This is a genomic window from Subsaxibacter sp. CAU 1640, from assembly GCF_023156585.1.
In the GTDB taxonomy this organism is placed as follows: domain Bacteria; phylum Bacteroidota; class Bacteroidia; order Flavobacteriales; family Flavobacteriaceae; genus JBPOFM01.
On the sequence record NZ_JALNMI010000004.1, the window covers coordinates 158,407 to 216,077 of the forward strand.

The 57,671-nt window shown below is 36.1% G+C and carries 52 protein-coding genes and 1 pseudogene (1 of these 53 running past the window's edge); 32 read left to right on the forward strand and 21 right to left on the reverse strand.

Annotation, left to right across the window (positions count from 1 at the left end; genetic code table 11):
• A pseudogene (locus M0G43_RS10615) lies at positions 1 to 1,501 on the reverse strand (hypothetical protein); the annotation flags it as partial.
• Positions 1,502 to 2,091: 590 nt separating this feature from the next.
• Between M0G43_RS10615 and M0G43_RS10620 the strand changes: the two are divergent.
• The 12 genes from M0G43_RS10620 (at position 2,092) to M0G43_RS10675 (ending at position 16,950) form a co-directional block, all read left to right on the forward strand.
• Positions 2,092 to 3,084: a glycosyltransferase family 2 protein gene (locus M0G43_RS10620; protein ID WP_248026160.1), complete on the forward strand. Its 993-nt coding sequence runs from the start codon at positions 2,092 to 2,094 to the stop codon at positions 3,082 to 3,084.
• Positions 3,085 to 3,120: 36 nt separating this feature from the next.
• Positions 3,121 to 4,665, forward strand: a complete 1,545-nt coding sequence (locus tag M0G43_RS10625; RefSeq protein ID WP_248026162.1) for a lipopolysaccharide biosynthesis protein — start codon at positions 3,121 to 3,123, stop codon at positions 4,663 to 4,665.
• A gap of 20 nt (positions 4,666 to 4,685) precedes the next feature.
• Positions 4,686 to 5,819, forward strand: coding sequence for a glycosyltransferase family 4 protein (locus M0G43_RS10630; protein ID WP_248026170.1), 1,134 nt, complete (start codon positions 4,686 to 4,688; stop codon positions 5,817 to 5,819).
• A 17-nt stretch (positions 5,820 to 5,836) separates the two neighbouring features.
• Positions 5,837 to 6,961: an O-antigen ligase family protein gene (locus tag M0G43_RS10635; RefSeq protein WP_248026173.1), complete on the forward strand. Its 1,125-nt coding sequence runs from the start codon at positions 5,837 to 5,839 to the stop codon at positions 6,959 to 6,961.
• A gap of 47 nt (positions 6,962 to 7,008) precedes the next feature.
• Positions 7,009 to 8,856: an asparagine synthase (glutamine-hydrolyzing) gene (gene asnB / locus M0G43_RS10640; RefSeq protein ID WP_248026175.1), complete on the forward strand. Its 1,848-nt coding sequence runs from the start codon at positions 7,009 to 7,011 to the stop codon at positions 8,854 to 8,856.
• 4 nt (positions 8,857 to 8,860) lie between these two features.
• A complete protein-coding gene (locus tag M0G43_RS10645) occupies positions 8,861 to 9,955 on the forward strand; it encodes a glycosyltransferase (RefSeq protein WP_248026177.1) in 1,095 nt (364 codons plus the stop codon).
• The gene (locus tag M0G43_RS10650; protein ID WP_248026185.1) at positions 9,952 to 11,106 is read left to right on the forward strand and encodes a glycosyltransferase; all 1,155 of its coding nucleotides are present in this window, start codon (positions 9,952 to 9,954) and stop codon (positions 11,104 to 11,106) included. The genes M0G43_RS10645 and M0G43_RS10650 overlap by 4 nt, the downstream gene beginning before the upstream one ends.
• Positions 11,107 to 11,118: 12 nt before the next feature.
• Entirely contained in the window at positions 11,119 to 13,020 is a 1,902-nt protein-coding gene (gene asnB / locus M0G43_RS10655; protein WP_248026187.1) for an asparagine synthase (glutamine-hydrolyzing), read from the forward strand.
• A 181-nt stretch (positions 13,021 to 13,201) separates the two neighbouring features.
• Positions 13,202 to 14,101, forward strand: a complete 900-nt coding sequence (locus M0G43_RS10660) for a cupin-like domain-containing protein (protein WP_248026190.1) — start codon at positions 13,202 to 13,204, stop codon at positions 14,099 to 14,101.
• 59 nt (positions 14,102 to 14,160) lie between these two features.
• Positions 14,161 to 15,306 carry a glycosyltransferase family 4 protein gene (locus M0G43_RS10665; RefSeq protein WP_262917174.1) on the forward strand — a complete coding sequence of 382 codons (1,146 nt, stop codon included), beginning with the start codon at positions 14,161 to 14,163 and terminating at the stop codon, positions 15,304 to 15,306.
• Complete coding sequence (locus M0G43_RS10670) at positions 15,303 to 15,938, forward strand: sugar transferase (RefSeq protein WP_248026192.1); 636 nt, start codon at positions 15,303 to 15,305, stop codon at positions 15,936 to 15,938. The genes M0G43_RS10665 and M0G43_RS10670 overlap by 4 nt, the downstream gene beginning before the upstream one ends.
• Entirely contained in the window at positions 15,928 to 16,950 is a 1,023-nt protein-coding gene (locus tag M0G43_RS10675; RefSeq protein WP_248026195.1) for an ATP-grasp domain-containing protein, read from the forward strand. The genes M0G43_RS10670 and M0G43_RS10675 overlap by 11 nt, the downstream gene beginning before the upstream one ends.
• Here the strand turns inward: M0G43_RS10675 and M0G43_RS10680 are convergent.
• Complete coding sequence (locus M0G43_RS10680; RefSeq protein WP_248026197.1) at positions 16,947 to 18,182, reverse strand: GNAT family N-acetyltransferase; 1,236 nt, start codon at positions 18,180 to 18,182, stop codon at positions 16,947 to 16,949. The two genes, M0G43_RS10675 and M0G43_RS10680, sit on opposite strands and share 4 nt — an antisense overlap.
• 130 nt (positions 18,183 to 18,312) lie before the next feature.
• Here M0G43_RS10680 and M0G43_RS10685 point away from each other — a divergent pair, with 130 nt between their 5' ends.
• The 5 genes from M0G43_RS10685 (at position 18,313) to M0G43_RS10705 (ending at position 25,770) form a co-directional block, all read left to right on the forward strand.
• Entirely contained in the window at positions 18,313 to 19,317 is a 1,005-nt protein-coding gene (locus M0G43_RS10685) for a polysaccharide deacetylase family protein (protein ID WP_248026205.1), read from the forward strand.
• A 246-nt stretch (positions 19,318 to 19,563) separates the two neighbouring features.
• Positions 19,564 to 20,688 carry an aminotransferase class I/II-fold pyridoxal phosphate-dependent enzyme gene (locus tag M0G43_RS10690; protein ID WP_248026213.1) on the forward strand — a complete coding sequence of 375 codons (1,125 nt, stop codon included), beginning with the start codon at positions 19,564 to 19,566 and terminating at the stop codon, positions 20,686 to 20,688.
• A gap of 53 nt (positions 20,689 to 20,741) precedes the next feature.
• A complete protein-coding gene (locus tag M0G43_RS10695) occupies positions 20,742 to 22,577 on the forward strand; it encodes a nucleoside-diphosphate sugar epimerase/dehydratase (RefSeq protein ID WP_317231458.1) in 1,836 nt (611 codons plus the stop codon).
• A gap of 21 nt (positions 22,578 to 22,598) precedes the next feature.
• The gene (locus M0G43_RS10700; protein ID WP_248026218.1) at positions 22,599 to 23,393 is read left to right on the forward strand and encodes a polysaccharide biosynthesis/export family protein; all 795 of its coding nucleotides are present in this window, start codon (positions 22,599 to 22,601) and stop codon (positions 23,391 to 23,393) included.
• A gap of 25 nt (positions 23,394 to 23,418) precedes the next feature.
• Positions 23,419 to 25,770 carry a GumC family protein gene (locus M0G43_RS10705; RefSeq protein WP_248026231.1) on the forward strand — a complete coding sequence of 784 codons (2,352 nt, stop codon included), beginning with the start codon at positions 23,419 to 23,421 and terminating at the stop codon, positions 25,768 to 25,770.
• 5 nt (positions 25,771 to 25,775) lie between these two features.
• Here M0G43_RS10705 and M0G43_RS10710 read toward each other — a convergent pair whose 3' ends face one another.
• On the reverse strand, positions 25,776 to 26,948 hold the full coding sequence (locus M0G43_RS10710; protein ID WP_248026235.1) for a proline dehydrogenase family protein: 1,173 nt from the start codon (positions 26,946 to 26,948) through the stop codon (positions 25,776 to 25,778).
• 93 nt (positions 26,949 to 27,041) lie between these two features.
• Here M0G43_RS10710 and aroB point away from each other — a divergent pair, with 93 nt between their 5' ends.
• Positions 27,042 to 28,109 (forward strand): 3-dehydroquinate synthase, encoded by a 1,068-nt coding sequence (gene aroB, locus M0G43_RS10715; RefSeq protein WP_248026236.1) that lies wholly within the window; start codon positions 27,042 to 27,044, stop codon positions 28,107 to 28,109.
• A gap of 2 nt (positions 28,110 to 28,111) precedes the next feature.
• Here the strand turns inward: aroB and M0G43_RS10720 are convergent, their stop codons facing one another.
• From M0G43_RS10720 to M0G43_RS10730, 3 genes are all read right to left on the reverse strand, one after another.
• A complete protein-coding gene (locus M0G43_RS10720) occupies positions 28,112 to 28,627 on the reverse strand; it encodes a DinB family protein (RefSeq protein WP_248026238.1) in 516 nt (171 codons plus the stop codon).
• A 96-nt stretch (positions 28,628 to 28,723) separates the two neighbouring features.
• On the reverse strand, positions 28,724 to 29,203 hold the full coding sequence (locus M0G43_RS10725) for an Lrp/AsnC family transcriptional regulator (RefSeq protein ID WP_248026240.1): 480 nt from the start codon (positions 29,201 to 29,203) through the stop codon (positions 28,724 to 28,726).
• 73 nt (positions 29,204 to 29,276) lie between these two features.
• Entirely contained in the window at positions 29,277 to 30,422 is a 1,146-nt protein-coding gene (locus tag M0G43_RS10730; RefSeq protein WP_248026242.1) for a M14 family zinc carboxypeptidase, read from the reverse strand.
• Between the two features lie 292 nt (positions 30,423 to 30,714).
• Between M0G43_RS10730 and M0G43_RS10735 the strand changes: the two genes are divergently transcribed.
• Together M0G43_RS10735 and M0G43_RS10740 are read left to right on the forward strand one after the other, a co-directional pair.
• Positions 30,715 to 31,107, forward strand: coding sequence for a helix-turn-helix domain-containing protein (locus M0G43_RS10735; RefSeq protein ID WP_248026245.1), 393 nt, complete (start codon positions 30,715 to 30,717; stop codon positions 31,105 to 31,107).
• A 62-nt stretch (positions 31,108 to 31,169) separates the two neighbouring features.
• A complete protein-coding gene (locus M0G43_RS10740) occupies positions 31,170 to 31,556 on the forward strand; it encodes a hypothetical protein (RefSeq protein WP_248026249.1) in 387 nt (128 codons plus the stop codon).
• Between the two features lie 66 nt (positions 31,557 to 31,622).
• On the opposite strand, the gene M0G43_RS10745 is transcribed toward M0G43_RS10740, so the two are convergent.
• The 6 genes from M0G43_RS10745 to M0G43_RS10770 all read right to left on the reverse strand — a co-directional run bounded on the left by M0G43_RS10745 (position 31,623) and on the right by M0G43_RS10770 (position 38,677).
• Positions 31,623 to 34,322: a DNA gyrase/topoisomerase IV subunit A gene (locus M0G43_RS10745; RefSeq protein WP_248026261.1), complete on the reverse strand. Its 2,700-nt coding sequence runs from the start codon at positions 34,320 to 34,322 to the stop codon at positions 31,623 to 31,625.
• 5 nt (positions 34,323 to 34,327) lie between these two features.
• The gene (locus M0G43_RS10750; protein ID WP_248026269.1) at positions 34,328 to 34,807 is read right to left on the reverse strand and encodes a hypothetical protein; all 480 of its coding nucleotides are present in this window, start codon (positions 34,805 to 34,807) and stop codon (positions 34,328 to 34,330) included.
• Positions 34,797 to 36,662, reverse strand: a complete 1,866-nt coding sequence (locus tag M0G43_RS10755) for a DNA topoisomerase IV subunit B (RefSeq protein WP_248026272.1) — start codon at positions 36,660 to 36,662, stop codon at positions 34,797 to 34,799. Before M0G43_RS10755 ends, M0G43_RS10750 begins: the two co-directional genes overlap by 11 nt.
• Before the next feature lie 168 nt (positions 36,663 to 36,830).
• The gene (locus tag M0G43_RS10760) at positions 36,831 to 36,986 is read right to left on the reverse strand and encodes a hypothetical protein (protein ID WP_248026275.1); all 156 of its coding nucleotides are present in this window, start codon (positions 36,984 to 36,986) and stop codon (positions 36,831 to 36,833) included.
• Positions 36,987 to 37,712: 726 nt separating this feature from the next.
• Positions 37,713 to 38,192 carry a hypothetical protein gene (locus tag M0G43_RS10765; RefSeq protein WP_248026287.1) on the reverse strand — a complete coding sequence of 160 codons (480 nt, stop codon included), beginning with the start codon at positions 38,190 to 38,192 and terminating at the stop codon, positions 37,713 to 37,715.
• Entirely contained in the window at positions 38,189 to 38,677 is a 489-nt protein-coding gene (locus tag M0G43_RS10770; RefSeq protein ID WP_248026289.1) for a hypothetical protein, read from the reverse strand. Before M0G43_RS10770 ends, M0G43_RS10765 begins: the two co-directional genes overlap by 4 nt.
• A 304-nt stretch (positions 38,678 to 38,981) precedes the next feature.
• Here M0G43_RS10770 and M0G43_RS10775 point away from each other — a divergent pair, with 304 nt between their 5' ends.
• Positions 38,982 to 39,257, forward strand: a complete 276-nt coding sequence (locus M0G43_RS10775; RefSeq protein WP_248026294.1) for a hypothetical protein — start codon at positions 38,982 to 38,984, stop codon at positions 39,255 to 39,257.
• A 37-nt stretch (positions 39,258 to 39,294) separates the two neighbouring features.
• Here M0G43_RS10775 and M0G43_RS10780 read toward each other — a convergent pair whose 3' ends face one another.
• The 5 genes from M0G43_RS10780 to M0G43_RS10800 all read right to left on the reverse strand — a co-directional run bounded on the left by M0G43_RS10780 (position 39,295) and on the right by M0G43_RS10800 (position 43,662).
• Positions 39,295 to 40,452 (reverse strand): DUF4932 domain-containing protein, encoded by a 1,158-nt coding sequence (locus M0G43_RS10780; RefSeq protein ID WP_248026296.1) that lies wholly within the window; start codon positions 40,450 to 40,452, stop codon positions 39,295 to 39,297.
• Positions 40,453 to 40,512: 60 nt separating this feature from the next.
• Positions 40,513 to 41,619, reverse strand: a complete 1,107-nt coding sequence (locus tag M0G43_RS10785; RefSeq protein ID WP_248026299.1) for a Gfo/Idh/MocA family protein — start codon at positions 41,617 to 41,619, stop codon at positions 40,513 to 40,515.
• Between the two features lie 58 nt (positions 41,620 to 41,677).
• A complete protein-coding gene (locus tag M0G43_RS10790) occupies positions 41,678 to 42,250 on the reverse strand; it encodes a hypothetical protein (RefSeq protein WP_248026302.1) in 573 nt (190 codons plus the stop codon).
• A 106-nt stretch (positions 42,251 to 42,356) separates the two neighbouring features.
• Complete coding sequence (locus M0G43_RS10795) at positions 42,357 to 42,812, reverse strand: SRPBCC family protein (RefSeq protein ID WP_248026304.1); 456 nt, start codon at positions 42,810 to 42,812, stop codon at positions 42,357 to 42,359.
• 58 nt (positions 42,813 to 42,870) lie between these two features.
• Positions 42,871 to 43,662 (reverse strand): sterol desaturase family protein, encoded by a 792-nt coding sequence (locus M0G43_RS10800; protein ID WP_248026310.1) that lies wholly within the window; start codon positions 43,660 to 43,662, stop codon positions 42,871 to 42,873.
• A gap of 98 nt (positions 43,663 to 43,760) precedes the next feature.
• Here M0G43_RS10800 and M0G43_RS10805 point away from each other — a divergent pair, with 98 nt between their 5' ends.
• Positions 43,761 to 44,381: a TetR/AcrR family transcriptional regulator gene (locus M0G43_RS10805; RefSeq protein WP_248026312.1), complete on the forward strand. Its 621-nt coding sequence runs from the start codon at positions 43,761 to 43,763 to the stop codon at positions 44,379 to 44,381.
• Positions 44,382 to 44,397: 16 nt separating this feature from the next.
• Here M0G43_RS10805 and ychF read toward each other — a convergent pair whose 3' ends face one another.
• Together ychF and M0G43_RS10815 are read right to left on the reverse strand one after the other, a co-directional pair.
• Positions 44,398 to 45,492, reverse strand: a complete 1,095-nt coding sequence (gene ychF, locus M0G43_RS10810) for a redox-regulated ATPase YchF (protein ID WP_248026321.1) — start codon at positions 45,490 to 45,492, stop codon at positions 44,398 to 44,400.
• 167 nt (positions 45,493 to 45,659) lie between these two features.
• Positions 45,660 to 46,013: a 4Fe-4S dicluster domain-containing protein gene (locus tag M0G43_RS10815; protein ID WP_248026323.1), complete on the reverse strand. Its 354-nt coding sequence runs from the start codon at positions 46,011 to 46,013 to the stop codon at positions 45,660 to 45,662.
• 63 nt (positions 46,014 to 46,076) lie between these two features.
• Here M0G43_RS10815 and M0G43_RS10820 point away from each other — a divergent pair, with 63 nt between their 5' ends.
• The 8 genes from M0G43_RS10820 (at position 46,077) to M0G43_RS10855 (ending at position 53,957) form a co-directional block, all read left to right on the forward strand.
• On the forward strand, positions 46,077 to 47,135 hold the full coding sequence (locus M0G43_RS10820; protein ID WP_248026326.1) for an acyl-CoA reductase: 1,059 nt from the start codon (positions 46,077 to 46,079) through the stop codon (positions 47,133 to 47,135).
• Between the two features lie 112 nt (positions 47,136 to 47,247).
• Positions 47,248 to 48,312, forward strand: coding sequence for a 3-phosphoserine/phosphohydroxythreonine transaminase (gene serC / locus M0G43_RS10825; RefSeq protein WP_248026329.1), 1,065 nt, complete (start codon positions 47,248 to 47,250; stop codon positions 48,310 to 48,312).
• A 122-nt stretch (positions 48,313 to 48,434) separates the two neighbouring features.
• Positions 48,435 to 49,397, forward strand: a complete 963-nt coding sequence (locus tag M0G43_RS10830) for a D-2-hydroxyacid dehydrogenase (RefSeq protein WP_248026333.1) — start codon at positions 48,435 to 48,437, stop codon at positions 49,395 to 49,397.
• A 94-nt stretch (positions 49,398 to 49,491) separates the two neighbouring features.
• Positions 49,492 to 50,133 (forward strand): DUF937 domain-containing protein, encoded by a 642-nt coding sequence (locus M0G43_RS10835; protein WP_248026341.1) that lies wholly within the window; start codon positions 49,492 to 49,494, stop codon positions 50,131 to 50,133.
• A 203-nt stretch (positions 50,134 to 50,336) separates the two neighbouring features.
• Complete coding sequence (locus M0G43_RS10840) at positions 50,337 to 50,792, forward strand: DUF6146 family protein (RefSeq protein WP_248026343.1); 456 nt, start codon at positions 50,337 to 50,339, stop codon at positions 50,790 to 50,792.
• A 26-nt stretch (positions 50,793 to 50,818) separates the two neighbouring features.
• Positions 50,819 to 51,313, forward strand: a complete 495-nt coding sequence (locus tag M0G43_RS10845; RefSeq protein ID WP_248026345.1) for a DUF6787 family protein — start codon at positions 50,819 to 50,821, stop codon at positions 51,311 to 51,313.
• Positions 51,313 to 51,657: a hypothetical protein gene (locus M0G43_RS10850; RefSeq protein WP_248026348.1), complete on the forward strand. Its 345-nt coding sequence runs from the start codon at positions 51,313 to 51,315 to the stop codon at positions 51,655 to 51,657. Before M0G43_RS10845 ends, M0G43_RS10850 begins: the two co-directional genes overlap by 1 nt.
• A 53-nt stretch (positions 51,658 to 51,710) precedes the next feature.
• A complete protein-coding gene (locus tag M0G43_RS10855) occupies positions 51,711 to 53,957 on the forward strand; it encodes a TonB-dependent receptor (protein ID WP_248026350.1) in 2,247 nt (748 codons plus the stop codon).
• Between the two features lie 66 nt (positions 53,958 to 54,023).
• Here the strand turns inward: M0G43_RS10855 and M0G43_RS10860 are convergent, their stop codons facing one another.
• Positions 54,024 to 54,317, reverse strand: a complete 294-nt coding sequence (locus tag M0G43_RS10860) for a hypothetical protein (RefSeq protein ID WP_248026358.1) — start codon at positions 54,315 to 54,317, stop codon at positions 54,024 to 54,026.
• 54 nt (positions 54,318 to 54,371) lie between these two features.
• Entirely contained in the window at positions 54,372 to 54,968 is a 597-nt protein-coding gene (gene folE, locus M0G43_RS10865; protein WP_248026360.1) for a GTP cyclohydrolase I FolE, read from the reverse strand.
• Between the two features lie 213 nt (positions 54,969 to 55,181).
• On the opposite strand from folE, the gene M0G43_RS10870 reads away from it, so the two are divergent.
• The gene (locus tag M0G43_RS10870) at positions 55,182 to 57,614 is read left to right on the forward strand and encodes a DUF5916 domain-containing protein (RefSeq protein WP_248026362.1); all 2,433 of its coding nucleotides are present in this window, start codon (positions 55,182 to 55,184) and stop codon (positions 57,612 to 57,614) included.
• Between the two features lie 39 nt (positions 57,615 to 57,653).
• Positions 57,654 to 57,671, forward strand: the 5' end (the start) of a protein-coding gene (locus tag M0G43_RS10875) for an ABC transporter ATP-binding protein (RefSeq protein ID WP_248026365.1). 642 nt of this gene lie beyond the right edge of the window; 18 of the gene's 660 nt are visible here — the first part of the coding sequence; the start codon lies at positions 57,654 to 57,656; its stop codon lies beyond the right edge, outside the window.

A 57,671-nucleotide genomic window follows, 5' to 3' on the forward strand; every position in this document is an offset into this window, starting at 1 on the left:
GGCTCACCGTGATGCTCGCGGTGGTGGCTCCCGTGCTCCAAAGGTAACTGGAGCCGCCAGTGGCAGTAAGGGTCGTGCTACCGCTCTCGCAGATCGAAACATCCTGACCTGCATTGGCAGTGATACCCGTTGTCTGTAAAGTCATACCATTTAGATAATATTCAAGATTTGTATAGCCATCCGGTTGAACTATATTCCTATCATTAGCATCATTTGGGTTGAGTCCATTTAAGTTTTCCCAGACATTTGGCATCCCATCATTATCTGTATCCCAACCTGAACCTCTGGAATTATTTGGCAAATTAGGTTGAGTCCATGATTTATTATAAGGATTAGAGCTAATATTATTCAGTACATTTGAAATTTTTAAAATGTCAAAACTGTCTTGATATATCCCAAAACTTCCATCAGCATTTAAATATTTATTGGCTCCAACGTCATTTGTCACGCTTGTATAAGTTTCACTTGCCGACTTTATATTAGGAGCAAATCCTAATAATTGGTGTCTTGTACTTGTAAAATTACTATTTGGCAATGCTAAACCGACAACACTAAAGTTTGTCCATAATGCTCTATCATCTAGTTGAGGCGTTGGAAATAGTTCAGGGTGATAATTATTTGCAGTGTAAATACTAGGCACAATCCCTTGAACAACATTCGTTCTAATAGATGAGCTATAGGAACCTAATTTATAATAGTTACCTATATTATTAATTCTTGGTGCTCCGCCATTTGCATTGCATAATCTATTTTCCCAATTGAAGTATACATTATTTATAAGATCCCATTGTAAGCTCCCTGACATATTTGGGGTTCTTTGTGATGTGTCAACGAAAAGATTATTTAAGATTGACATATCTCCCCTTGGATATGCACCTGTATATCCTGCAATAACTTGTGTAGCGTTTTCAGAAAACACACATCTTTGGATCGTAATATTTGTCAAAGGACCACTATAAGAATTCATGGAAATAGCCTGATCATCACAAAAACTAAAAGAGCAATGATCAAATATTAGACCGTTTGTTCCATCTGAAATAAAGCCATTGTGATCATAAACATCATTCACGCCAGTGTAACTGCCATTTCTGAATCTAATGTATCTCCAAATACCGTTATTACATGCCTGACCATTATTGCCCATTTGGATTGGTTTACCACTTACAGTAATTCCTCCTTCAGGTGCCGTTTGTCCAGCCACGGTAAAATTTGAATTTGCAATTCCTAGTTCAAGCAAACTGGTTAGTTGAATTCTACCGCTTACTTCAAAAACAATAGTTCGAGGAACAGTCATTAGCAATGCAGCTCTTAAGCTACCTGGACCAGACGCATTTAGATTGGTAACCTTTACAACAATACCTCCACGACCACCAGTAGTATAAGCTCCCGCTCCTTCTGCAGTGGGAAATGCTAATTGGGATTGAACCGAATGAACTGCGGAAACAGTTAAGAAAATGAATGAAACAATTTTTACATAATGAGGGGTGCATGTCTTAATCATATTCAAGACACGCAAAAGAGTTCTTGGGGACTTCATTTGCTATTAAAAATTTGGGGCAATGTTTTGCGCTATTAATCTTTAGCCTTAAAAATTTGCTATTACAAGGCCAATCTAACTAAATATTTTAAAATTATACGATAAATGAACTTAAAAAACGATTAAGTGTAATTTTTATAAGGAAAATTCTTATAAAAAATATTTAACTTACATATGCTATTTAAAAATATAAGTAAATACTTACGAGCTTAATCACTTGCTACTCTTTTAACTACGTGTCATTCTAGACTTTGGATTACGTTATGATAATTTTAACATTTCAAGAATAAAATATCAATTTTTTCATCTAACATTTCTACCTTTGATTATTAGGATTCAATAAGATGGTTATGTTATCAATGATGAAAAATCGTTATCGACAGACAGTTTTATACTCATCCGATTCAGGTTTCCCAAAAAATTGTTACTTCGATTACAGACAACAACTAATTTTTATTCACATATTTGTATCTATGTATTAATACATTTTAAAATATGAAATTCAATATCCATATCACATTTAAGCGATCTATATACCTAAGCTAGATACATCCATGAATTATTCCGCTAGCATCATTGTTCCTGTTTATAACGCCGAAAAATATCTCGATCGATGTATTAATAGTTTACTTAATCAGTCATATGAAAATCTAGAAATCATTTTAGTAAATGATGGTTCAACTGACAATAGCGGAACTATTTGTGACAGATACCATAACAGCTATAAAAACATTCGTGTAATCCACCATGAAAAAAGCAGTGGTTCCGCAAGTCGTGCTAGAAACTCTGGATTGTTTATTGCGTCTGGAGATTACATTTCGTTTGTAGATAGCGACGATTGGATTCATCCAGAGATGATATCTATAATGTGCTCATATATAGAAAAATACGAAGCAGGCCTTTCGGAGTGTGAATTGCTGGAGACAGCAGATTACATAATTAAATCTCTACCCGAAAATATTGATAACCACTGTATATTTGAGGATCGGTTAGAAACGCTTAAAAGAATAATTGACACTCAAAGATTTTCGGTCTGTGTGAGAGTTTATAAAGCTTCGATTTTAAAAGGTATAAAGTTCCCTGAAGGTGTAATATCCGAAGATCTTTATTTTACTCTTGATGTTAGCGAGAGAATCAATAGTATTGTGAAAATCGATCTCCCTTTATACTATTATCACTTAACTCCTAACAGTATTACCAGAAAAGACTATAACTTAAAACATCTAGACACTTTAAAATCTAGCTTATATCTAATTAATACCATTTCAGAAAAGGAAACTGATTCCGAACTTCAGTTGAAGGCACGTTCATTTGTTGTAAATGAACTTGTTTATCATTATAAAATGTTGAATTATTTTCCGAGTTTAGATAAAAAATTTGAACATAGGAAACGTCTAAAGAAGCAAATAAGAGAAAATTTAAAAAGTGAAATTTCATACAATCTCTATACAAAATTGGCTAATGCTCTTCCTGTTAAAACGTTCGAGATGATAATCAGTTTGAATAAATTCAAACATCGAGTTATGAGGACAAATCATTTTTCATGATTTTTACTTTATTTTTGATCTTGTTAAAATCCTTTCATGTCTAGAGTTTCAAAATCTATAAAAAATGCCAAAGTTGGAGCCTTCTTTTTTTTAGTCTCAATTTTTGCGCAATTTTTTACTAGAAAAATATTTTTGGATTTCCTTGGCGATGAATTTATAGGCCTTACCTCTACCTTAAGGAGCATTTTGGGGTTTCTGAATTTGGCCGAACTTGGGATTGGTACAGCCATAGGTTATGCTCTGTACAAACCAATTTTTGACAACGACCAATCGGAGATAAACAAAATCATTGCACTTCTGGGCATTTTATATAAGAGAATTGGTCTTTTTATATTAGGTACTGGAATAGTTCTGTCTCTCTTTTTCCCCTATTTCTTGGGTGAAACGCAATTTTCATTGGGACTGATATACTTTATATTTTTCTCATTTTTGACATCTACTCTTTTAAGTTACTTCTTCAATTTTCATATGACCTTATTGGAAGCTGATCAAAAAGGTTATGTTGTACAAGTTTATTTTCAAAGCATTAACATTTTAAGGCTTCTTGTACAAGCTTTGATTGCCTACTATCTTCAGAACTATTATGCTTGGGTCATTATGGAGTTGCTTTTCTCAATAATCTTAAGCATTATTTTAAGAAAGAAAATTACGCAGCATTATCCATGGTTAATTATCAATTCAGATGAATCTAAAGAGTTGATAAAAACGTATCCTTGGATCATAAAAAAAACAAAGCAGCTTTTTGTTCATAAGATGGGTTCATTTGTAAAAGATGGAACGGATAACATTTTAGTTTATGCTTTAGTCAATGTTCAAAGTGTAGCTTTTTTCGGGAATTATCAGCTCATATTCGTAAATCTCATTAGTTTAACACAAATTGTATTTTCAGGTACAGGTGCTGGCATTGGCAATTTGGTTGCAGAAAATGACCAAAAAAATATCAAAAAAGTGTTCTGGGAAATGATGGCCTTACAGTTTTTTATAGCCGGCTTTTTTAGTATCGCAATTTATTTTTTAATCAGTCCATTTATCGTTTTATGGATTGGGGAAGAATATGTTTTAGGAAGGCTTATTGTAATATTGATGATAGGCAATTTCTTTATTTCTTTAGTAAGGTCACCTGTTCAGTACTTTCAAAATGCCTATGGTTTATTTTCAGATACTTGGGCGCCAGCTTTAGAAATAGTAGTCAATTTAGTAATATCACTTATTTTTGGAAAGCTTTGGGGGATATCGGGTATACTGTTGGGAACCTTCACTAGTTTAATAATTATAATTATGATTTGGAAGCCTTATTTGCTTTATTCAAAAGGTTTTAAGTTAAGTGTTTGGAATTATTGGAAAGGTTTTCTACCATTGCTGTTTATCTTTTTTTTATCTGCATTTATATTAAATTTTATATACCAGAATTTCCTAAGTCAGAATAGTTTGAATTTCTTTAAATGGAGTGTGCATGCTTTTATATTGAGTATCGTCATTTTTACTGTATATGGGCTATTGATGTATGCTTTCTCGAAAGGCTTCAGGGATTTCAATAAAAGAATTTATCACATCATAAAAGCAAAAATTAAACAGTCATAATACAAATGCGTCAATAATTAATGAATCAAGCACCGAGGAGAAAAATAGCATTTGTAATAGCTTCATTAGCACCAGGTGGTGCCGAACGCGTAATTTCCAATCTCAGCAACGGTTTAATAAACTCTTTTGAAGTTGTTATTGTTACTTTTGAAAACTCAAAACCATTTTATGAATTAGATGAACGAATTCAGGTAATTCCATGTCTTGAGTCGATCAAACAGCCATCAAATTTTTATCAATCACTTAAACTCAATTCAACTTTAATCTCAAGGCTCTATCAGATAATTAAAAAAGAACAAATTGACATTGTAATTGGTTTCATTACTTCTGCAAACATTCTTTCTATCATAGCCTCAAAATTAAGTGGAGTTCCCAACATAATCTGCGAACGCAATAATCCTTTAATGGAGGATGTTCCAAAGTTTTGGGTGTTTTTAAGAAAGTTTATGTATCCCTTGGCAGATAAAATAGTTCTTCAAACGCAAGGAGTAAAACGTATTTACCAAAAAAAAATAAATCCAAAAAAATTATTTATTCTTCCAAACCCTATTGCTACAGAATTGACCAATTCTAGAGATTCAAATAATAATGGAAAAGAAAATCTAATTTTGACAGTAGGCCGATTAGATAAAAACAAATGCCAGGAAGATTTAATTAATGCATTTGGTAAGATTAAAAAAAATGGCTGGAAGGTGTTATTGATTGGAGATGGATACAGAGAAGCAGAATTAAATCACCTCATTGAATCTAACGAATTATCAGGTAAAGTTGAAATTATATCTCAAGTTAAGGACATACATAAATATTACAACAAGGCTTCTATTTTTGTGTTTACCTCTAAAACTGAAGGTTTTCCAAATGCACTATTGGAAGCAATGCATTTTGGATTACCAAGCATTTCAACAGATTGTGATTTTGGTCCATCCGATCTTATTGTTGAAGGAGAGAATGGCTTTTTGGTACCTGTAAACAACGTGGATATGTTAGCTGAAAAGCTTACTCTTTTAATAATCGATCGAGAATTAAGAAATAAATTATCGTGTAAAGCAATTGTTTCAACAAATAATTATGCTGCTGAAAAAGTGGTGTCAAAATGGGAAGAATTAATAAATTCAACATTACATTCTAATTTAGATAAAACAGATTACATTTGATTTAAGATTATCCTCTATTGAAAATATTAAGAATTCTCATATTAATGTTGATTTTATGGAATTTACCATCCATAACACTTTTTGCTTTTAGTGAAAGCCTGGGGAGTCTAATGAGTTATCTTACCATTGGTTTGTTGGGTCTTTATTATCTATTCGAAAAAAAAACACAGCCGAACTGGTGGATAATTATCCTTGCCCTTATGTACTTTACAATATCCAGCTTCCAATATTATGGACCTCCTATGGATTTTATTCTTGAAACAATAAAATATTTTGTATTTGTAATAGGTGGTTACGAACTTGTTAAAAGAGTAAACAAAGAACAGCTTTTCATTTTTATGACGTTAGGGGCGTTAAGTGTAGCCGTTGAAGCATTTTTTTTCCCAAGTAAATTTGGTAGATATGCAGGCTTTTACCTAAACCCCAACGAGGCAGGGTTTATTTGCCTTTATGGATACGCTTTAGTCTATAGTTTTAAAAATGCCAGTATTAAGTTATTAGGACAATTCACATTTACTTTGATGGGATTATTGACTTTCTCTCGGACATTCATTGTTATTTGGGTTGTTCTCAATTTAGTGTCACTAAAAATCAGCTTAAAAAATATAAGGATATTAGGAATTGGCGTTTTGCTGTTCGCAACACTGTTGTTTATCGATGAAACGGTTGGACTTAACAATCCGCGCTTTGATCAACTAAAAAGTATAGTCAATAATGAAAGTGTCTCAACAAGTGAAGTGGGTGAAGATTCACGAATGTCAACCTGGTCTCACTTTTATGATAAAATATTAAAATCTCCTTTTATAGGAAATGGATATGGCACGTTATCTGGTAAATTGGGCTCCTTGGGAGTGCACAACACATATTTAATGGTAATTGGCGAAGCAGGCATTATTCCATTTCTCTTGTTGATTTTCTACATAGGTTATTTGGTCTACTGGAGTATATATTTTTTTAAGAAAACCCCATATTTAATAATGCAAACAATTGCACTTGCATTATTTTTATTGACCGATCATAACTTCTTTGTTCACTATTATGTCGCATTTGTTGCAATGTGGATTCAATATCAAATAGCTGAACAAAAAATGATGTTCAATAATTATGATAGTGAATCGAAAATAGGAGCCTTAATAACATGAGCTTTTAATAATTCTAAAAAGTTAATTTTTCAATTAAACGACTTTATATGTGCGGTATCTACGGAACAACTATAAAATATAATGAATACCAAATAAAAGAGAAACTAAAGCGTACTTCTTTTAGGGGACCAGATAAAATGGGTTGGGAATTTTATCCTGGCAGCCAACAAGTAACCTTTGGACATAATCGTCTATCAATAATAGATTTGGACCCAAGATCCAATCAACCTTTCACCTATGAAAATCACATTCATATAGTCTTTAATGGCGAAGTTTATAATTTTAATAGCATTAAGAAAAAGTTAATTGAAAAAGGCTATAAATTTCGCACTACAAGTGATACCGAGGTTATCTGTGCTGCCTATTTGGAATATGGTGAAGCGTGCGTAACCCATTTTCATGGTATGTTTGCCTTTGTAATTTATGATGAAAAGAAAAAAGTATTTTTTGGGGCAAGAGACCGTCTAGGAAAAAAGCCCTTTTATTACTATCTGAATAATAAAGATTTTGAATTTGCAAGTCAAATTTCTTCTATCCAAATGTTTCATTCTGACTTAAGTATTTCGAGCAAAGCAATTTCTTATTATCTAGCATGGGGAAATATACCCGACACGCAATCCATATTCAATGAAATAAAGAAGTTAAGAGCAGGTCATTCTTTCGTTTTCTATTTAGAGACAGGAACTTTTAAAGATAAACCTTATTGGGATATAGATTATAAAAATGAAAACCCCTTTAAAGGGACATACGAAGATGCAAAATCGGAATTAAATACAATTCTAGAAGATGCCGTTTCGAGTAGGTTATTTGCTGATGTGCCCGTTGGTGTTTTCTTGTCTGGTGGTGTGGATTCATCATTGGTTTCGGCGATTGCAACCAAAACATCTACGTCGACCGTAAAAACCTTTTCTGTAAAGTTCAATGAAAAAGGATTTGATGAGAGTCAGTACGCAAAAGATGTTGCTGACCATTTAAAAACAGACCATCATATTATTGAATGTAACTATGACGAAGGTATAGAACTTATTAAAAACTTTACACATTTTTATGACGAACCTTTTTCAGATTCATCAGCGATTCCCTCAATGTTGTTAGCAAAATATACTAGAGAACATGTAACTGTTGCCCTTTCTGGTGATGGTGGTGATGAAAGTTTCATTGGATATCACAGATACAAATGGGCAAAAAAAGGAGGGCAATTTTACAATCTTCCTTTACCTCTTCGTCAGTTTGGCGGGAAATTGTTAAGTTTGGCACCTCATTATCGTTTGAAGGTTATCGCAAAAGCGCTTCAATATAAAGATCGAAACGAAGTATATTTGAGTGCAATGACTGGTGTCGATCAATCATATATCAAATCCAACATTGATAATAGAGACGTTGAAGAACTCAAATATCTTTATCACAACCATAAAAACTTTTTTGAGCGTATTTCTGATTTTGATATAAAGACATATCTCAATTGGGACATTAATACAAAAGTTGACAGGGCAACCATGGCATTCTCATTGGAAGCCCGTGCTCCATTGTTGGATCATCGCATAGTCGATTTTGCCAACTCCTTACCTACCGAGTTTAAGTTTCATAAAGGTGAGCAAAAAAGAATTTTGAAAGACCTTTTATATGAGCACGTTCCAAAGCACATTTTTGACAGACCAAAAGCCGGATTCACTATGCCATTTGAGCGTTGGTTCAGAGAGGATTTAAAGGATTATGTTTTAGAAGAATTGAATGACGCATCCTTAAAATCAATACCAGGAATTGATGTTGACAGGGTAAAATTCATGATCGATCAGCACATGGATGGCTCTTGGAATCGTTATCCGCTCATCTGGAAGTTATTAGTGCTTAAACAATGGCTTATCAACAATGGTAAAGGTTTTATGATGAAATAATGTTATGCCAAAATCTAAAATCAACATTGCATTTATTCTCCCTTCTTTGGTTGCAGGTGGTGCAGAACGAGTAATCTCTACGGTTGCGCAGCATTTGGATAAATCAAGATTTGAAGCAACCTTGGTTATTATCGGTTTTGAAAAAGATAAAGCATACGATACTTCAGCCATCAAGACGATTTACTTCAATAAAAAAAGAGTCCTATCGGGAATCCCAAAATTATTTAACTACATTGCCACAAACAAACCCGATATTGTCGTTAGTTGCATGAGTCATGTTAACATCCCGGTTGCAATGATACTCACTTTTTTTCCAAAGATAAAATTGATAATTAGGGAAGCAAACATTAAAAGTATTACTGCAGTTTATCATGGTTCCAACAAATCTTGGTTTTTTAAGCACGCATTGCCCTACTCTCAAAGTAGAGCCTCGATGATTATTTGTCAATCCAAAGACATGTCAGAAGAAATGACAAGTGAATTTAAAATTGAATCATCAAAGTTATGTGTGATAAACAATCCTATTTCTGATGGCTTTGAGTCAAAAACTAGAGAGTATGATGAAAGCATATTTAACTTTATAACCGTTGGTCGCCTACACGCTGAAAAAGGTCATAAACGTATATTAGAAACGTTATCAAAAATTGAATTTCCTTTTAGGTATACTATAATAGGTACTGGAGAAGCGGAGGCAGATTTAAAACAACTCGTAAATGATTATAAGTTGACTTCTAATGTGACTTTTATACCATATACCAATGAGGTTCAAAAATTCTTAATAAAAAGTGATTTATTTCTACAGGGATCTTATGCTGAAGGTTTTCCTAATGCGCTTTTGGAAAGCTGTGCCGTTGGAACTCCAGCCCTCGCCTATCAATCTTTGGGAGGTACCAATGAGATAATTGAACATGGAATAAATGGATATGTAGCTAATGATGATGCGGATTTTTTGAGTTACTTGAATAAGTTACACCAAGATTATCATTTTGACAAACAAAAAGTGAGAGATTCTGTTCATAAAAAGTTCAACAAAGAAAAAATTATTGTTCAATATCAAGAGCTATTTTTTCATGTTATGAATGAAACCATTCCTACATGACCAATAAACCTAAAATATCTATTTTGACAATTGATTTTGGTATGGGTGGAGCTCAACGCTTTATAAGCCTACTCTTGCCACAATTGGTCCAAGATTTTCAGGTTAGTTTAGTTCTTTTTGTTGATTATATCCACTTTGAAATACCTGAAGAAGTTGAGCTAGTTATACTTAATCCTGATTCCAAAAGCTCTAATTCATATATTTCAAAAATACAGCGAACATTTGGTCTGTTTTCTAAATATAAAAATTTCGTAAGAAAAAATAAGATTGAGGTTTCGCTATCGCTCCTACCTGTTCCGAATATTATAAATAGCCTTTTAACCATTAGTAATAAAAGGGTGAAGACAATAATTAGTGAGCGGTGTTATTCTTCAGAAATGTATAAGGATAATGGTGTTCAAATGCTTTTAGCCAAAATATGTTTTCCAGTTTTATATCATCGTAATAACCTTCTATTTTCTAATTCCATTCATATCAATGAAGATTTGAAACAAAATTTTGGAGTTAAAATGCCTATGAAAGTTGTTTATAATCCTATAGAAGTAAATGATAAGGTTAAGCTTCGAACAGAAGCACGTCCCAACGCAAATGCTTTGAAAATCATTAATTCTGGAAGAATTTATGAAGCCAAGAATCAAAAATTGATTGTTGAAGCAATGAATATGTCTGAAAAAGGCGGATATTACTTAACTGTTTTGGGTGATGGGATTCTTCAGGAGGAGTTACAAAAGAATATCCAAAATTCAGGTCTGAATGATTTTGTCGATTTAAAAGGTAAAGTTTCTGGTGTTAAAACATACTTGATTGAAAATGATTGTTTTATTTTATCTTCAAATAACGAAGGTTTTCCAAACGCCTTATTAGAAGCCTTGTCTGTTGGGTTACCATGCATTTCGACCAATTGTCTCTCTGGACCATTGGAGATGTTGAATGACAATGAACCTGTGAATATATCTGCAGGAGAATTCCATGAAGCAAAATACGGTATATTAGTCAATGTCAATGACGCTATTGGGCTTAATAAAGCAATGGAATACTTAAAAAACGAACCTGAAATGCGTCAAAAATACTCTCGTTTGGCATTTGAACGCGCCAAAATGTATAGTTTGGACAACATCTACAATGAAATAAAAGAACTTATCATAAATTAGTATAGCTGTTATATGTGCGGAATTAATGGAATAGTTTATAAAAATTCAGTTGAAGAATCAGTTGCGAGAAGACAGCTTAAATCCATGAATGATTTAATTATACATCGTGGCCCTGATGATGAAGGCAACTATATCAAGTCGTCAGATAATCATACAGTCGCCATGGGAATGAGACGACTGTCAATTATAGATTTGCATACTGGAAATCAACCTATGTTTTCTGAAGACGAACAAATAACTCTAGTTTTCAATGGAGAAATTTACAACTTCAAAAAACTTCGTGAAGAACTGGTGTCAAAGGGTGTAAAATTTGCAACAAAAAGTGATACTGAAGTTGTATTGAAACTATATGAGACTTATGGCGAACAGAGTTTCGCAATGCTTGATGGCATGTTCGGATTGAGTATTCATGATAAGAAAAGAGATAAAATATTTATTGCTCGCGATTTTTTTGGCGAAAAACCGTTATATTATACCCATACTTCAAACTCCTTTTTTTGGGCTTCAGAGCTTAAATCCATCATTCAAAATCTGTCTGTAAAACCACAAATCTGCAAGGAAGGATTGAATCTATATTTTCGCTTAACCTATATTCCAGCTCCTTTTACTATCTATGAAACTATTTACAAGCTGGAGTCCAATAGCTATTTGGACTATGATTTAAAAACCTTCAGTCTTGATATTCGAAACATTCATGAGATTAAAAATACAGAGAAGATAGATATTTCATTTCAAGAGGCAAGAAACAAAACAGCAAACATGGTATATAAAAGTGTTGAAAGTCGTTCTATTTCTGACGTTCCATTAGGCACTTTTTTATCAGGCGGTGTGGACTCTTCCATTGTTTCTTATTGCTTGGCCGATATGACTTACTCAAAAATCGACACATTCTCCATAGGTTTTGAGAAAAAATCATATGATGAAACTGACAAATCGCGTATAGTGGCAAAACTCATCAATAGCAATCATCACGAGTTTATTATTAGCGAAACTGATTTAAAAAGTTCTGTAGACGAAATTCTTTTAAATTTTGACGAGCCTTTTGCAGATTCTTCCTCACTCCCAACCTATTTGGTTTCCAATAAAACAAAGGCACATGTGAAGGTAGCTTTAACAGGAGACGGAGGTGATGAAATTTTTGGCGGTTATAATAAATATTATATAGGCAAATTAAATCGTAAATACACATCATTAGTTCCTGAATTTGTACATAATTCAATTTCAAATGTTTCCAATTCTGTATTAAGACGAAAAGATGATAACAGAGGCTATAAATACAAAATAAACAAACTCCTAAAGTCGATAGACTATAGTGACGAGTATTATTGGGATATTATCTCTCTCGGATTTGATAAGGAAGATATCAATGCCCTTTTAAGTGAAGAATTTCAACATCTCAATACTTTTTCCTATTTTAAAGAAAAAACCTCAATTGCTAATCCAAAATCATTAAGTGATTTTAGAATGATTGATAAGCATATAAGTCTTGAAGGCGATATGCTCGTGAAAGTAGATAGAACCAGTATGCTCAATTCTTTAGAGTGTAGAGCGCCATTTTTGAATAGAGAAATTTTTGAATTCACCATGAGTCTGCCTGAAGATTATTTGATGAAAAAATGGAACAAAAAGTACATCCTAAAAGAAGCATTCAAAAATAAATTTCCTGATAGATTTCTTGAAAAATCTAAACACGGTTTTGGAGTTCCTGTGGGAGATTGGCTAAGACAAGGGCTTAAAGACGAACTTTTAAGATATTCTGATGCTGATTTCATTGAAAAACAAGGGATTTTTAACTATTCAGGAATCGATGCATTGATAAACAATCATCTTACAGGCAAGGCCGACAATACTTTCAAGGTTTGGTCATTTTTCTGCTTTCAAAAGTGGTATTTAAAAACCTATAATCCATTTTAGTAATCGGTTATCCTCATTCAATGAGGAGTCATTAATTCCCTATTAAAGCAATTCATAAGAAAAAACAGGCATTATAAAGTTTTTTTTTTACTGAACAGTTGTATTTTCAGATATTTACAATTCAAATCTACATATTCTGAAGTTTAAAAAACTAAATTGCATAAGCTAAAAACCTATAAAAATGTCACAAGAGCTTTTAAAACAAATCCAGTCCTATTTAGATAAGCCTTTAAGAAAGGTCGGTTCCATTGAAACTATCAATCATAAAGATTTTTATAAAAATTACATGACTAAAAACAAGCCTGTGGTCATGACTAAAATGATGGATGATTGGGAGGCAACAAAAACATGGTCACTCGATTTTTTCAAGAAGATAGGAAAAGATAAAAGCACCTTTATCTCCAAAGGAAATAACTTTCAAGAAGATACCAAATGGGAATACGGCAACTTTTTGGAATCAATTGAACGGATTGAAAAATCAGACGATGCCTCTAAAGGTGGTTACTTAATGAATCTTTCTATTTTGAATATGTTTCCTAAATTGAGAGACCATGTTGATTTTTCACTTATATCGAACTTTAAGGTTAGAGATTCTTTATCATTTTGGATTGGACCTAAAGGAACATTGACAGGTTGGCACACAGACCGATTAGCAGACAATATATTGGCACAAATAAAAGGTAGTAAGCTGGTATTATTAGCCAATCCCAATCAGAGCAAATACATGTATACTAGCGACAAATACGAACCTGGTTCCCGCTTAAGCTCCATTGACATGAAAAATTTTGACGAGAAAAAATTTCCGCTTTTCAAAAAAAATGCCGAAATCATGTACTATGTTTTGGGTCCTAAAGAGATGATTTTCATACCTAAACAATGGTGGCATTGTGTTTATGGATTAGAAATTTCAATCAGCTCTAATAATTTTGGTTTCTCGGCTGTGGATGATATGAAACAAAAAGCTAATGAATTTTTAAAGCGAAAGTTGCACAACGTGGGGCTGTATGGAAAAAATTGTGTATGTCATTACTATGATGACAATGGAAAAAGACACAAATATGGTGCTAAAAAATCGAGTTGATTTCCATTGAAGCCATCTTCCTTTATAGGGATTTTGTTCGAACAAAACCAACCCAAATTTTGAAAAAATTAATCCGTATCACAACCGTACCGTCTTCTTTAAGAACGCTATTGAGAGGACAGCATAAATTTATGAGCCAATACTATGAAGTTATTGGCATTTCTAGTGATGGTGACGCATTGGCCGAAGTGAAACAAAACGAAGGTATAAGAACTCATGTTGTTGAAATGACTCGGTCTATAACGCCATTAAAAGACATTAAAGCCACCTATCAATTGTATAAATTTTTTAAAAAGGAAAAACCTTTTATAGTTCATACACATACCCCGAAAGCTGGAACAGTCGGTATGTTTGCGGCAAAGTTGGCTGGAGTGCCTCATAGAATTCATACGATTGCCGGGTTGCCTCTATTAGAAGAAAAGGGAATTAAGAGAAAGGTTTTGGATGTTGTCGAAAAATTCACATACAGTTGTGCTTCCCATATATTACCAAATTCTTTTGGTCTAAAAAAAATTATTTTAGAAAACAATTATACTAATGAAACTAAAACAGAGGTTATTGGGAAAGGTAGCTCTAATGGGATTGACACATCACATTACGATGCATCACTGGTTTCTATTCAAACCAAAGCCGAATTAAAGAAAGAACTTAAAATTTCGGAATCAGATATTATTTTTATCTTCATTGGAAGGATTGTAAAAGATAAAGGAATTAACGAGTTGGTTGAAGCTTTCAATGAATTATCAAAAGTTAACACCCACTGCAAATTGTTGTTGGTAGGGCCAAAGGAAGATCATCTCGACCCTTTATTGCCTCATACTGAAAATACTATAAAAAACAATAAGAATATTTTGGCGGTGGGCATTATTAAAGATATTCGTCCTTATGTTGCGATATCGCATGTTTTAACCTTTCCAAGTTATCGGGAAGGCTTTCCTAATGTGGTTTTACAAGCTAGTTGCATGGGTTTGCCCTGTATAGTATCAAACATTAATGGCTGTAACGAAATTATTGAAGAAGGTGTCAATGGTATGATTGTTCCTGTTAAAAATAAAACAGCTTTACAAAAAGCCATGCAAGAACTATTGGACAATGCAAAAAAGAGGGATGACATGTCAAGATATTCACGTTCTAGAATTATTGACCGCTATCAACAAAATTATGTTTGGAACGAACTTTTGAAATTTTATAAAAAATTAGAGTGAAGCTATATCAACATTTTTTTAAACCAATACTAGATGTAGTTGCATCCTCATTTGCACTCATAATATTATCTCCTGTTTTTTTGGTTGTATGGATTGTTCTCGCTATTATGAATAATGGCAAGTCCTTTTTTCTTCAAGAAAGGCCTGGAAAGGACGAAAAGATATTTAAAATCATCAAATTCAAAACCATGAATGACAAAAAGGATGTGAATGGTAACCTATTGCCTCCTTCTGAACGCCTTACCAAAACCGGTATTTTTATACGAAAGTATTCGTTGGATGAAATTCCACAGTTATTAAATGTTATTAAAGGCGACATGAGTCTGATAGGCCCAAGGCCTCTTCTAGTGCGTTATCTTCCAAGATATAACAATTTTCAAAAACAACGACATAACATTAAACCAGGAATAACCGGATGGGCACAAGTTAATGGTAGGAATGCCATTAGCTGGGAGCAAAAATTTGAGTACGACGTTTGGTATTTGCAGAATCTTTCATTTTTACTCGATTTAAAAATCATATTTTTAACGATCCAAAAGGTTTTCAAAAAAGTAGGCATTAATACTGTTGACAATGATATTATGCCAGATTTTATGGGAACACCAACCAATAATGGAACATATGGCAGTTAATATTTTATTCACTTGTGCTGGCCGTCGTAATTATCTTATCAATTATTTCAAAGAAGCTTTGAATGGTCGAGGAAAAGTTTTTGCTGCTGACATGAGCCTTTCAGCGCCGGCCATGGTGGATGCAGATGTAGCAATAGTGACACCAAGTATTTATGATGATATTTATATATCAAACCTTAAGAAATTGATAAAATCATATGACATAAAAGCTGTCATTTCTTTGAATGATTTGGAGTTACCAATTCTTTCAAAGTATAAATCGAAATTGGAACAACTTGGCACCAAAGTCATTGTTTCAGAAGAAAAAGTAATCAACATAGCTTTTGACAAGGTTGAGACTTTCAAGTTTCTTAATCATATTGGATTACAAACACCAAATACTTATACCCAATTAGATAAGGCTGTAAACGCATTAAAAAATAAGGAATTAAATTTCCCGTTGGTTGTTAAACCTCGCTGGGGCAGCGCCTCTATAGGTATTGACTTTCCAGAAACCGTTGAAGAACTAGAACTTGCGTTCAAATTGCAAAGATTAAAATTGAAAAAATCAATACTTAATACTGCTAGCCAGAATGATTTTGACAATGCCATCCTTATCCAAGAAAAACTTGTTGGTAAAGAATTCGGAATGGACGTCTTAAATGACTTTGAAGGTAATTATATTGGCACATTCGTTAGAGAAAAATTAGGCATGCGTTCTGGAGAGACTGATAAAGCAATATCGGTAATCGATGAGCGATTTAATATGCTTGGTAAAGAAATTTCAAAAAATTTAAGGCATATCGGTAACTTGGACTGCGATGTTTTTGAATTCGAAAATCAACTTTATGTTTTAGAGTTAAATCCAAGGTTTGGAGGTGGTTATCCTTTTTCACATGAAGCAGGAGTTAATACACCAGCTATTTATATTGAATGGCTTATGGGGCAATCAAATATTTCTGGTTATATTAAGTATGAAAGCGGAAAGGCGTTTTCAAAATGTGACAGAATGCTTGAAATTCCAAAAGGCTAATTAAAGATCACACTTTGTGCCTTTTCAGTCCCTTTTATAACATATTCCTTCTTTGAACTTTTTCTCTTATAAATTGATATATCCCCGAAGCTCTCGCTGTTGAGAAAAAGAAATGAATATACTATTACTTTAAGATGCTGATATTTATTATCCTGAAGGCTTATCCTTTCATAGTTAGAAGAAACCTCAAAGGACTGTAAATCGTTGATTCTGTATTTTGCCTCTGGGTGGCCGTTTTCATCTTTTTTTAGTTTATAGAGAAGTTTTCTGTAAAAGACGTTTACATTTTTGTCCCTTAAATAACGTTTTGTTTCAAAAAGCCACCGCACGGCCAATGCAATTGTTGAAGCTCTAAATGATTTAGAATCATATAACAAATGATAGTCAAAATCATACGTAATATTGCACCATTCATGTTTAAAATCAAAATCGCCTTTTGAAAAATCGGCTATTTTCATGTCATTTTCATAACACCACTCTATAATTTTTACAATCGTGGTCTTTCCAATATTAAATTTGTAATAATCAGGATCAAAAACTGTAATTGAAACAAACACTATGTCGTCTGAATGAATATTTAGCGTCACAGCAATAGGCAAATCTTTATTATAGATAACGAAAAGTGAAGCACGGTTTTCTTTCATCATTTCATAAGAAAACTCATTATGAAATGCCCATTTATCAGGCCTCAAATGATGATAATTGACCTTTTTTCCTGAAAACCTGTCCGACAATAATTCATGAAATTGTCTGAATACGACATCAAACTCTTCTTTGCTGATATCGTCAGTATAAAACCGATAAGAAATGTCAAAGCATTTTTCTAATCGTTCTTGCCTAGAGCGCAGTCCTCTCCTATTTTTACTGCTGATACGACTATTTATATAATCTTGAGCTGTTGGAAATCCCTTGAAATTCAATAAAAACCCTTGATATTGAAAAATCTCATTTCGCTTCAATGCCGATTTAGTGTTATCAAAAGATTCTACTCCAAAAAAATCGGGAACATCATAAATCAAAAATGCCTTTTTCCTAAATCCTTCTTTTTGATAATCGAGGGTATAATAAATACCTTTTGTCAGATTTTTGCCAATATTAATATAAAGTGGAAAAAATTTTGTTTTGTAAAAAGAAACATGATTAATAAACCCAAATTTAAATTCTTTTCTCGAATTGTTGAAATGCTTAGACCAAATTTCAACGAATAATTTCGATGTAAATGGGTTATTCATAGTCGGTTACGTGGGTTGTGGCGTTTTATGATACAAATGTAAAAATAATTTCAACTATATAACAGTAATAAAAAGCCGAAGTTTGGAATCTTAATAATTTAATTACTTTTGATGCAAATTATTTCGGTTTATGAATGGACAGTTTGTTGTGTCGCTAGATTTTGAAATTCATTGGGGAGTCTTTGATCAACGAACCGTTGAGATTTACAAAGAAAACTTAATTAATGTACCCACTGTTATTGAAAGACTTCTAGAAATGGCAGACAGATATAATGTAAAGTTAACCTTTGCGACTGTCGGTTTTTTATTTGCAAAAGACAAGCAGGATTTACTCAAACATGCTCCTAAACAAAAGCCGACGTTCATAGATGATAAGTTTTCACCATACCCACTGATTGATTCTATTGGCAATAGTGAAGATGATGACCCATTTCATTATGCCCACAGTTTGATAAAAAAAATCAGGGATAATGGTAATCATGAAATAGGAACGCATACATTTTGTCACTACTATTGCCATGAATTGGGTCAAACGGTTGAACAATTCGAAGAAGATCTTAAAGCCGCTATTTCAATTGCATCGAAAATGGATATCAAATTGGAAAGTATAGTTTTTCCTAGAAACATGATGGACCTCCGATATGAACAAGATAAGCCGTATGCGGAAACATTTTATAAGCTTGGCTTCAAGTCATTCAGGGGAAAAGAAAAGGCTTATATCTATAATATTTTTACCCAAAAATTTTATCATGGTTGGTATATTTTCAAGGTATTGAGAATGATGGACGCTTACGTGAATATCACCGGCATGAATACCTATAAAATGAAAGCTTTATATAAAAAAGGGAAGCCCCTGAATATTCCATCAAGCCGACTTTTGAGAGCATACAACCCAAACTTTTCATTCCTTGAACCTCTAAAAGTTAAACGTATTACCAATGGAATGCGTTTTGCCGCAAAAAAAAACGAAATGTTCCATTTATGGTGGCATCCTCATAATTTTGGAACATACATTGATCAAAACTTTAAAAACCTTGAAATTATATTTCAAGAATACGCTTGTTTAAACAAAAGCCATAATTTTCAAAGTGAAACTATGACTAGCTTGACTAACAAAATGATTAATGACCATTGATCGTGCAATGCAGTTTATAACGGTCTCGCTAACTAGCTATCAACGTAAAAAAGTGTTTTTTATCGTATTTATTAGGCACATTCTACAATATTGAATGATATTTAATCAAAATTTCGCAATTTGATTACATCACATCCCTCAAATTATTGAGAAATTTGATAGAATTGAAAGTAGAATTTTCTGGTCCCAAGCCTCCCTCACTAGACAAGAAAATTGAATAGTACTAAACTTATGTAATGTATACTTATGGATACTAAAATTTGGTTATCCTCGCCACATATGGGTGGCAAAGAGCAAGACTACATAAATGAAGCCTTCGATACCAATTGGATTGCTCCTTTGGGACCTAACGTTACAGGCTTTGAAGAAGATATTCGCCATTATTTAGGAGATGAAAATTTTGTGGCTGCCTTAAGCTCCGGAACTGCGGCTATTCATTTAGGACTTATACTTTTAGGTGTCGACAAAGATGATGAAGTTCTTTGCCAAAGCAAAACCTTTTCTGCTTCTGCCAACCCAATTGTTTATCTTGGGGCAAAACCAGTTTTTATTGATAGTGAAAAAGACACATGGAATTTATGTCCTGAACAACTTGAAACTGCGATCAAAGAAAAGATTAAGAAAGGAAAAAAGCCCAAAGCCATAATTTCAGTACATCTTTATGGCATGCCATATAAAGTTGAAGAAATCCACAAAATAGCTTCAAATTATGAAATTCCAATTTTAGAAGACAGTGCTGAATCTTTGGGAAGTATATACAAAGATAAAAAGTGTGGAACTTTTGGAGACATTTCCATATTATCTTTTAATGGGAACAAAATCATAACAACTTCAGGTGGAGGAGCTCTTGTCACTAAAAATGAAAATTTCAAAAAGAAGGCAGTATTTTTAGCAACTCAAGCAAGAGACAATGCTGTAGAGTATTTACATTCAAACATTGGCTATAACTATAGAATGTCTAATGTGTTGGCAGGAATCGGTAGAGGACAAATGACTGTTTTGCAAGACAGAGTCATTGCGCGAAGAAAAAATCATGAATTCTACAGAAGAAATTTAGAGAAATTCAATGAAATATCATTTTTGGAAGAGCCAGATGGTCATTTTTCAAATAGATGGTTAACCTGTATTTTGACCGATTCTAATAAGATACGAGAAGGTTTAAGAATAGCTTTGGAAAAGAGAAATATTGAATCAAGACCACTATGGAAGCCTATGCATCAGCAACCTGTTTTCAAAGATGCTGACAAATATTTAAATGGTGTTTCTGATGAGTTATTCGAAAAAGGCTTATGTTTGCCAAGTGGCTCTAACTTATCTGATAATGAACTTGATAGGGTTTTATCTACAATTTTTGATTATTTTAGTGCATGATCAGTAGACTACTACATAGAATATCTCAACGATATGCGTCAAAATGGTTCATTTTGCTGATAGACCTCTGTATCGTAATATTCACCTTTTTCTTTGCATATATCATCCGTTTCAATTTTCAGATAGAATTTGACGTAGATGAGCTCCTCAACCAACTTCCGTATGTTTTTTTTGCAGCATTAATAAGTTTCTTGCTTGTTGGGTCTCATAAAGGAGTTGTTAGATTTACCGGTTTTAAGGACGTTGTTAATATTATTATCGGTGTTAATATTTTGGCTACCATTTTAATAATAACGACATTTTTGAGTAGACAATATGATTTCGAAGAATACTATAATATTCCAGGTTCCATCGTTTATATTCACCTATTACTGAATATTCTATTCTTAATTGGGTTTAAGTTCTTTGTGAAATCATTGTACAATAATCTTACTCAAGATTTTAAGTCTCAAAAAAATGTGTTGATTTTTGGTGCGGGTAGTTCCGGAATGATCACTTATGATGCCATCAATAATGACCCTGCGAGTCAGTCTGAAGTGATTGGGTTCATTGATGACAATGATCAGAAAATTGGTAAAAAGATTAATCTGTTAACCGTTTATGCCTTTAACAAGATCAATCCAAGTTTTATTGAAAAGCATCAGGTTGAAGAAGTCATCATATCAATACAAACGATAGAGTCGGCTCGATTGTTAGAGATTACAGGCAAACTTTTTTCATTAGGTCTAAAGGTGAAAATTGTTCCTCCCGTTAAACAGTGGATAGATGGAGACTTAAGTGTTGTTCAAATTAAAGAAGTAAAAATTGAAGATCTTTTGGGAAGAGAACCTATTTCTATTGCAAATCCTGAAATGATTGACGAGTATGAGAATCAAATAATTTTCATTACCGGTGCAGCTGGTTCAATAGGAAGCGAAATTGCCCGTAAAGTTGCTCAATACAACTATAAAAAGCTGATCTTGATTGATTCTGCCGAATCCGCATTGTATGATATTGAACAAGAATTTGTTCAAAGTGGAAAAAGTCGATTTATTGCTGTCATTGCAGATGTAAGAGATAACAAAAGAATGGAGCAATTGTTTGATCAATATAAACCAAAAATTGTATTTCATGCAGCGGCTTACAAGCATGTCCCACTAATGGAGAATAATCCTTATGAAGCTGTAAGTGTAAACATAATTGGAACCAAAAATATGGCAGATTTGTCGGTAAAGCATAGCGTTAAGAAATTTGTGCTTATCTCAACTGACAAAGCTGTCAATCCCACTAATGTAATGGGTGCGACAAAAAGAATTGCTGAATTGTATGTCAATTGTCTACAAATTAAAGGTAGTACAAAATTCATTACTACCAGATTTGGCAATGTATTGGGATCTAACGGCTCCGTTATTCCGTTGTTCAAAAAACAGATAGATTCAGGAGGACCGCTTACGGTAACACATAAAGATATTACCAGGTACTTTATGACCATATCTGAAGCTTGCCAACTGGTTTTGGAGGCAGCAACAATGGGTAACGGTGGCGAGATTTTTGTTTTTGACATGGGCAAATCAGTTAAAATTTATGATTTGGCCGTAAATATGATCATCCTTTCTGGCTTAAGATTTCCAGAAGATATTGACATCAAAATCACTGGACTTAGACCTGGAGAAAAAATTTATGAAGAACTTTTGGCAGACGGAGAAAATACACGGCCTACCTATCATGAGAAAATTATGATTGCAAAAACAAAAAAGTTAGAAGTGGTCGAAATTGAAGAACGAATTGAAAGACTGTGTTTGACAAATACCAAAATGCAGAATTTAGAAATAGTTTCAATTATTAAGGAAATAGTGCCCGAATATCGTTCAAACAATTCAACATTTGAAGTTTTGGACATAAAAAAATAAAAACTGACAAAAAATAAAATTATGAACCCTAAAATCAACACTAGTAACCTATTATCAAGCGTTTCAATCCTTTTTATTGTTATGCTATCATCTTGTGCCTCTAGAAAGGAAATGGTTTATTTTCAAGATGAACCACTTACTCCTACTGAATTTAACAATATGAATACAGAATTGGTATATCAACCAAATGACCTTTTGACAATAGACATTAATGGCGCAGATCCAGAAACAGTACAACCATTCAAACTACCTCCAGTAACTTTTGAAGAGAATATGTCTGTAATAAATGCACAAGGAACTTTGAGAGTGCAAGCGTATCTAATTGATGTTAACGGCAATATAGAATTTCCAATTTTAGGTACCTTGAAAATTGCAGGAATGACAAGAACCCAAACCATTGCGTTTTTTAAGGAGAAACTTTCTGAATATGTTAAAGATCCAATTGTAAATGTTCGTCTTGCCAACTTTACCATTTCTGTTCTAGGAGAGGTAAACAGGCCTGGAGTCTATACTATTCAGGATGAGCGAATTTCTTTGAGTGAGGCTTTGGGCTTGGCGGGAGATTTGACCAACACTGGTAAACGTGACAACATTTTTCTTATTCGTGAGGTAGACGGCAAAAAGAAATTTGCAAAACTCGATCTTACTTCTATTAACATTGTCAACTCTCCGCTATACTATTTGGTTCAAAATGATGTTATATACGTTGAACCTAATACCGCAAAAATTAGGTCGTCAACCTATAACCCTAATACAGCACTGGTAATATCGGCTATTTCTACTCTGGCAACTATTGCCGCTATTTTGATTAGATAAACAACGCTTTTCTGGAATTTTACTTATGATTCAGTCACCACAAAATAAAAATAACAAAGAGACGATTATTAATATCTTTGAATTATATCTTTCCAAATGGAAACTAATCGTGTTTTGCTTATTGATTGCATTGGGTATTGCTTTCTTAAAGATAAGATATAGCACATATGAATATCAAGCAAATGCATCCATCAAACTTAAGCAGGATGAAAACTCTAAAAAGCTATCTGAAATTTCAGCCATTCAAAATTATGGCATTTTTGCTAATGATTATTCAAAAGTCATTGATGAAGTCGAAATTCTGAAATCTCGCTCAATCATCAAACAGGTTGCGCAGGATTTAAAACTAAATATCCAATATTTTGTAAGTGGCAAGGTGAAATTGCAGGAAGTTTATGTAGACCCACCCGTAAACATCAACTTTTATGCTAAAGACTCTGTCGTCAATCAATACAATCAATCCATATTCATCAAGATTGTTTCTGATAACCAATATGAACTTTCTAAAATCAATAACAATAAAATACTTGAATTCGAAAAAGGTGAAACATCGCTACACAATTTTGGGGAAAAGACCAGAACAGATTTTGGAGATTTTGTATTGACCCCAAATCCTGGAACTTATGGCTCTTCAGTAGGTTCATATATTGAAATAAAGCTAATTCCTTTGAATAGTATCGTCGAACGGTATTTGGGTAAAATCAAAGTTGAAATGTCCAAAGAATCAAATGTAATAAAGCTTTCATTAAATGAAGAGATTAAAGAAAAGGCACGTTTGATTCTGGATAAACTCATCGAAAAATACAATCAAGATGTCATTAATGATAAAGAAGAAGTCATAAAGATTACTTCAGACTTTATAACGAATAGGCTGGAAGTCGTATCTAACGAATTGGAACAAGTAGATTTTACTGCAGAAACTTTGCAGAAAAATAATAGGTTAACAGCGTTGGCCTCGCAATCCAATATTTATCTTGAAAGCGAAAGACAGAACGAAAATAAAATTATTGAAACTGCAAATCAACTTCAATTGGTTGATTACATGAAAGACCATCTATCGGAACATAGTAAACCATCTGATTTGCTGCCAGCAGATGTAGGTATAGCCGATAATTCAGTATCTCAAATAACCAATACACACAATGAACTGGTTTTGCAGAGAAATCGCTTAATTAAAAACTCTAGTGAAAAGAATCCAACCATTGTTAATCTTGATAATCAGATAAATGCGTTAAAAGAAAACTTGAACCAAAGCTTGAGCAACATTAGAACAGCAAACAATATTACCTTAAATACCCTTAACAGAGAAGATGCTCGGATAAGTGGTCAAATTTATTCAGCACCTACAAAAGAACGCCAATTTAGAGACATAAAGCGTCAACAAGACATAAAAGAGTCTCTATATCTATATTTGCTGCAAAAAAGAGAGGAAACAGCAATATCGCTGGGAATGTCTTCATCAAACGCAAAAATTATTGACCAAGCGTACACCTTGGATGGTCCAGTCTCCCCTAACCCAAAAATCATTTATTTGGCCGCAATCATCTTGGGATTGTTCATCCCTATATCTTTGATATATGCAAGAGACTTAATTGACAACAAAATACATTCTAAAGATGATTTGATAAAATACATCAGTGCACCATATATTGGAGACATACCAAAATCGAGTAATAAAACAAGATTGATTAAGAAAGTGGATTATTCGCCAAAAGCAGAAGCATTCAGGATTATAAGAACCAATGCGGAATTTATGATGCAAGATGTTGACAAAGCGTGCAAGACCATTTTTGTGACATCAACCACGAGCCAAGAAGGCAAGTCACATACTTCAATAAATCTAGCAACTTCTTTCTCATTCTCTGAAAAGCGTGTTTTGTTGATTGAAACAGATATACGTGTGCCAAGAGTTAACGATTACTTAAATATTGATAGTAAAAAAGGTTTGACAGACTTTATTTCTGATAAGACTTTGGGTATTGAGGATGTTACAACCAAACTTGAAGATAATCCATATTTGGATATCATTCCGTCCGGTACAATTCCACCAAATCCTGCCGAATTGTTGATGAGCGACAGAGTAAAATATCTTTTTGAACACGTCAAAAAAGATTATGATTACATCATTGTTGACACTGCGGCTGTTGGATTGGTTACCGATACATTATTGATAAGCAAATTTGCTGATTTATTTCTTTATGTTGTTAGCGCAAATAACATAGACAAACGCCAACTACATATTGCACAAACTATGTACACCGAAAAGAGGCTCCCAAATATGGCAATTTTATTAAACGGAACTGAACATAAAAAGGGATACGGTTACGGATATGGAAAAGCTCCGAAAAAGAAAAAAGGATGGTTTAAAAAATCCTGAAGATGTTAAATCTTTCTTCTTTCTTTTTCTTGTTTTAATAAATTAAGTTCTCTACTTGTTTGACCGGCAACCGATGTATTCTCTTCTGCACGACGAATCAAATATGGCATTACATCTTTTACCGGTCCAAAAGGAACATATTTAGCTACATTATATCCTTCTGAAGCAAGGTTAAAACTGATATGATCACTCATGCCATACAATTGACCAAACCATACGCGATTATCGTTTTTCGCTATATTTAACTGATCCATAAGTTCCATTGCTTGATAGCAACTTTGCTCATTATGAGTTCCGATAAACACTGATAGGATATCCAACCGTTTAAGAATATATTCTAGAGTTGTGTTGAAATTGATATCTGTGGCTTCTTTTGTAGCACAAATTGGAGAATCATAGCCTTTTTCTTCAGCACGATCACGTTCTTTTTCCATATAAGCTCCTCGAACTATCTTTACACCTATAGTAAAACCATCCCGTTTGGCACGACTATAGAGCTCTTTTAGATAATCTAATCGATCCCAACGATACAGTTGTAAAGTATTGTAAACAATAGGAATATCTTTATTGTAGCGACGCATCATATCTTCGCACAAATCATCTGCGGCATCTTGCATCCAACTTTCCTCACCATCAATTAATATTTCTACGTCTCGTTCTTTAGCTAATCTACAAACTTTATCAAATCGATTGATAACACGACCCCATTCATTTTCTTCTTCTTGGGTAAAAGGTTTTCCTTCGCCTTTCTTCTGATAAAGATAAAATCTTCCAAAACCAGTTGGTTTAAACACCGCAATGGGCATGGCCTCTTTCTCGTCTGCAAATCGAATAATTTTTAATGTTTTTTCAACAGCAGAATCAAATGCTTCTTCTTCTTCCTTACCTTCCACCGAAAAGTCCAAAACCGAACAAACACGTTTTGTATACATTTTATCGATTACAGGAAGACAATCATCTTCATTCACTCCACCGCAAAAATGGTCGAATACAGTAGAACGTATCAAACCTTCTACGGGTAAATGAGCTTTTAGGGCAAAATTCGTAGCCGCAGTGCCAATACGGACCAAAGGTTGATGAGATATCATCTTGAACAAAAAGTAGGCTCTTTCGAGCTCTGAATCACTTTTCAATTGAAAAGCGATTTCGGTATTGTCAAATAATCGATTTTCTGGCATTGTATAGAAATATTCGCAAAAATATACATTCGTTCGCTAATAATTAATCAAAAACCGCTTATTTTGAAGTTCAAAGTAAACGCTTCTTAAAATATGATATCCATAAAAGCCTCCAATTATTCTGTTCACTTTAATAATACTGCTTACAGACAGCTAAATTTATATCTTGAACAGAATGTGTTTTCTAAATTATTTGTATTGGTTGACACGAATACAAACCAGCATTGCTTTCCAAATTTCATGTCAAGGCTTGAAACAAATTTGAATATCGAGATTATTGAAATTGAGGCGGGAGAAGCACATAAAACCATTGAGACCTGTTTAGGTGTTTGGAATGCCCTATCAGAGCTTGGAGGTGATAGAAAAAGTATTTTGATCAATTTAGGAGGCGGTGTGGTTACGGATCTTGGTGGCTTTGTAGCAAGTACTTTTAAGCGTGGCATTAAGTATGTCAATGTGCCCACCTCACTTCTGTCAATGGTAGATGCATCAATTGGAGGAAAAAACGGAGTGGATTTAGGAGTGATAAAAAATCAAATTGGTGTCATAAATTCTGGTGAAATGGTTATTGTGGACACTACTTTTCTAGATACTCTACCTCAAAATCAGTTAAAATCTGGTTGGGCAGAAATGCTAAAGCATGGCCTAATTGCTGAAATTGATTATTGGAAAAAACTTTCTGACCTATCTCAATTAACTCTTGAAGACTTGGATCAACTTATCTACAATTCTATTATTATAAAAAATACAATCGTCAATAAGGATCCTTATGAGATTAAGGAACGAAAGCATTTAAATTTTGGACATACACTAGGTCATGCAATTGAGTCTTACTTTTTGAGTTCCAAACACAAAAATGAATTGCTTCATGGAGAAGCTATAGCAATAGGAATGATATTAGAATGTTACTTATCTTATAAACTGTTGAATTTTCCCAAGAGCGATTGTGATGAAGTGAAAAATGTCATAAATAGTCTTTTCCAACAAGTAGATATTACATCTAATGACTATGAATCTATAATTGAACTGTTGAAATTTGACAAGAAAAACGAACATGGCAATGTTAACTTCGTGCTCCTTGAAGCTTTAGGCAAACCAAAAGTGAACTGTTTGGTAGAAAATGATCTTATATTAGAAGCCTTTGATTACTACAAAAATTAACTTCACAGATATCGCTCTTTCAAAATATTGCAGTGATGGATTTCATGCCCCAAAATTATAAAACCCAATGCTCTAACAGAAATGGTGCTATTGCTAGCCGTTCCCGTTTGTTCCAACATCTCATCATCAAGGTTGTCAAAAAGAGTTATAGTGGCTAGCCTAACCGCCCTGTATTCATCTAACAAACTTTCAAATGATCTTATGTTTGCTTTGCTTGGTCCAACATATAAATCCTGATCAAAACCAGGCAAAGACGTCTGATCATGTCTCGCAATCCGCAAAGCTCTATAAGAAAAAATTCTTTCAGTATCAATCATGTGTAGTATTACTTCTTTTATTGTCCATTTTCCATCTGCATATCTGTATATATGTTTGTCAACATCAATAGATTGAAAAAAAGTAAAAACATTCTCTAAATTGCTTCGGAAACCATCTTTGAGATTCAAGCCTTTTGCTTTAGAAATATAGGTTTCGTAATATGGATTATATTCGTTTGATTTTAAGTGTCTAGATGTCATCTCATTGATTATTTTGCTTCATAAGTTTGAATAAAAAACCCTTTGTTTGAATAAAAACAAAGGGTCTGTTTAGCTATTAATCGAGCATTTGACATATTACATATCATTAAAGATCGTATGCATCAAACGCTTTTTATCATTGATACTTTCTTCAAGCGAAATCATGGTTTCCGTTCTATAAACACCTTCAATATCATCAAGCATAAAAATCACTTCTTTAGCATGTGTTGTATTTTTAGCTCTGATTTTGCAGAAAATATTGAATTTTCCGGTCGTAATATGAGCAACAGTTACATAGGGTATGTTATTGATTCTTTCGAGAACAAATTGTGTTTGGGAAGTGTTATTTAGAAAAAGTCCTACGTAAGCAATAAAGGAATACCCCAACTTCTTATAGTCTAAAGTCAACGAAGAGCCTTGAATAATACCTGCATCTTCCATTTTCTTTACACGCACATGAACTGTTCCTGCAGAAATTACCAATTTCTTCGCAATATCAGTAAAGGGAATTCTAGTGTTTTCTATCAACATATCTAGAATTTGGTGGTCAATTTCGTCTATTTTATACTTACCCATTTTTTATTTTCTTTAAATTTTTTACAAAAATAGGAGAAATTGTTTGAAGATAAATCACCAAATCAAAGATTTTTTAGAGTTTAAATGATAATACTTCATTATTTAATAAAACGAAATCGTTTTCGTATCCTTCGTAAATCACCTGTTTGTCGTGTGTCAAAACCACACTACTATTGGCATCCACTTCTTTATGCCCATAAAAATCAGTTAAATCTGAAATTTTTTCAACAACAGGTATAAATTTCAACTCATCACCTATCAATAGTTCCTTATATTGGACAGCCAAATCAACATTGCGATCACCAACTTTAGCATTCCGAATTATGAAGTCATAGAACAACTTCTCATTTTGTGGAATATTAAAGTATGATTTATAATTATAGCCAGTCAATTCTTTAGACGAAATATATTCTAGCGCCAAAAGCATCGATTGGAATATATACTCTCTCACGACCTCCCTATTGTAATCATCAGGAAAATGTCCTGCTTCAAACAAAACAGTGGGAACTTCAAGACTTTGAAAAGTATCACCCACACATTTAAGATTAAAAGCATCGTCATAAATCCCGACCTGATGAGGTATCTGCGTTTGCAAATTGTCATTCATCAAAATAATAACCTCCATGGCTTTCTGTCGCGTTTTAGTTATGGAGCGTGCTTCATCCTGGGCTGGAGCGAGAAAAGATACTGTAGCGGGATTATCAGTGGTTCCAGCGCTGAAAATAGTTCTTTGTCCATGAAGATTGAAACATACATTTGGTTTTATCTTTTCAAAACAGTCTCTTAGACAAATGCTTTCTGGTTGCGAAAGGTCCTGCGCATCCCTATTAAGGTCGATATAATTCGCATTGAGTCTTGTATACATTTTGGCCCCATCTGGGTTTAGTATCGGAATAATGTGTATGGTGCAGTTGCGTAATATTTGTTTTACAGCGTTTTCAGCAGAATTAGCAAACACATTGCACAAATCAAAAATGGCTTTGGTAGTTGTGCTCTCATTACCATGCATTTGAGACCACATGAAAACATTTTTGCTACCCGAGCCAACAGTTATTAGGTGTATTGGTTCTCCCAAAACCGAATTACCAACAATCTCCAGTTTAAAATTTAAATTGAGTTTTTTTAAAAGGGGAGCTATATTATCACCATTAATGTAACGTCCAAATAATTTAGATTCTTTATGTGCCTGAAACAGTCTTTGCAGAGTTTTTAAATCCATTGGAAATTATTGTTTCACAAATGTAAACAATTACAATTTTACATTTGTGAACAACAAAATGAAGCCTTTTTGTTTACAATATTAAACAGCATAAGTCGGATATGTCGGTGAAATTACAAATTAAATCTCACAACTTTAAAACAATCTATTAAAATGTTTATTTTCAGTTATTTAAATATATTTAAGTGAACTTATAATTTATATTTTTGTTTGATTATTTGTTAATTACTTTTCTATAGTCAACATTAATATTTACATTTGTAAAACTCAAGAACCATATCTATAGTTTACAATGATAAACAATGAAGAATTTGCGAAACGGTTAGAAAAAGTCATCGAATTTTACGGTGAAACAGCCTCCTCTTTTTCAGAAAAAATAGGTGTACAGCGCTCAAGCATTTCGCATATTTTATCTGGTCGTAATAAACCGAGTTTGGATTTTGTTTTAAAAGTTTTGTCGGAATATCCCGAAGTGGAATTGTACTGGCTGTTAAATGGCAAAGGAACTTTCCCATCCTCTGCTCTAACTTCAAATGCTTCTAAAAGTGAACAGCAAAAAATTGAAAGGTCAGATTCAAATGTCGAAAGAACTCTTGAGAATCTTCCTAAAGACGACAAATCCATCGAACGCATTGTGATCTTCTATAAAGATGGAACATTTCAAAATTTTGAGAATTTGAAATAGAAGTTAATTCACATGCTTCAATTATCTGCTTTTACTAATTTTGCTGCTGTTAAACCTAATTTATGCGAACATACTTTTCCTTATTTTTATTGATCTGTTTAACAAGTTGCTACGAGAAAGAGCGAAATTGCACCGATTTTAAGACAGGAACTTTCACTTTCAATTATACCATTGATGGTGTCGAGAAAACAGGAAAGTTTGTAAGAACTGAACATTATAATATTGATTATTATGAAAACAAAGTAGATTCTGCTTCCATACGATGGATCAATGATTGTGAGTTCATACAGACTAAAATAAATCCGAAAAGCAAATCAGAGGAAAAGGCAATCCATATGAAAATTTTGAGTACAACAAAAGACTCCTACACCTTTGAATACAGCCTAGCTGTGCCTCCTACCAACAAAAAGAAGCGTGTAGAAAAAGGTACGGCGACAAAAATCGATTAAATCAAACGTTTCAATTTAAATTTAGGCCAACGTTTGACTGTCATAAAGGGCTTTTAAAGTAAGATATTAGAATAATTTCGTCTGCCCTTTTTCATCCAAAAAGGTTTCGTCGTCATCGTCATTCTTCCTGGTAAGATTTGTGATTTCCATTGGCGGATTTTGTCCAGAAGGTTTGCTCGGCGAATCTTCTTCATTCACTTCCTCCTCATCCACAACATCTATCTCGTCTGCGTGAACTTCTTCTGGCTCTTCATACGGTAACGGATCCAACAAACTGACTTGTTTAATTTTTTCGGTAGTGAACTGATTACCCAGGGCTTTAATACCTTTTATGGAAATGAATTCCTCAAAATTCAATTCTTCATTGTCACGCTGTTCCTTGCCTCTTGGTTTAGCAAACACGACTTCGGCAATCGGTCGCCAATCGGTAGAAACAATCTCTAATTGGGAATTAGGATGGTCAGAAATAAAGACTTCTTCCCTATTTTCGTTTTCAATCAAAAAGCGTTTTACAAAGTAACGTTCCTTTTCGCCATCATAATACAAAGCAGAAATTGGTTTTTTTGGCACCCACTTTTCCAAGACAATCATATCATCATCAAATCGGGTGGTAAGCTCTGGGAGAATGGTCTTAATCACACCAGCTTGGGTTATGATCAACAAACGGTCTTCTCCTCTAAACTCTCCCATCAATTCGCCACGCTCATCAACATTCAAACGTTGAACGGTATCATCAAACCAAATTTTACGAGGTTTTAAAGTGGATATACCGTGCTCTTTAAGTTCGATTTTCTTAACAGCGTGTTTTGTGACTTGATTTCCTTTGGAATTTCGGCCTTTGATAAGCACATCTGAAAAATCCAAATCCCACTTCAGTTTTTTGATACTTCCCACCTGGCGCAAGAAAATAGTCACGACTTCTGCCTCACCATTCGGATTGGCTGAAAAATAAAGCACGGTCGAACCTTTGGTTTCGTTGGTCAAATCATATTCTCTATCGCGCGTTATACTTGTAACCGCAAAACGTTTCACGTACGATGGACCTTTACTGCCATCGCGATAAATCATATTATAGATGGTGCGTTTGTCCTTTTTCTTAAAGACAGCCACGTGGATAATATCTTTGCCAACGAACTTTTTATCATCGACCTTGGAAACCATCATTTTACCATCATTGGTAAACACAATAATATCATCAATATCACTGCAATCGCACACATATTCATCTCTGCGTAAGGAGGTTCCAATAAATCCTTCTTCCCTATTGACATACAATTTCGTGTTGCGCATCACCACTTTTGTAGCATCGACATCATCAAACAATCGCAATTCGGTCATACGCTCACGACCTTTGCCGTAATCGTTTTTCAAACGTGTGAAGTAAGCAATGGCGTAATCCGTCAAATGCTCCAAATCATATTTCACTTGAGCAATTTGCTCCTCCAAAGCTTCAATACGTTGCTGCGCTTTGTCAATATCAAATTTTGAAATACGTTTGATTCTAATTTCGGTCAAACGCTCAATATCCTCTTGGGTAATGGCACGTTTTAAATGTGCAATATGAGGTTTCAAACCTTTATCGATGGCTGCAATAACACCTTCCCAAGTTTCTTCTTCCTCAATATCGCGATAGATTCTATTTTCAATAAAGATGCGTTCCAAGGATGCAAAATGCCACTGTTCTTCAAACTCATCCAATTTGATTTCCAAATTAGATTTCAACAACTCAACCGTATGGTCTGTAGATCGTTGCAGTATTTCAGTGACACCAATAAATAAAGGTTTGTTGTCTTCAATTACACAACCTAATGGTGAAATGGAATTCTCGCAATTGGTAAATGCATACAAGGCGTCAATGGTCTTATCTGGTGAAATTCCTGAAGGCAAATGCACCAAAATCTCAACTTCTGCAGCCGTATTGTCCTCTATCTTCTTGATTTTGATTTTGCCCTTATCATTGGCTTTCAAAATGGAATCAATCAACGAAGAAGTGGTGGTACCATAAGGAATTTCGGTAATGTTGAGTGTGTTCTTGTCAAGCGTTGAAATCTTCGCGCGAACACGCACTTTTCCGCCTCGCATTCCATCTTTATAATCACTGCAATCTGCGATACCGGCTGTTGGAAAATCAGGTAAAATGGTAAACTTCTTTCCTTTCAAATGCTTAATGGAAGCATCAATCAATTCATTAAAATTGTGAGGTAGAATCTTTGTAGACAATCCCACTGCAATTCCTTCACCACCTTGTGCCAACAGCAAAGGGAACATCACCGGAAGATTGATAGGCTCCTTACGACGACCATCATAAGAGGCTTGCCATTCGGTGATTTTTGGATTGTAAACAACATCCAAGGCAAATTTAGACAAGCGCGCCTCAATATAACGAGAAGCTGCTGCGCTATCACCTGTCAGGATGTTTCCCCAGTTTCCTTGGGTATCTATCAATAAATCTTTTTGTCCTATCTGCACCATCGCATCACCAATACTGGCGTCACCGTGTGGATGGTATTGCATCGTATGTCCAACGATATTCGCCACTTTGTTGTAACGACCATCATCCAAATCTTTCATAGACTGCATAATGCGTCGTTGCACTGGCTTAAAACCATCTTCAATGGCAGGCACAGCACGTTCCAAAATCACATAGGAAGCATAGTCGAGGAACCAATCCTCAAACATTCCCGAAACCCTCGTTATGGTCTCGTTGCCTGTAGATTCTTGTGGTTGTTCGTTATCGTTGTGTAGTTCTTCGTTCTCTAAACTCATTATAATTATAATGGATTTGCATTCATCTTTATCATCTTGCTTAACGACTGCCTAATGTAGCGTCTCTTCTTCTTTGGAACCAGCGAGATGTTAAAGGTTTCTTTCTTCTTTCCGCCTTTTCTGTCTTTTATGTATAAGTCCAAGGTTCTATACAGCAAAAAATTATTGAATTTAAAAGCTGCCAATCTATCCTTGTCAAACTCAACAATGTGTTCTCTGTAGTTGGCATATTCTGCCAATAACAATCCTCTGTTAATGACGATGACCTTTGAACCATCACTATCATACTCAAAATACCTTGAAACTCTGTGTACCAAGAAGAACACTGCGGCGAAAAATAGAATGATGATAGCAAACGTCAGTATCGGACTTGAGGTCAAATGCCTGAAAGAGCTGAATAGAATAGCAGATACTATAGCAAACACTACCAGTATGAAATATACCGACACTATCATATTTCTTACCTTGGAGTTGTTAGTTCTCATGTGCTTCTTCTACGATATCTAATTCTACTTTAAGGTTGTTGATAATGAAATCTTGACGGTCTGGGGTGTTTTTGCCCATATAGAATTCCAAAAGATTTTCGATAGACATATCCTTATCGAGCATCACTGGGTCGAGACGGATGTCTTCGCCAATGAAATTCTTGAACTCATCTGGTGAAATCTCGCCCAAACCTTTAAATCGGGTGATTTCGGGTTTTGGTTTTAATTTTTCGATGGCATTACGACGTTCTTCATCAGAATAACAATAAATCGTTTCTTTTTTGTTTCTGACCCTAAACAACGGCGTTTGCAAGATATACAAATGACCTTCCTTTATCAACTCTGGAAAGAATTGCAGGAAAAAGGTAATCAACAGCAAACGAATATGCATTCCATCCACATCGGCATCTGTAGCGATGACGATGTTGTTATATCTTAAATCTTCAATGGTTTCTTCGATATTCAGCGCAGCTTGCAAGAGATTGAATTCTTCATTCTCATACACAATCTTTTTGCTCATACCATAAGAGTTGAGAGGCTTTCCCCTCAAACTGAACACGGCTTGCGTATTCACATCCCTGGATTTTGTGATGCTACCTGAAGCCGAATCACCCTCTGTGATGAAAAGCGTGGTCTCTAGATTGCGTTCGTTTTTGGTATCACCAAAATGCACTCGGCAATCTCGTAGTTTCTTGTTGTGCAGACTGGCTTTCTTGGCTCTGTCTTTTGCGAGTTTACGAATACCTGACAACTCCTTACGTTCGTGTTCTGCTTGAATGATCTTACGTTGAATGCGTTCCGCAGTTTCTGGATTTTTATGAAGGTAGTTGTCGAGGTGTGTCTTTAGGAAATCGTTGATGTAGGTACGTACTGTTGGCAAGTCGCCTCCCATGTCGGTAGAGCCCAACTTTGTTTTGGTCTGGCTCTCGAAGACGGGTTCCATCACCTTAATGGAGACGGCAGACACGATTGATTTTCTAACATCGGCTGCATCGTAACTTTTTCCGTAGAACTCACGAAGGGTTTTTACCAAGGCTTCTCTGAACGCTGCCAAGTGCGTTCCTCCCTGGGTGGTGTTCTGTCCGTTGACGAAGGAATGATACTCTTCGCTATACTGTGTCTTGCTATGTGTGATGGCCACCTCGATATCATCACCACGTAAGTGAATGATAGGATACGCCATATCTGCTTCGGTGATGTTCTCTTGCAAAAGATCCTTCAATCCGTTTTCTGAATAGAACTTTTCGCCATTGAACATAATGGTAAGTCCTGGATTGAGGTACACGTAGTTTTTGAGCATACGCTCTACGTACTCATTCCTGAACTTATAATTCTTGAAAATGGTATCATCTGGTACAAACGAAACCTTCGTACCCTTGCGGCGTGTGGTATCGTCGAGGAGTTCTTCATTGGTGAGATTCCCAATATTGAATTCTGCGGAAGCGGACTTCCCATCTCTATTACTTTCGACACGGAAATAGCTGGAGAGTGCATTGACGGCCTTGGTTCCTACCCCATTCAATCCGACGGATTTCTTAAAGGCTTTGGAATCGTACTTACCACCTGTGTTCATCTTTGAGACGACATCTACCACTTTACCAAGTGGAATGCCACGTCCATAATCGCGCACAATGACTTTATTGCCCTGAATGCTGACCTCAATGGTCTTGCCGGCGCCCATCACATACTCATCGATAGAGTTGTCGAGGACTTCCTTCAACAAGATGTAAATACCATCATCTGCCGAGGAGCCATCGCCGAGTTTCCCGATGTACATACCGGGACGCATACGTATGTGCTCTTTCCAATCGAGCGAGCGTATGTTTTCTTCGGTATATTCGGTGTGTTGAGACATAAGTGGTGTGCGATTTTTAGCTAGGACGCTAATATAACATATAGGCTTAAAAGATAAAACCTGTGTGTGGGAAAGTAATTAACAATTGGATGTTAGCTATTAGCTGTTAGCCTTTAGCTTTTAGCTGCTGGCTGTATACCGTTAACTGTAAACTGTGAACTATAAATACTAGCTGCTTTTCGACTTAACCGCAAAATAGATGATGGGGATGATGATGACTGCGGCAGCGATGACGAGGGATGTGATGAGTACAAATTTGAAGACGTAGTAGAACAGTACGAATGCGATGATGGCTACGATGATGCCGATGATGAATCCTTTCATAGGGTGTGTTGGGTTAAATTGTTTGTATTAAAGGTAGGGATTTTTTGATGAAAGATGGACGATTTACGATGAATGATTAACTCTTATACTCCAATTAATGATGAATAATTACTCATTAATAATTGTTGATTTTTGATGGTGGTTTTTTGACCCTGTTTTTGGGGTGTTTTTGAGGTTTTACTGGGGTTGCGGAGCGTTTTTCTAGACTACAGAGTACAACTATTAGACTACAAAGTACAATTGTTAGACCATAGAGTACAACAATTAGATGACAGAGTACAACTGTTAGACTACAGAGTACAATTCCTTGACATAATAGTACAAGTGTTTGACATTAAAAAACTATTGTTTGGCAGAAAAGTACAGTTGCTTGGCAGAAAAGTACAGTTGCTTGGCAGAAAAGTATAATTGTTTGGCAGGAAAATACTATAGTTTGGCAGGAGAGCACTTTTGTTAGGGTGCGGAGTACTATTTGTTGGCAGGAGAAAATTGTTGTTTTATTCCAATCGTCTTGAATGTAATATTTGTTTTATCTATCATCTACGTTCATTTTTTGCTGGTCCAAAAAACGAACCAAAAAAGACCTTCCCAATCGAGAGGTATTTTTGCTCACTCGAGCAAAACCAGCATAACAAGGCTAAATTCGCTCCAAGGCTTCACGAATTTTTAACGCCTTGCTATGCCTATACTGCCGATTGGGGTTGCCGCCTGTGGCGGCATTGGGTTTTATGCTTTTAGCGCATCGCTTGTGTCTTTTAGCCTTTCAAGGTGTTTATAAGCATCTAACGGAAAGTCTATTCGCCATTTTTTGAAATAGCCCTCTACTCCATTTTCGTCGAGTATTTTTTTTGCGGAGTCATAGACATTAAAAATAAAACTCTTTAAAGTGGTTTCGCCTTTAAACATAGTTTCGTAGTCGTCAGTGCCTGCCTTATTCCAGGTTGTCCAATCGTCGTACCATCTTAATTCTAGTTCTATCGTATGGTTGTCAATTTTATGAATGACCAGTTGATGTTCGCCCGGTTCTGAAAAGAATGGGATAATGACTTTGCTATTGCTTGTTAACAGCGTAATTGCCGCCTGTAGGGTTGATGATAAACTGTCGTGCAAAAAGGATGCATCGAATTCTGTTTTGAAATCTCTAGCGGATAGGTGCGCCACTGCCCAGCCGTGGTCTTCTAATATGTATTGGAATTCGATTTTCATTGATGTTCTGAAAACCAATTTTCATCATATTCAGCGTTTGTTTGATATTCTTTATTTGTTCCGAAGTAGATAATGTCTTCGTGAAAAAAGAATAGAGCCCATTCTAGACTTTGGTCAAACACCGTTAAATCATCTGGGCCGCCATAAAATAGAGAATCCCAATACTTCACAACGAATTTCCATTTTGTTATCATTCCGATTTGATTATCCCACGACAAGTAGACTTCTTTGTCAAAAGGCAGCGCTCGGCGATATAACCACTTGGTTATCTCTTTTTCGTTACCGTTAAGAATATAAGTTTCATCAAAATTCCTAAAGAGACCAGCCTTAAATGGTAATTGGTCGTGAATGCCACAGTCATTTAAATAAGTAGCCAAAAATTTAGCTCCGTCTTCATCAAGCGGCTTTAACTCCGCAAGATGTTGTTCAGACAGCAAATCATAGTTTTCGTCCGTAAACCTCCAATTAAGGATGAATTCGTCCATAGGCATGATATGTTTATTTAATTCCTTGAATGTCATTTTTAATCTGTTTCAAAAACTTTAATTTCCAGCTACCAACCGAAGATAGGGAAATAATGTGGTATTTTTTTGATTGTTGAGGAGATTGCTTCGTCGTGCCTCCTCGCAATGACGAGGTCCCCGCTTTCGCGAGGATGAAAAAAAACCACAGACTCTTTCGAATCTGTGGTTTTTGAATTAAGGTTGGGATGCTTTTAGTCTTTGATGCGTCTGAACTTAAAGCGTGCTACCTGGTGATATAGCCTCCTGTAAACATATTCTTGCATGGTTGAAACATATTCTTGCATGGTCGCAACAAATGATGGTGTGGTTGCAACAAATTATGCCACGGTTGCAACAAATTATGGCTCGGTTGCAACAAAATATGGTTCGGTTGGAACAAATTATGACTCGGTTGCAACATATTCTTGCATGGTCGCAACAAATTATGCCATGGTCGCAACAAATTATGCCGCGGTTGCAACATATTCTTGCATGGTCGCAACAAATTATGGCATGGTTGCAACATATTCTTGCATGGTCGCAACACATTCTTACTCGGTAAAAACTAAATTGTGTCTAGCGTCCCCAAAAACAAACCCTCATTCCCCTTCAAACACCTTCAACAACTCCGGTATATAGTCCTTCCACTGTGGGTATTGGTCTCTGTTCGCCTCAAAAACCTTGATGGAAGCCTCCAGTTGCGGCAAGTAGATAAAATGTTCAGCCTCGGTATGATAGGTGCGCAATCGGTTCTCACGTTCGGTGTCCTGCTGCATCGCCGCAATGCGTATCTCCCCTAGCCGTACAAAACTCTCCACCACATATATGTACCAGTTGCCCACACCTTTCGAGGCCATTTTCTCTTTTAAGTCGTCGGTAAATAAATGCGAGGATTGCTCAATCCGTTCTCTATAAGCTTCCAAAGGCGCATTCACAAACGAATGGCTAAACTCGTGCACGGTCAAAAATGTAGCGGTGCGCTCAAAATCAAATCCGTAATGGTCATACGTATGTGTAGCATTCACAGGCACTTCCACATAAGGGCTCATCACTTCATACACGGTCTGCCCGCCATCTCGCGTCACCGTCGCACTGATGCCGCGTGCCTCGTTCTCTTCAATGGGCCAAATTTCCAGAGGGCTCACCAGCGCCACGTATTGCTTGCGTGTATCGCCATAATACCGCTCCATAGCATCCGTAAAATTGGGAGGAATCAAGGCTTGCAGCTCCTTAATAGCACCATTGTAAAAGGTAGAATGCATTTCAAAGAAGGTGCCCACCGCTTCTTCCTTGTAAAACTGATACAGCGTTTGAAGATACGCACTGATTTTAAGTTTGAGCGCCACTTTTTGTTCGTCCGTGAGTTGCAAATCCATCATCTCAAAATCTTCTGGCGCCTTGCCCGTACTGAATTCAGGAATTTGAAGTAAAATCGGCATCATAATGTCATTGCCATAGCCGTAACCCACCAGCGCATCGCTAAACTCCGCCGTATGTTTGGCAAAGGCTTCCGTTTTTTTATTCTGAAATTGTTCCAATGCCATCGCCACCATCGGTTGATAGGCTTTACAGGTATTGAGCTTGTAAGTTTCCCATTGTGTATTGGTCTTACGATAGGGCACCGCCAAAAGTTCCGCCAAAAAATAGGTTTCAGTATTCTGATGAAAGCCGACTTTAAACTTGGATTCAGTGATGTGCGCCGTTTTACAAGAGGTGAGCATTACCAAACTCAACAGAAGCGCCAAATGTTTTATCATAAGAAGTGGTTTACGGTACAGACTAACCAAAACAGCCTTTGTTACAGTTCATAACGACGATTAGTGCTTCAAATGAACGGTTTCACCCGTCTGCGCACTCTTGATGGCAGCATCCAAGATTTCCACCACCAGCATATTATTCTCAAGAGACGATAAATCAAACGGCTTTACCGTAATTTCTTTTCGGATGACCGCCGCAAAAAACGAAAACGGATCGTTATAAGGCTTGATACGTTCTTCTAATTTAAAAACCTCTTCAGAAAAACCATCGTACCCTTCAGAAATACGCAGTCGCATATCATTTCGGTTGTCAGCATAAATCACACCGTCGAGTCCATAGATTTCCATATCCTTCCTACCGATGGGCCAATCCCAAGATGCCTGTATAATCGCATTGGCCTTTGGATAGGTCAAGATAATTGTCGCATCATCATCCACCTTCGGATTGTTTTCTGGCTGTTGCTGTTGCGTCACAGCGGTGACAGTTAAAGGCTTTTCACCCTTCATCAACCAAGTCATTAAATTGATACCATAACAGCCGAAATCGGTAATAGCCCCTCCTCCATTCTGCACAGGATCGGTCAACCAATCCAAAAACTCTTTGTTCACGCCAATCTTTTTCGGGCCCTTATGACCATCATGAACTACCACCTTTCTAATCTCCCCAATGGAATCTTTTTGGACCAAATCATACGCCATATGATTTGTAGGATACCAGGTAGTTTCATAATTTGTCAATAAGTGAATATTGTGTTTCTTTGCCAAGGCTTGCATCTTTTTTGCGTGGTTGAGGCTTACTGCCAAAGGTTTTTCCACCATCACGTGAATGCCCAAAGGAGCAGCCTTTTCAACGACTGCCAGATGCTCATAAATACTTCCAAAGGCAGAAACCGCTTCGGGTTTGGTTTCCTTAATCATCTCATCCATTGTGTCATAAACCATCGTCATCGCAAATCCGTATTGGTCTGCATAGCGCTGCGCGAGCTCTTTATTAGTTTCTACAATACCCACAATTTTGATATCGCCCAATTTCTCACTACTAAAAATCCAATGCACGTGAGTGTGCGTCAAACCCACCACACCAATCTTAACTGGGTTTTGTTGGGCACGTATAGCAATTGTAAAATTTAAAAATAAACATACAGCTAGGATGAACTTTGACTTCATAGGGAAATTATTTGAAGATGTAAGATATGAATTTGGTGATGAAATTTGTTCAGTAAAGTTAATCCGCACAATTATACGTCATACCACCGTTGGTGATTTTGCACCTGGTTTTGCTTAATACCAATCGGGCTTTATCTGTTGTCACAGAGCCATCATCTGCCACACCGCGTTCAAAGTTTTGGTACTCACTGTTCTTTGTATCAGGCTTTCTGATGAATGTGCCTGGCCAGTCGTTACTAACATACCGCAAGCGAAGTAAGCCTTTATCTGAAACGAACACCTTTACCTCTATCCACTCGGTCAACACATCAGGATTGTAGCCTTCATTCTGCTGAAAAAGTGTGTTGTTTTCAATCTTAAAACGTGTATAAAAGTTTGGAATGGTAGGATAAAACCATTCGTCTTGAAGCCAAGTAAGATTTGCCACATCTTCGTTTTTCCAAACTTCATTTGGATATGCATCTGGCAATTCGACTGTATTCATATTGCTAAACCAGTCGCTGATGCCATCTACTACAGGCACAATAATGGGAAGTGCGCCGGCAACAATGCCCATAGCGGTTAAATAGCGTTTGGTAGAAGTTTTGAGGCCGTTAAATTTTGCTTTAAGAGCACTGAATGATTGCTTCATAGTTGGTCGTTTTTATGTTGAACAATCTGATGTCTAATGACATAAAAACAAATTTAAGCGATTTAGGAATGCAAAGTGCATTTGTAAATTACTTTTATAAAATGATTTAAGTCTTTTTTTCTGCCCTTGTCGTCAACTCCTTATTCCTAATCTTCAATAAAGACGCCACATATCCCTTTAGAAAAAGAATATTCACAAATTCGCCCAGCAATCCGTAAGGCGATTTAAAATGAAATTTATCAATCATCAAGGTGCCATCTTGAGTCTTTTCAAAAATGTGTTCGTGTTTGAACGATTCAAATGCACCAGAAACCATTTCGTCCACAAAATAATATGGTCTATTGAATTCTGTGATTTTTGAAGTCAGGCGTTGTGTAATGCCAAAATGCTTTGCTTCCCAAGTGACAGACTCGCCAAGCTCTATCAACCCAGAAGTTTTGCCTGCAATGGCTCTTTCGTGGGAATGTTTTAAGGATTCTTGATGAAAATCGATATCACGCGACAAATCAAAGCAGGTATTGATATCTGCATTAATGAGTGTTTGAAGCGTGATGAGTGGCATTTAATTAGTTTGTAAATCGCTTTACAAACTTAATGAATGCGATTGAAGATATGCCACTTCAAAGAGGAGTTTTATTCTCTGTCGTTGAATTTATATCCTTAAACAGAAGCATATCAAGTACCTTGGAAGACGCTCCGTTATAAAAGCCCGTCTCGTGAGTATACTCTTTTGGATTGTTAAACGTACCAAATAAGATATCGTAGATAGACACATCGGAATAGTTATAGGCGTGAATACCCTTGGCGTGATGAACAGCGTGCGCCTCGGGACGTTGTATAAAATAACCAAGCCATTGAGGTGTTTTAATATTACTATGCTGAAAAACTGCCAAAAAAGTTGTGGTAAGAATGATTAATGTTGAAGCCTCCGCAGAAAAACCTGCAACAACTACAAGACAAAGACTGCCCAAAAATGTGAAACCAATCATATCCATTGGACTAAAATAGAAAGTTCCATACGTGTCAACTCGCTCTGCACTATGATGCAGTTGATGGAAAATCCTCCAAAGAAAATTGCTTTTGTGCATACTGTAATGCCAAACAAAAACACCAAACTCATAAATCATCACACCAACAACTGCTCCCCAAAAAGTACCAAGGGATGACAAATTGAAAATTTGATATTTCGCCAAATAACCATCCCAAATTATTGGGAGATAAGATGACAAGAAAAAGAATAGAAAAAAAGCAAAGATTCCTTTAATCTTCCAATATTTAACCTTTGGAAGTTTCCTGGCAGGAAACAATGCTTCAATAAGCATCAAACCTCCATACAATGCAAAAACAATGTATGAAATAGGGTCAAAAATTAATTCAAAAGGAGTCGGGAGGTTGGCAAGTATAGATTCCATAATTGAAAGTTTTATTTAAACAGACTGAATGGTACAAATATAGAAATAAAATTTTATTTTATACCAACTGGTTTGTTTATTTTTTTAATCTTTGCAATATGCCTAAAGATGGACAACTTACTAAAGACAGAATATTAGCTGAATCTAGGTCACTAGTTCTAAAGAATGGGTTTGCAGCTACCAGTATTGACAATATCCTTGAAAAAACAGGTCTTACAAAGGGAGCATTTTTCTATCATTTTAAATCAAAGAGTGAATTGGCAAAAGCTTTGATTGAAGATTTTGCTGGAGAGGATATTTCGTATATGAACAAAGCTCTGGATAAAACTGCTACCATCAACGAAAAAGATGCCCTGGAGCGTTTGTTGCAATTTATACAGGAATTTATTGATATGATGGCTGATTTATCAGATCCGCCTCCTGGATGCTTGTATGCTTCCTATCTTAATGAAACCAACCAATTCGATGAAGATATCAGGAGTTATATAACTTCGACTATTTTGTTATGGAGACAAACATTAGAGCTTCTTATAGGCAATGTTTTGGAACAACGAAAAATGAGCATTGAAGTAGATTCAAAGTCATTGGCTGATATGCTGGTCGTTATTTTTGAAGGTTCTTATGTGGTTTCAAAAGCAGTGAATGAAGCAGATTTAACTGCCAAACAATTAACACACTTAAAAAACTACTATCAGCTTCTTTTTAAAGAAAAGAAATGAGGATGCTACGATATTATTAAACATTAAATAAGAAATGCATCACATCGCCATCCTTTACGATGTAGTTCTTACCTTCTACTCGCATTTTTCCGGCTTCTTTTACTTTGGCTTCACTGCCGTAAGATGAATAGTCCTCATAACCTATCACCTCTGCACGGATAAAACCTTTTTCAAAATCTGTGTGAATGACACCAGCAGCTTGTGGTGCAGTGGCGCCAACATCAACGGTCCAGGCACGTACTTCCTTAACACCAGCGGTGAAGTAAGTTTGCTGATTAAGTAACTTATAAGCCGCACGAATCAATTTTGAAGAGCCTGGTTCGTCTAGTCCAATATCTTGAAGGAACATTTGACGCTCTTCGTAATCTTCCAATTCGTTGATATCTGCTTCCGTACCTACAGCCAATACCAAAATTTCAGCATTTTCATCCTTTACAGCATCGCGAACTTTCTCCACATATGCATTGCCTGTCGCAGCCGAACCTTCGTCAACGTTACATACGTACATCACTGGTTTGTCTGTGATGAATTGGGCTGGTTTTACAAACTCTTCGTCATCTTCTTTAGAAAACTCCAAAGCACGCACTGATTTGCCTGCTTCCAATCCTGCTTTGATAGCCAATAGTACAGCCTCTTCTTTTTGAGCTTCTTTATTGCCTGTTTTTGCAGCACGTTTTACTTTCTCCAGTTTTTTATCAACTGTTTCCAAGTCTTTCAGCTGCAATTCCATATCGATGGTCTCTTTGTCTCGAATAGGATTCACACTACCATCTACGTGCACGATATTATCATTGTCGAAACAACGCAATACGTGCAAAATAGCATCTGTCTCACGGATATTTGCCAAGAATTGATTACCCAAACCTTCACCTTTGCTTGCTCCTTTTACCAAACCTGCAATGTCTACAATCTCCACAGTAGCAGGCACCACACGTTGCGGTTGCACCAACTCTTCCAAACGCACCAAACGAGGGTCTGGCACATTCACGATGCCAATGTTTGGCTCAATGGTACAAAATGGAAAGTTTGCACTTTGCGCTTTTGCGTTCGACAAACAGTTGAACAAGGTTGATTTTCCTACGTTTGGTAATCCTACTATTCCGGCTTTCATTTCTTTAAGATACTAGATGTTAGACACAAGACCCAAGATTTCTTTAGCTAGGATTTTGCGAGTGCAAATTTAGACAATTATCTCAATTAAAAGGCATAAAAAAATCCCGAGCTTTCTCGAGATTCATTTCTAATTTTTTACGGTATACTACGACCGAAAACTGAACACTATTCCTCCGGATGCATAAAGCGTTGTTTGCCCAATAACTCTTCTTCCGTTTCCACGTGATCATCATCTGGAACACAACAATCTACAGGGCATACAGCAGCACATTGAGGCTCTTCGTGGAAGCCTTTGCACTCTGTACATTTATCAGGAACAATGTAGTAAACTTCATCGCTCACAGGCTCTTGCGCCTCATCAGCATCTACTTCCTTACCATCAGGCAGTACAATGCGACCTCTTAAACTTGTTCCATCTTTATATCTCCAATCGTCTGCACCTTCATAGATTGCAGTGTTTGGGCATTCTGGCTCACAAGCACCGCAATTGATACATTCGTCTGTTATAATAATTGCCATAGCATATTCTTTTTCTAACTTTGCACAAAAGTAAAGCCAAAACCATTCATAACCAAATAGCGAATGCATTTACAACAAAGAATTAACGCTTTCAGTCAACTGGGAAATTTCTTGAGCCAATTTAACCGAGAACGTATCGAAAAAGATACTTCTGTAGCACATAATGATTTGTTTTTTGATGGTTTTCAACATCAGATGCAATTGGCCTATGAACACAATGGTTGGTTCACAAAAGAAAATGTATTGTTCGCTTTAGAAGGATGGGCTAATCTATTGACAGAAAGTAATCTTACGGAATGGTTATCAAAGTATGACTTTAACGATGTGTCATCGAAAAAAGTCGCGATTGTAATGGCTGGGAATATTCCGTTGGTTGGTTTTCACGACTTCTTGTGTGTATTGATTTCGGGCCATCACGTATTGGTGAAGCAATCATCAAACGATAAACACCTTCTCCCCTTTTTATGCAAATATTTGGAGCTGGTAGAACCTGATTTCAAAGGCAAGATGTCATTTACCGAAGAAAAGTTGACAGACTTTGATGCTGTTATTGCCACAGGAAGCGATAACACAGCACGATATTTTGAATATTACTTTAAAGGCAAACCATCCATCATCAGAAAAAATCGAAATTCTGTAGCTGTTCTAACAGGAAACGAAAGTGAGGAGCAATTGACAGCATTATCAGAAGACATCTTTAGATATTACGGTTTGGGCTGTAGAAATGTTTCCAAATTATTTGTTCCAAAAGAGTACAACTTTGAAAGTTTTTTTAAAGCGATGTATGACTGGAATCCTATCATCCATCAAACCAAATACGCCAATAACTACGATTACAACAAGGCGGTGTATTTGATGAGTGAATTTGATATGCTGGAGAATGGTTTTTTGATGATTAAAGAAGATAAGAGCTATGGTTCGCCCATTGCAACGGTTTTTTATGAATATTACGATAACCTAGATCATCTTAAGAAAAAACTTCACGATGATTCTGATCACATTCAATGTGTCGTTTCTGAAGGCATTTTGGATTCAGAAATCAGATTTGGCCAAACCCAACGACCGGAACTTTGGGATTATGCCGATAATGTTGATACTATAACGTTTTTGTTAAAAATATAGTTGATAAATTATCATATTCATAACATTAATTTCTTCAGAATTTAGCACCTTTGCAAGTGTTCAAAAAAACAACACTTTTCCATTTTAGTGAAAGCAAAAAACATTTTTTTCAATGAAAAAACACAATTTTAGTGCTGGTCCGAGTATTTTACCGCAAGAAGTTTTAAGAAAATCTGCCGAGGCAGTTATCGAGTTGGACAATTCAGGTTTGTCCTTATTGGAAATCTCCCACAGAAGCAAGGCTTTTGTTGACATTATGGAGAATGCTCGATCCTTGGCATTGGAACTTTTAGGTTTACAAGGTCAGGGCTATAAAGCATTATTTCTTCAAGGTGGTGCCAGTATGCAATTTGTGATGGTAGCATTGAATCTTTTGGAAAAAAGAGCTGGCTATTTAAATACAGGAACTTGGGCCGACAATGCCATAAAGGAAGCTAGAATTTTTGATGATGTGTATGAAGTAGCCTCTTCTAAAGAAGCTAACTATAATTACATTCCTAAAGGTTACGAAATTCCGGAAGACTATGATTATTTCCACTGTACCTCTAATAATACCATTTTCGGAACACAGATGAAATCCTTTCCGGATTCTCCAATTCCAATGGTGTGTGATATGAGTAGCGATATTTTTTCTCGTAATCTTGATTATTCAAAATTTGATTTGATTTATGCAGGCGCACAGAAAAATATGGGTCCTGCTGGGACAACATTAGTAGTTGTGAAGGAAGATATCTTAGGGAAAGTTTCTAGAAAAATTCCTTCAATCCTCGATTATAAAGTACACATCAGCAAAGGCAGTATGTTCAATACGCCACCTGTGTTTCCTATTTACGTGTCTATGTTGACAATGGAATGGTTGAAAAAGATGGGAGGTATTTCTGCTATCGAAAAAATAAATGACCAAAAAGCACGATTGATTTATTCTGAAATTGATTTGAATCCATTGTTTGAAGGCTTTACAGTAAAAGAAGATCGTTCTACTATGAACGCTACATTCAATTTGGTAAATGACAACCTTAAAGAAACTTTTGACACAATGTTGAAAGAAGCAGATATCAGTGGTTTGAATGGTCACAGAAGCGTTGGAGGTTACAGAGCGTCAATGTACAACGCCTTGCCTTTGGATAGCGTAAAAGCATTGGTAGAGGTTATGAGCGAATTGGAAACAAAAGCATAAACTAGTCGGCAGTTTTAAGGAGCGGTTGGCAGTGTATTTATAAAGAATAAAGATTATATAAATAAAAGTATGATGTTAAAATAGAAACTTTGAACATTTAACTTTGAATTTAAACTTGAAGAATGAAAGTATTAGCAAATGATGGAATTTCAAACAGCGGAAAGGTATCCCTTGAAGAAGCAGGATTTGAAGTCATCACCACAACAGTAGCACAAGAACAATTAATCAACTACATAAACGAGCACAACATTGACGTCATTTTGGTCAGAAGTGCCACAAAAGTGAGAAAAGATCTTATTGATGCTTGTCCAAGTATCAAAATCATTGGTCGTGGTGGCGTAGGTATGGATAATATTGATGTGGAGTATGCTCGTGGCAAAGGATTGCACGTCATTAACACGCCAGCGGCATCTTCAGAATCGGTAGCAGAATTGGTTTTTGCGCATTTATTTGGAGGTGTGCGTTTCTTGCACGATGCCAACAGAAATATGCCATTGGATGGTGATACACAATTCAATACGCTTAAAAAGAATTATGCGAAAGGTAGAGAATTACGTGGCAAAACGTTAGGAATTATTGGTTTTGGTCGAATTGGTCGTGAAGTAGCAAAAATTGCATTGGGTGTTGGTATGAAAGTCATTGCCAGCGATAAGTTTGCAGACAAAGCAACCATCAAGGTTGATTTTTATAATGGTCAGTTTATCAATGTTGAAATTGAAACCCAACCAATGAAAGATTTGTTGCAACATTCAGATTTCATCACCCTACACGTTCCTGCACAAAAGGAATATGTGATTGATGAAAAACAATTTAAACAAATGAAAGATGGTGTCGGCATTATCAATGCAGCTCGCGGTGGTGTTATCAATGAAGTGGCTTTAATTAAAGCGCTTGATAGCGGTAAAGTTGCCTTTGCAGGATTGGATACTTTCGACAATGAGCCTACTCCGGCTGTTCAAGTCTTGATGAACCCAAAAGTGTCATTGACACCTCATATTGGTGCTGCCACGAATGAAGCTCAAGATAGAATCGGTACTGAATTGGCATCACAAATTATCAGTATTTTAAAGACTGAAAAAGTCTAAAAGTTATCAACATAACTTCATAAAAAAAACCTATAACTGCCTATGTTATAGGTTTTTTTTATAATTTACAAACTCAACTTAAAACTTAAAGAAAATGTCTGGAATTTTAGATTTATTGAACAGCCCTGTTGGAAAATCAATCGTTAGTGGTGTGGCTGGTCAAACAAACCAACCTGAAAGCAAAACACAAGATGTGTTGACAATGGCGCTGCCAGTTTTGATGCAAGCGATGAGAAGAAATGCCTCCACATCTCAAGGTGCTGATAGTTTGTTGGGAGCACTAAACGGTAAACACGACGGCAGCATCTTGGAAAATCTGGGCGGACTTTTTGGAGGTGGTGTTGATGACAACGTATTGAATGATGGTAGCAAAATATTGGGGCACGTTTTGGGCAATAAGCAATCGAATGTTGAGAATGCCTTGAGCCAAAAATCTGGGCTTGATGCTAACTCTGTTGCACAAATTCTAAAAGTAGCTGCTCCAATTCTTATGGGAATTTTAGGCAGTCAAGCCAAACAGAAAAACGTCAATAGTCAAAGTGGTCTAGAAGGAATGCTAGGCGGTTTGTTAAAAGGAAATTCACCTCAAAATGAGCAAAGCTTCCTCGAATCAATCCTAGATGCTGATGGTGACGGCAGTGTTATTGATGATGTCGCCGGAATGGTACTAGGAGGTGGCAACAAAAAGAAAGGCGGCCTGGGAGGTCTTCTGGGAGGATTGTTTGGAGGTAAATAGTTTTTTATTTGAAGTGTGTCTCAACCAAAACACACTTTCACTCACTAAAAACCTTTGACAACTAAATACAGTTGTTCTATAAAAGCCAAAACAAATACTTTTGATTCATCATTGAAATAAAGGTTTGTTTTGGCTCTTCTTTTGTATAAAGAATATAGTTTGAAGTCAACTCTTTTTTTCGTAACTTATAAAAAAGAATTATTATGAAATCATTAAGCTATCTTTTAATTATTTGTTCAATATTCATTGGTTGTGATAGCAGCAAAACTGCATCTACAGCATCCTCAACCAACAAGTCGAATGACATAAGAAACGCAATTAGCGAAAGCCAAGACACTGTTCGCATTGCCAATGACAATTTGGAATACGAAATCATTATCATCGAGCCAGGTTTTAATTCATGGCTAGCCAGTACTGCAAGACCGGAAGGGTATTATTCACAGCAGTTTATGGAGGCCAGAAACAGACAATATGTTATTGAGTGGAACAATAGGGTACTCCAACCTCATCGTTTCAATCCTAATCTATATGAAATGCAAATTAACTATGATCCTGCCGTAGACTATGGTTACGATGTGAATTACAAACTTTACAATTATTTCATTTATTTCCAATTGACTTACAATCAAAAATTGGCAGGCTACATTCCGCGCATTTAGAGTATATTTGCAGCGCAAAATAGTCTATGGAAAACTTCAAAAAGCGTTGGGAAATACAGCATAATTGGCAATTGATATTTCCATTTCTCGCCATTTTAGCCAACTTTTATTTGGCTTACAAACTGGCTTCCATCATTTTAAAAGGATTAGACATTCTATATATCGCTGTTCTCACCATCGTCTTGTATTTTGTACTTCTGAAGTTTTTCCTCTGGTGGTTCAAAAAAGTGGAAGACAAATGGATAGTGGACTATAGATGGCAAATGATTCGAATTTTTTTGGTTTTTGCCATTACTGGTTCTTCTTCAGCATTCATCAGCAAACCTATTATGCTCTTTTTAGGAATTACTAAAGAAAACTTAAACCCTTTTGCTTATTGGTTTTTATATGCTATCATTGGGCTGTTTTTCTACCAAATTCTATTGGTATGCTTCGGATGGCTTTTTGGCCAGTTTCAATTCTTCTGGGAATTCGAAAAAAAAATACTCCGTAGATTTGGCTTGAAACGTTTTTTAGATTGATGCGGAAATTTAGCGAACATATTGCTTTTAGAATTGCCACGTTAGTATTGGTACTTACGCTGTTGGTACCAACTGGAGTTAAATTTTCGCACGTTTTTACCCATCAACATCATCATCACGAAGTATGTAAAGGGGAACCGGAAACACATCTTCATAATGCCGATTTTGATTGTAGCTTTTATAAATTCAAATTAAGCTCACCATTTACCATCCCTGTTCTTCAGGCCGAATTAGTAATGGTGGAGATAAATACTCTTAAAACTGAAGCTCCTTATGCGTTTTTAAGTGAGTTTCAACAACTGCATTTCTCACTTCGTGGGCCGCCACAAATTAGTTTATCATAACATTTTCTGAAGGATTTCAGAAGCTTTTTTTTAAACTAATTAAAATCATTCATATGAAATTATTTTTCAATGTATTGCTATTATTGGCAATACCATCAATATATGCACAACATAGCTTGTCTGGCACAGTTACAGACAAAACGACAAACGAACCTATAGTTTTTGCCAATGTGTACCTTCCCCAATTGGAGAAAGGCGGCACAACCAATGAGCACGGTGTTTTTACCATTAATAATTTACCCAAAGGCACTTACAAAGTGGTCATTTCCATCATTGGATACGAAACTTTATCGCAAAACATAAGTTTACCTCTAAATGAACCTATTGTTTTTGCTTTAAATCCGTCTGCCATAGAGATGGAAGAAGTGATTGTTTCCACCCCTTTTCACAAGCTTCAAAGCGACAATGTGATGAAGGTAGAGCGCGAAAGTGTCAGCGATTTAAAATCAAAAGGTTCAGTGACCCTTGCGGATGGGATATCCAATATTGCTGGTGTAGAGAGCGTCACTACCGGAATTGGTATAGGCAAACCAGTCATTCGAGGATTAAGTTCCAACAGAGTTTTGGTTTATACCCAAGGTGTTAGACTCGAAAATCAGCAATTTGGTGATGAACACGGACTCGGTGTCAGCAATGCTGGCATTGAAAGTGTTGAAGTCATCAAAGGACCTGCTTCCCTACTCTATGGTAGTGATGCTCTTGGCGGTGTTCTGTATTTAAATCCAGAGAAGTTTGCTGAAGCCAATAGTTCAAAGGCTGATTTTGGCGGAAATTACTTTACCAATACGCAGGGATATTCAACAAATGCTGGCTTTAAGTCATCGGGAGATAAATTCAAGTTTCTGTTTAGAGGAAGTTTAACAGAGCATTCCGATTATGACACTCAAGACTACCGCGTGACCAATACGCGCTTTAGAGAACAGGATTTTAAGGCTGGTTTTGGTTTTCAAGATAAAAAATTCAAGACTGAAGTACGTTACAATGTCAATCATTCAAAATTGGGTATTCCCGAAGAGATTGGTGAACAATCGACTGCCAGAACGCCTTTACTGCCCTATCAGGATATTACCAACCACGTGTTGAGTTCAAAATCTACAGTATTCTTTGACAACTCCAGTTTGGACATCAATTTAGGTCTTTTGTACAATGATAGAAATGAATTTGAAGAGCATCATCATCATGAAGGAGAGGAAGAACATGAAGGCGGTGAAGAGCACGAAGGTGAAGAACATCATGAAGACGAAGAAGGCGAATTGCACCCTGCTCTGCAAATGAAGCTTAAAACCTTTAATTACGATGTGAAATACCATCTCCCAAAAATGGGCAAGTTTGAAACCATTGTGGGTGTACAAGGTATGAGCCAAAGAAATACCAATTACGGCGAAGAACAATTGATTCCAGATGCAACTACAAATGACATAGGAGTTTTGGCAACATCACATATTCATTTTGAAAAAGCCGATGTTCAATTGGGCGCTCGTTTTGATAATCGAACTATTGAGGTGTTGGATGGCATCAATCGTCAATTCAACAGTTTTAATGGTGCTGTTGGTGTCAAAACTGATATTTTTAAACAAGTAACGGCACGACTTAATCTGGCAACGGGCTTTAGAGCACCTAATTTGGCCGAATTGACTTCAGACGGTACGCACGAAGGTACCAATCGTTACGAAGTAGGAAATGCTAATTTAGCCAATGAGCAGAATTTTCAAACTGATTTATCCTTGGAATATGCCAATGAACATTTTGAACTATTTGCCAACGGCTTTTACAACACAATTCAAAATTACATCTATATCGCTCCCACTGGCGAAGAGATTGATGACACGCCTGTGTTCAATTATGTACAGAACAATGCACGATTATATGGCGGTGAAATTGGGTTTCACTTGCACCCTCACCCACTCGATTGGTTACACGTAGAGAGCAGTTTTGAAACCGTCACCGGTCAGCAAGAAGATGACTCTTATTTGCCACTGATACCAGCAAATACGCTCAACAATACCATACATGTGGAACTTAACAACAAATGGCTGCAAAAAGGCTATGCCTTTGTGACTTTAAGATCAACATTTGAGCAAAACAATGTGAGCCAATTTGAAACCACTACAGGTGCTTATGATTTGTTGAGTGCAGGGATTGGTGGTATGGTTAAATTGTTCAAGAAGGATTTGGCAATAGCTATTTCAGGTACAAATTTGACTGACGAAGCATATATCAATCATTTGTCGCGATTAAAGTCTGAAGGAATTTTTAATATAGGAAGAAATTTTAGTTTAGGCTTGACCTATTATCTGTAAAGTGGCAAAACAAAAAGAGCCAAGAATCGTATATATCTTGGCTCTTTTAATTTATAAACTGAAGTATTAATTATCACTTCTTACTTTAATCGGAATAGGTTCTTTATCTTGATCTTTCTTAAACACATACGTCAAGAACCACATAATGGTAAATGATGGTATCACATCAAACCCAGGTAAAATCTCTTCTACGAAAGATAAGATACCGGCTATTCTACCTTTGCGTCCACTATACATTTTTGACATCAAGTAACCAGAAACTGGCGCCCAAATAATGTCAATGAAGGTAATCATCCCGACAAGATCAAAAATGATTCCCAGTACCAACTTTTTATTTCTACTTAACTTTTCTAATTTCATTCTGCAAATAATTGATTTATAATTGTTTTATAGCAAGAAACGTACCAAAATATATTAGGAAAACTTATTGCTAATCAGCTTCAAAAACTCATTGCGTGTTTCAATCTTTTCAAACTGACCTCTAAATCCTGACGTTGTAGTAACAGAGTTCTGTTTTTGTACGCCACGCATCATCATACACATATGCGACGCTTCAATCACTACCGCAACGCCTTGAGGTTTTAAGGTATCGTTGATACAATCGAGAATCTGCTCTGTCAATCGCTCTTGCACCTGCAATCGCCTGGCAAAAACATCGACAATGCGTGGCAACTTGCTCAACCCGACAATATGTCCGTTGGGAATGTAGGCAATGTGTGCCTTTCCAAAAAATGGCAATAGATGATGTTCACAAAGTGAATACACTTCTATATCCTTTACAATTACCATCTCGTTATAGGTTTCTTCAAACATCGCGCTCTTTAGAATCTCTGCGGCATCCTGGTGATAACCTTGCGTGAGAAACTGCATTGCTTTCGATGCGCGCTCTGGAGTTTTGAGAAGTCCGTCTCGTGAGACATCTTCGCCTAAATCTGTAATAATCTCCTTAAATCGGTCTTTGATATCTTCCGTAACTTTGATATTGTACTCTTCAAAATGTTGGTATGGCATTCGCGTGGTTTTAGTTTGTTTGATAAATGTACATAATAATTATTGGTCTTGAAACCTTCTACAAGCTTACTGTAACATTAACAATTCTAACGGTTTTTTAACGTTTGTTTATGACAATACCCTGCTTGTCATAAGTAGATTTGTTTTACTAACTGTAACAAACCAATTGTTCTATAGTCTTTAAGATTATATAACATCATCAATCAATAAACTATGACCATCCGCTTTATTAGTTTTCTGATGTCCATACTATGCATCTCATCAATGCTTGGACAGGAAAAGAAAACCTTGCAAATTCAACGCACCGACAACCCTCCCAAAATAGATGGCGTCCTGGATGACGCCGTGTGGGCAAGCGCTATGGAGGCGAAAGATTTTACCCAGTTTCGGCCCACAATGGGCGTCAAGGAAAAACCTGGCCAAGAGACTGTGGTCAAAATGACCTATGATGACAATGCCATTTACATTGCTGCCTATCTTTATGACAATCCTGCCGAAATAATGAAGCAAATGACCAGTCGTGACAACTTTGGTCAGAGTGATTTTTTCTTGGTAGTCTTTAACCCAAACAACGATGCACAGAACGATACCGAATTGGTCGTATTCCCAACAGGCACACAGGCCGATGCCATCGCGAGTCCGAGCAATGGAGAGGATTTTGGGTGGAATGCCGTTTGGGACAGTGCCGTAAAGATTGTAGATGATGGCTGGATTGTTGAAATGAAAGTACCGTATGCCGTGTTGCGTTTTGCCAATCAGGAGAAACCTACTTGGGGACTGCAATTTCACAGGCAGTTTAGACGTACTCGTGAGCAATACACTTGGAATCCTGTAGATATTTCACAAGGGAATATCGGTTTGTATCACGGCGAAATGGTAGGCCTTGAGAACATCCAACCTCCTACTCGCTTGTTTTTGTATCCGTTTGCCTCTGCGTTGATCAATTCTTCTGACGGAAAAACGACAGATGATTATAGCATAGGGCTTGATGTGAAATATGGTATCAGTGAAAACTTTACATTGGATGCCACCTTGATTCCTGATTTTAGTCAGGCAGGTTTTGACAATGTGGTGCTGAATCTTGGGCCTTTTGAACAACAATTTTCAGAGCAACGCCAATTCTTTAAAGAAGGTGTCGATTTATTCAACAAAGGAAACCTGTTTTATTCGCGTCGTGTGGGAAGTGCGCCTACTGGTGATGTCAATTTACAGGAAAATGAAGAACTCGTCGACTATCCGGATAAGGTGAAGACTTTAAACGCCATCAAAGTATCAGGTAGGACTAAAAAAGGTTTGGGCATCGGTTTTTTTAATGCGATTACTGAAAAGACATATGCTACCGTAAGAGACACTCTTACAGGAAACACACGTGGTGAGGTGGTAGAGCCCTTGGCCAATTACAACATCTTGGTACTCGACCAGCAATTTAATCAAAACTCATCGGTAAGTCTGGTGAATACCAATGTGACACGCGATGGTCATTTTAGGGACGCCAACGTTACGGCTGCGCTGTTCGACATTACTACCAAATCCAATAAATATAACGTCAGCGGTGGCGCCAAAATGAGTTCGTTGAATCTTCCTGACGGGTCTCGCAATGGCTTTAGTTCGGAATTATTCCTAGGAAAGGTAAACGGCAATTATCGCTACAGCGTCGGGCATTCTTTGGCAGATACCAAATACAACATCAACGACTTGGGCATTCTGTTCAGAAACAATTACAATAACTTTTCTGCCGATGCGTCCTATAGAATCTTTGAGCCAACAGAAAAACTCAACAACTTCTATGTAGGCACTTGGTTTAACTATAACCGTTTATTTGATCCTAGTGTCTATACAGGCAAGAATACGGGCATCAACATCAACGGAACCACTAAAAAACTGCACAGCTTTGGGCTAAATGCCAATTGGCAAATAGGTAAGATCTATGATTATTTTGAGCCACGCACACCTGGCCGTTATTTTATTGTGGAAGATATTGTTAATACCAATGCTTGGATTTCGACCAATTATAACAAAACTTTTGCACTGGATGCCAACGTGGGCTACGCAGGCATCTATGAGCCAGGCAGGGATTTTTACAACTATTGGTTTGGGATTGAACCAAGGGTACGCTTTAGCGATAAGTTTTTGATGCAGTATTCGTTTTATATGGATGATTACCGCAAAGACCGTGGCTTTGTAACCAAGGTAGATGATGACATCATCTTTGGGCAACGCCGTAGGCTTGAGGTGGTGAACAGTCTTTCGGGAAATTATACCTTTAATCCGTTTCATTCGCTCAACCTGACCTTTAGAAACTATTGGTCTACCGTTACCTATGAGCGCGACCTTTATGTTTTACAAGAAAACGGACGTTTATCGCAAGAAGATGGTTATACGGTAGATGACATCAATGACCCAAATGTCAACTTCAACACTTGGAATCTCGACTTTAGTTATTCGTGGCAGTTTGCGCCAGGCAGTTTCCTGACAGCCTTGTATCGCAATCAATTGTTCAATAGAGATGTGTTTTCCAAACGGAAATATTTCAACAGTGTAAAAACCTTATTTGAGCAGCCTATTGAGCATACCCTATCCATCCGTTTGGTGTATTTTATTGATTATAATAACATCAAAAACGTCTTTCAGAAGAAAAACTCTTGATGCTTGCAATGCAAGCATTAAAGTAGTATGTTTGAGGTTATGATTACAGCTACAAAC

What these genes read in the sequence shown, in the direction of transcription:
- M0G43_RS10780 (WP_248026296.1), bottom strand. Translation starts at nt 40,452, where the DNA reads ATGATAAAACATTTGGCGCTTCTGTTGAGTTTGGTAATGCTCACCTCT.
- M0G43_RS10860 (WP_248026358.1), bottom strand. Translation starts at nt 54,317, where the DNA reads ATGAAATTAGAAAAGTTAAGTAGAAATAAAAAGTTGGTACTGGGAATC.
- M0G43_RS10750 (WP_248026269.1), bottom strand. Translation starts at nt 34,807, where the DNA reads ATGAGAACTAACAACTCCAAGGTAAGAAATATGATAGTGTCGGTATAT.
- M0G43_RS10660 (WP_248026190.1), top strand. Translation starts at nt 13,202, where the DNA reads ATGTCACAAGAGCTTTTAAAACAAATCCAGTCCTATTTAGATAAGCCT.
- M0G43_RS10650 (WP_248026185.1), top strand. Translation starts at nt 9,952, where the DNA reads ATGACCAATAAACCTAAAATATCTATTTTGACAATTGATTTTGGTATG.
- asnB (WP_248026175.1), top strand. Translation starts at nt 7,009, where the DNA reads ATGTGCGGTATCTACGGAACAACTATAAAATATAATGAATACCAAATA.
- asnB (WP_248026187.1), top strand. Translation starts at nt 11,119, where the DNA reads ATGTGCGGAATTAATGGAATAGTTTATAAAAATTCAGTTGAAGAATCA.
- aroB (WP_248026236.1), top strand. Translation starts at nt 27,042, where the DNA reads ATGATATCCATAAAAGCCTCCAATTATTCTGTTCACTTTAATAATACT.
- M0G43_RS10685 (WP_248026205.1), top strand. Translation starts at nt 18,313, where the DNA reads ATGAATGGACAGTTTGTTGTGTCGCTAGATTTTGAAATTCATTGGGGA.
- M0G43_RS10835 (WP_248026341.1), top strand. Translation starts at nt 49,492, where the DNA reads ATGTCTGGAATTTTAGATTTATTGAACAGCCCTGTTGGAAAATCAATC.
- M0G43_RS10850 (WP_248026348.1), top strand. Translation starts at nt 51,313, where the DNA reads ATGCGGAAATTTAGCGAACATATTGCTTTTAGAATTGCCACGTTAGTA.
- M0G43_RS10735 (WP_248026245.1), top strand. Translation starts at nt 30,715, where the DNA reads ATGATAAACAATGAAGAATTTGCGAAACGGTTAGAAAAAGTCATCGAA.
- M0G43_RS10630 (WP_248026170.1), top strand. Translation starts at nt 4,686, where the DNA reads ATGAATCAAGCACCGAGGAGAAAAATAGCATTTGTAATAGCTTCATTA.
- M0G43_RS10710 (WP_248026235.1), bottom strand. Translation starts at nt 26,948, where the DNA reads ATGCCAGAAAATCGATTATTTGACAATACCGAAATCGCTTTTCAATTG.
- M0G43_RS10805 (WP_248026312.1), top strand. Translation starts at nt 43,761, where the DNA reads ATGCCTAAAGATGGACAACTTACTAAAGACAGAATATTAGCTGAATCT.
- M0G43_RS10820 (WP_248026326.1), top strand. Translation starts at nt 46,077, where the DNA reads ATGCATTTACAACAAAGAATTAACGCTTTCAGTCAACTGGGAAATTTC.
- M0G43_RS10730 (WP_248026242.1), bottom strand. Translation starts at nt 30,422, where the DNA reads ATGGATTTAAAAACTCTGCAAAGACTGTTTCAGGCACATAAAGAATCT.
- M0G43_RS10745 (WP_248026261.1), bottom strand. Translation starts at nt 34,322, where the DNA reads ATGAGTTTAGAGAACGAAGAACTACACAACGATAACGAACAACCACAA.
- M0G43_RS10675 (WP_248026195.1), top strand. Translation starts at nt 15,928, where the DNA reads ATGGCAGTTAATATTTTATTCACTTGTGCTGGCCGTCGTAATTATCTT.
- M0G43_RS10845 (WP_248026345.1), top strand. Translation starts at nt 50,819, where the DNA reads ATGGAAAACTTCAAAAAGCGTTGGGAAATACAGCATAATTGGCAATTG.
- M0G43_RS10740 (WP_248026249.1), top strand. Translation starts at nt 31,170, where the DNA reads ATGCGAACATACTTTTCCTTATTTTTATTGATCTGTTTAACAAGTTGC.
- folE (WP_248026360.1), bottom strand. Translation starts at nt 54,968, where the DNA reads ATGCCATACCAACATTTTGAAGAGTACAATATCAAAGTTACGGAAGAT.
- serC (WP_248026329.1), top strand. Translation starts at nt 47,248, where the DNA reads ATGAAAAAACACAATTTTAGTGCTGGTCCGAGTATTTTACCGCAAGAA.
- M0G43_RS10720 (WP_248026238.1), bottom strand. Translation starts at nt 28,627, where the DNA reads ATGACATCTAGACACTTAAAATCAAACGAATATAATCCATATTACGAA.
- M0G43_RS10620 (WP_248026160.1), top strand. Translation starts at nt 2,092, where the DNA reads ATGAATTATTCCGCTAGCATCATTGTTCCTGTTTATAACGCCGAAAAA.
- M0G43_RS10790 (WP_248026302.1), bottom strand. Translation starts at nt 42,250, where the DNA reads ATGAAGCAATCATTCAGTGCTCTTAAAGCAAAATTTAACGGCCTCAAA.
- M0G43_RS10755 (WP_248026272.1), bottom strand. Translation starts at nt 36,662, where the DNA reads ATGTCTCAACACACCGAATATACCGAAGAAAACATACGCTCGCTCGAT.
- M0G43_RS10800 (WP_248026310.1), bottom strand. Translation starts at nt 43,662, where the DNA reads ATGGAATCTATACTTGCCAACCTCCCGACTCCTTTTGAATTAATTTTT.
- M0G43_RS10690 (WP_248026213.1), top strand. Translation starts at nt 19,564, where the DNA reads ATGGATACTAAAATTTGGTTATCCTCGCCACATATGGGTGGCAAAGAG.
- M0G43_RS10785 (WP_248026299.1), bottom strand. Translation starts at nt 41,619, where the DNA reads ATGAAGTCAAAGTTCATCCTAGCTGTATGTTTATTTTTAAATTTTACA.
- M0G43_RS10765 (WP_248026287.1), bottom strand. Translation starts at nt 38,192, where the DNA reads ATGAAAATCGAATTCCAATACATATTAGAAGACCACGGCTGGGCAGTG.
- M0G43_RS10700 (WP_248026218.1), top strand. Translation starts at nt 22,599, where the DNA reads ATGAACCCTAAAATCAACACTAGTAACCTATTATCAAGCGTTTCAATC.
- M0G43_RS10770 (WP_248026289.1), bottom strand. Translation starts at nt 38,677, where the DNA reads ATGGACGAATTCATCCTTAATTGGAGGTTTACGGACGAAAACTATGAT.
- M0G43_RS10680 (WP_248026197.1), bottom strand. Translation starts at nt 18,182, where the DNA reads ATGAATAACCCATTTACATCGAAATTATTCGTTGAAATTTGGTCTAAG.
- M0G43_RS10815 (WP_248026323.1), bottom strand. Translation starts at nt 46,013, where the DNA reads ATGGCAATTATTATAACAGACGAATGTATCAATTGCGGTGCTTGTGAG.
- M0G43_RS10795 (WP_248026304.1), bottom strand. Translation starts at nt 42,812, where the DNA reads ATGCCACTCATCACGCTTCAAACACTCATTAATGCAGATATCAATACC.
- M0G43_RS10725 (WP_248026240.1), bottom strand. Translation starts at nt 29,203, where the DNA reads ATGGGTAAGTATAAAATAGACGAAATTGACCACCAAATTCTAGATATG.
- M0G43_RS10760 (WP_248026275.1), bottom strand. Translation starts at nt 36,986, where the DNA reads ATGAAAGGATTCATCATCGGCATCATCGTAGCCATCATCGCATTCGTA.
- M0G43_RS10625 (WP_248026162.1), top strand. Translation starts at nt 3,121, where the DNA reads ATGTCTAGAGTTTCAAAATCTATAAAAAATGCCAAAGTTGGAGCCTTC.
- M0G43_RS10870 (WP_248026362.1), top strand. Translation starts at nt 55,182, where the DNA reads ATGACCATCCGCTTTATTAGTTTTCTGATGTCCATACTATGCATCTCA.
- M0G43_RS10830 (WP_248026333.1), top strand. Translation starts at nt 48,435, where the DNA reads ATGAAAGTATTAGCAAATGATGGAATTTCAAACAGCGGAAAGGTATCC.
- ychF (WP_248026321.1), bottom strand. Translation starts at nt 45,492, where the DNA reads ATGAAAGCCGGAATAGTAGGATTACCAAACGTAGGAAAATCAACCTTG.
- M0G43_RS10705 (WP_248026231.1), top strand. Translation starts at nt 23,419, where the DNA reads ATGATTCAGTCACCACAAAATAAAAATAACAAAGAGACGATTATTAAT.
- M0G43_RS10840 (WP_248026343.1), top strand. Translation starts at nt 50,337, where the DNA reads ATGAAATCATTAAGCTATCTTTTAATTATTTGTTCAATATTCATTGGT.
- M0G43_RS10855 (WP_248026350.1), top strand. Translation starts at nt 51,711, where the DNA reads ATGAAATTATTTTTCAATGTATTGCTATTATTGGCAATACCATCAATA.
- M0G43_RS10645 (WP_248026177.1), top strand. Translation starts at nt 8,861, where the DNA reads ATGCCAAAATCTAAAATCAACATTGCATTTATTCTCCCTTCTTTGGTT.